Source organism: Actinoplanes cyaneus (assembly GCF_016862095.1).
GTDB classification, from domain to species: Bacteria; Actinomycetota; Actinomycetes; order Mycobacteriales; family Micromonosporaceae; genus Actinoplanes; species Actinoplanes cyaneus.
In genome coordinates this window covers 170,832-228,502 of the sequence record NZ_BOMH01000045.1, presented here as the reverse complement: position 1 = coordinate 228,502, position 57,671 = coordinate 170,832, and the positions used below count along the sequence as shown (strand labels likewise).

The 57,671-nt window shown below is 70.3% G+C and carries 37 protein-coding genes (2 of these 37 cut by a window edge); 16 read left to right on the top strand and 21 right to left on the bottom strand.

Annotated features, from left to right (window positions below; all coding sequences use genetic code 11):
• Positions 1 to 228, top strand: the 3' end of a protein-coding gene (locus Acy02nite_RS30835) for a 4-hydroxybenzoate 3-monooxygenase (RefSeq protein ID WP_203747645.1). The gene continues 939 nt to the left of window position 1, outside the view; 228 of the gene's 1,167 nt are visible here — the last part of the coding sequence; its start codon lies beyond the left edge, outside the window; the stop codon is at positions 226 to 228.
• Here the strand turns inward: Acy02nite_RS30835 and Acy02nite_RS30830 are convergent.
• From Acy02nite_RS30830 to Acy02nite_RS30805, 6 genes are all read right to left on the bottom strand, one after another.
• Positions 201 to 971, bottom strand: a complete 771-nt coding sequence (locus Acy02nite_RS30830) for a hypothetical protein (RefSeq protein ID WP_203747642.1) — start codon at positions 969 to 971, stop codon at positions 201 to 203. The genes Acy02nite_RS30835 and Acy02nite_RS30830 overlap by 28 nt on opposite strands.
• Positions 972 to 1,343: 372 nt before the next feature.
• Positions 1,344 to 2,468: an NADH:flavin oxidoreductase gene (locus tag Acy02nite_RS30825; RefSeq protein WP_239175367.1), complete on the bottom strand. Its 1,125-nt coding sequence runs from the start codon at positions 2,466 to 2,468 to the stop codon at positions 1,344 to 1,346.
• Positions 2,469 to 2,683: 215 nt separating this feature from the next.
• Positions 2,684 to 4,165, bottom strand: a complete 1,482-nt coding sequence (locus Acy02nite_RS30820) for a glycoside hydrolase family 43 protein (RefSeq protein WP_203747639.1) — start codon at positions 4,163 to 4,165, stop codon at positions 2,684 to 2,686.
• 158 nt (positions 4,166 to 4,323) lie between these two features.
• Positions 4,324 to 5,124: a DUF3152 domain-containing protein gene (locus tag Acy02nite_RS30815; RefSeq protein ID WP_239175366.1), complete on the bottom strand. Its 801-nt coding sequence runs from the start codon at positions 5,122 to 5,124 to the stop codon at positions 4,324 to 4,326.
• A 104-nt stretch (positions 5,125 to 5,228) separates the two neighbouring features.
• A complete protein-coding gene (locus Acy02nite_RS46735) occupies positions 5,229 to 5,852 on the bottom strand; it encodes an SRPBCC family protein (protein ID WP_239175365.1) in 624 nt (207 codons plus the stop codon).
• Positions 5,849 to 6,214, bottom strand: a complete 366-nt coding sequence (locus Acy02nite_RS30805; RefSeq protein WP_203747625.1) for a hypothetical protein — start codon at positions 6,212 to 6,214, stop codon at positions 5,849 to 5,851. Before Acy02nite_RS30805 ends, Acy02nite_RS46735 begins: the two co-directional genes overlap by 4 nt.
• 317 nt (positions 6,215 to 6,531) lie before the next feature.
• Between Acy02nite_RS30805 and Acy02nite_RS30800 the strand changes: the two genes are divergently transcribed.
• Both Acy02nite_RS30800 and Acy02nite_RS30795 read left to right on the top strand, forming a co-directional pair.
• A complete protein-coding gene (locus Acy02nite_RS30800; protein WP_203747623.1) occupies positions 6,532 to 6,918 on the top strand; it encodes a DUF6394 family protein in 387 nt (128 codons plus the stop codon).
• 33 nt (positions 6,919 to 6,951) lie between these two features.
• A complete protein-coding gene (locus Acy02nite_RS30795) occupies positions 6,952 to 8,712 on the top strand; it encodes a potassium channel family protein (protein ID WP_203747620.1) in 1,761 nt (586 codons plus the stop codon).
• Positions 8,713 to 8,742: 30 nt separating this feature from the next.
• On the opposite strand, the gene Acy02nite_RS30790 is transcribed toward Acy02nite_RS30795, so the two are convergent.
• On the bottom strand, positions 8,743 to 9,114 hold the full coding sequence (locus tag Acy02nite_RS30790) for a nuclear transport factor 2 family protein (protein ID WP_203747617.1): 372 nt from the start codon (positions 9,112 to 9,114) through the stop codon (positions 8,743 to 8,745).
• Between the two features lie 453 nt (positions 9,115 to 9,567).
• Here Acy02nite_RS30790 and Acy02nite_RS30785 point away from each other — a divergent pair, with 453 nt between their 5' ends.
• Positions 9,568 to 18,375 carry a pectinesterase family protein gene (locus Acy02nite_RS30785; RefSeq protein ID WP_203747614.1) on the top strand — a complete coding sequence of 2,936 codons (8,808 nt, stop codon included), beginning with the start codon at positions 9,568 to 9,570 and terminating at the stop codon, positions 18,373 to 18,375.
• Between the two features lie 120 nt (positions 18,376 to 18,495).
• Entirely contained in the window at positions 18,496 to 19,665 is a 1,170-nt protein-coding gene (locus Acy02nite_RS30780; RefSeq protein ID WP_203747585.1) for a 4-hydroxybenzoate 3-monooxygenase, read from the top strand.
• 3 nt (positions 19,666 to 19,668) lie between these two features.
• Here the strand turns inward: Acy02nite_RS30780 and Acy02nite_RS30775 are convergent, their stop codons facing one another.
• From Acy02nite_RS30775 to Acy02nite_RS30765, 3 genes are all read right to left on the bottom strand, one after another.
• Positions 19,669 to 20,763: a hypothetical protein gene (locus tag Acy02nite_RS30775; RefSeq protein WP_203747582.1), complete on the bottom strand. Its 1,095-nt coding sequence runs from the start codon at positions 20,761 to 20,763 to the stop codon at positions 19,669 to 19,671.
• Positions 20,764 to 20,858: 95 nt separating this feature from the next.
• Positions 20,859 to 23,006 carry a DUF4153 domain-containing protein gene (locus Acy02nite_RS30770; RefSeq protein WP_203747580.1) on the bottom strand — a complete coding sequence of 716 codons (2,148 nt, stop codon included), beginning with the start codon at positions 23,004 to 23,006 and terminating at the stop codon, positions 20,859 to 20,861.
• 156 nt (positions 23,007 to 23,162) lie between these two features.
• Positions 23,163 to 24,422, bottom strand: a complete 1,260-nt coding sequence (locus Acy02nite_RS30765) for a vanadium-dependent haloperoxidase (protein ID WP_203747577.1) — start codon at positions 24,420 to 24,422, stop codon at positions 23,163 to 23,165.
• A 708-nt stretch (positions 24,423 to 25,130) separates the two neighbouring features.
• On the opposite strand from Acy02nite_RS30765, the gene Acy02nite_RS30760 reads away from it, so the two are divergent.
• Positions 25,131 to 27,506 carry a tetratricopeptide repeat protein gene (locus Acy02nite_RS30760; protein WP_203747574.1) on the top strand — a complete coding sequence of 792 codons (2,376 nt, stop codon included), beginning with the start codon at positions 25,131 to 25,133 and terminating at the stop codon, positions 27,504 to 27,506.
• A gap of 82 nt (positions 27,507 to 27,588) precedes the next feature.
• Here Acy02nite_RS30760 and Acy02nite_RS30755 read toward each other — a convergent pair whose 3' ends face one another.
• The 3 genes from Acy02nite_RS30755 to Acy02nite_RS30745 all read right to left on the bottom strand — a co-directional run bounded on the left by Acy02nite_RS30755 (position 27,589) and on the right by Acy02nite_RS30745 (position 36,372).
• Entirely contained in the window at positions 27,589 to 32,940 is a 5,352-nt protein-coding gene (locus tag Acy02nite_RS30755) for a GH92 family glycosyl hydrolase (RefSeq protein ID WP_203747571.1), read from the bottom strand.
• Between the two features lie 181 nt (positions 32,941 to 33,121).
• Positions 33,122 to 36,058 carry a transglycosylase domain-containing protein gene (locus Acy02nite_RS30750; protein ID WP_239175364.1) on the bottom strand — a complete coding sequence of 979 codons (2,937 nt, stop codon included), beginning with the start codon at positions 36,056 to 36,058 and terminating at the stop codon, positions 33,122 to 33,124.
• Positions 36,059 to 36,177: 119 nt separating this feature from the next.
• Complete coding sequence (locus Acy02nite_RS30745; protein ID WP_203747553.1) at positions 36,178 to 36,372, bottom strand: tautomerase family protein; 195 nt, start codon at positions 36,370 to 36,372, stop codon at positions 36,178 to 36,180.
• A 184-nt stretch (positions 36,373 to 36,556) separates the two neighbouring features.
• Here Acy02nite_RS30745 and Acy02nite_RS30740 point away from each other — a divergent pair, with 184 nt between their 5' ends.
• The 4 genes from Acy02nite_RS30740 to Acy02nite_RS30725 are packed head-to-tail and all read left to right on the top strand — an operon-like array spanning position 36,557 to position 40,400.
• A complete protein-coding gene (locus Acy02nite_RS30740; protein ID WP_203747550.1) occupies positions 36,557 to 38,059 on the top strand; it encodes a sodium:solute symporter family protein in 1,503 nt (500 codons plus the stop codon).
• A gap of 17 nt (positions 38,060 to 38,076) precedes the next feature.
• Positions 38,077 to 38,877: a 5-dehydro-4-deoxy-D-glucuronate isomerase gene (kduI, locus tag Acy02nite_RS30735; protein ID WP_203747547.1), complete on the top strand. Its 801-nt coding sequence runs from the start codon at positions 38,077 to 38,079 to the stop codon at positions 38,875 to 38,877.
• Positions 38,874 to 39,617 (top strand): SDR family oxidoreductase, encoded by a 744-nt coding sequence (locus Acy02nite_RS30730; protein WP_203747543.1) that lies wholly within the window; start codon positions 38,874 to 38,876, stop codon positions 39,615 to 39,617. The genes kduI and Acy02nite_RS30730 overlap by 4 nt, the downstream gene beginning before the upstream one ends.
• 18 nt (positions 39,618 to 39,635) lie before the next feature.
• Entirely contained in the window at positions 39,636 to 40,400 is a 765-nt protein-coding gene (locus Acy02nite_RS30725) for an IclR family transcriptional regulator (RefSeq protein ID WP_203747540.1), read from the top strand.
• Here the strand turns inward: Acy02nite_RS30725 and Acy02nite_RS30720 are convergent.
• On the bottom strand, positions 40,397 to 40,729 hold the full coding sequence (locus tag Acy02nite_RS30720; RefSeq protein ID WP_203747537.1) for a hypothetical protein: 333 nt from the start codon (positions 40,727 to 40,729) through the stop codon (positions 40,397 to 40,399). The two genes, Acy02nite_RS30725 and Acy02nite_RS30720, sit on opposite strands and share 4 nt — an antisense overlap.
• 758 nt (positions 40,730 to 41,487) lie before the next feature.
• Here Acy02nite_RS30720 and Acy02nite_RS30715 point away from each other — a divergent pair.
• Entirely contained in the window at positions 41,488 to 43,365 is a 1,878-nt protein-coding gene (locus Acy02nite_RS30715) for a Xaa-Pro dipeptidyl-peptidase (protein WP_239175363.1), read from the top strand.
• Between the two features lie 334 nt (positions 43,366 to 43,699).
• On the opposite strand, the gene Acy02nite_RS30710 is transcribed toward Acy02nite_RS30715, so the two are convergent.
• On the bottom strand, positions 43,700 to 44,716 hold the full coding sequence (locus tag Acy02nite_RS30710; RefSeq protein WP_203747534.1) for a LacI family DNA-binding transcriptional regulator: 1,017 nt from the start codon (positions 44,714 to 44,716) through the stop codon (positions 43,700 to 43,702).
• Positions 44,717 to 44,869: 153 nt separating this feature from the next.
• Between Acy02nite_RS30710 and Acy02nite_RS30705 the strand changes: the two genes are divergently transcribed.
• From Acy02nite_RS30705 to Acy02nite_RS30685, 5 genes are all read left to right on the top strand, one after another.
• Complete coding sequence (locus Acy02nite_RS30705; protein ID WP_203747531.1) at positions 44,870 to 46,123, top strand: ABC transporter substrate-binding protein; 1,254 nt, start codon at positions 44,870 to 44,872, stop codon at positions 46,121 to 46,123.
• A 67-nt stretch (positions 46,124 to 46,190) separates the two neighbouring features.
• Entirely contained in the window at positions 46,191 to 47,069 is an 879-nt protein-coding gene (locus Acy02nite_RS30700) for a carbohydrate ABC transporter permease (RefSeq protein WP_203747527.1), read from the top strand.
• Positions 47,066 to 47,875, top strand: coding sequence for a carbohydrate ABC transporter permease (locus Acy02nite_RS30695; protein ID WP_203747524.1), 810 nt, complete (start codon positions 47,066 to 47,068; stop codon positions 47,873 to 47,875). Before Acy02nite_RS30700 ends, Acy02nite_RS30695 begins: the two co-directional genes overlap by 4 nt.
• 8 nt (positions 47,876 to 47,883) lie before the next feature.
• Entirely contained in the window at positions 47,884 to 49,107 is a 1,224-nt protein-coding gene (locus Acy02nite_RS30690; RefSeq protein WP_203747521.1) for a glycoside hydrolase 5 family protein, read from the top strand.
• Position 49,108: 1 nt separating this feature from the next.
• Positions 49,109 to 52,075, top strand: coding sequence for an alpha-mannosidase (locus Acy02nite_RS30685; protein WP_203747518.1), 2,967 nt, complete (start codon positions 49,109 to 49,111; stop codon positions 52,073 to 52,075).
• A gap of 40 nt (positions 52,076 to 52,115) precedes the next feature.
• Here the strand turns inward: Acy02nite_RS30685 and Acy02nite_RS30680 are convergent, their stop codons facing one another.
• The 6 genes from Acy02nite_RS30680 to Acy02nite_RS30655 form a co-directional block, all read right to left on the bottom strand.
• Positions 52,116 to 52,889 carry a hypothetical protein gene (locus Acy02nite_RS30680; RefSeq protein ID WP_203747515.1) on the bottom strand — a complete coding sequence of 258 codons (774 nt, stop codon included), beginning with the start codon at positions 52,887 to 52,889 and terminating at the stop codon, positions 52,116 to 52,118.
• The gene (locus Acy02nite_RS30675; protein ID WP_203747512.1) at positions 52,889 to 55,036 is read right to left on the bottom strand and encodes a hypothetical protein; all 2,148 of its coding nucleotides are present in this window, start codon (positions 55,034 to 55,036) and stop codon (positions 52,889 to 52,891) included. Before Acy02nite_RS30675 ends, Acy02nite_RS30680 begins: the two co-directional genes overlap by 1 nt.
• On the bottom strand, positions 55,033 to 55,836 hold the full coding sequence (locus Acy02nite_RS30670) for a hypothetical protein (RefSeq protein ID WP_203747509.1): 804 nt from the start codon (positions 55,834 to 55,836) through the stop codon (positions 55,033 to 55,035). The genes Acy02nite_RS30675 and Acy02nite_RS30670 overlap by 4 nt, the downstream gene beginning before the upstream one ends.
• Before the next feature lie 97 nt (positions 55,837 to 55,933).
• The gene (locus Acy02nite_RS30665) at positions 55,934 to 56,626 is read right to left on the bottom strand and encodes a Crp/Fnr family transcriptional regulator (protein ID WP_203747505.1); all 693 of its coding nucleotides are present in this window, start codon (positions 56,624 to 56,626) and stop codon (positions 55,934 to 55,936) included.
• A 29-nt stretch (positions 56,627 to 56,655) separates the two neighbouring features.
• Positions 56,656 to 57,120, bottom strand: coding sequence for a hypothetical protein (locus Acy02nite_RS30660; RefSeq protein ID WP_203747502.1), 465 nt, complete (start codon positions 57,118 to 57,120; stop codon positions 56,656 to 56,658).
• Positions 57,098 to 57,671, bottom strand: the 3' portion of a protein-coding gene (locus Acy02nite_RS30655; protein ID WP_203747499.1) for a winged helix-turn-helix domain-containing protein. The gene runs 86 nt beyond the window's last position; only the last 574 of its 660 coding nucleotides appear in the window; the start codon falls outside the window, past its right edge — the gene reads right to left on this strand; its stop codon occupies positions 57,098 to 57,100. Before Acy02nite_RS30655 ends, Acy02nite_RS30660 begins: the two co-directional genes overlap by 23 nt.

The window sequence follows — 57,671 nt, the reverse complement described above, 5'->3', positions numbered from 1 at the left end:
CGCTTCGCCGGGAAGGACGATCGGCTCGCCGACGCGTACTCGGAAACCGCGCAGCGGCGGGTCTGGCGGTGCACGCACTTCTCCTGGTGGATGACGACGATGCTGCACACCTCCGGGGACCCGTTCGACGCGCAGCTGCAGCTCTCCCAGCTGCGGTGGGTGGCGTCGAGCGAGGCCGGGGCGACCGGCCTCGCCGAGAACTACGCCGGCCTGCCGATCTTCCTCTGAAGCAGGGACTCGAGCGCTTCACGCAGGGGCGGCGGCACCGGGAACCGCACGCTGAGCCAGTCGAGGATGACCCGGGCCGCGGCGGCGTTGCCGAGGTAGCCCGGGACCATCCCCTCCAGCGGCAGGACATGCGGCGGATAGGTTCGCTCGACGCGACGGGAATCATCGAAGACGTCGCGGTACGGCGGTTCGCCCGCACTCAACCGCAACAACGCGATCACGCGGTCCACGGCGTGGCCCTGGATGAAACGGGCCGCGCTCAGGTGCTCGCCGCGCAGGTCACGGTGCAGTCCGACGTACAGGTTGGCGAGGGCCTCGTTGAGGTGGAACTCGACGGTGTCGAACGGCGGGCGCGGCACCGGGGCGTCGGACTCGGTGAGGCCGGGCGGGGCGTCCGGCCGCCGCCACACCACCCGGGCGCCACGGAACGGGACTCTGCGCAGCTCGGGGACGGTGAAGACGCCGTACTCCAGGAAGATCCCGTCGGCGAAGAGCGCCTTACGGCCGTGGCGCTCGTGGGCGAAACTCCACACCAGCGGGCAGGTCGTGGCGAGCCAGTCGGTCTCGGTGGCGTACCGGCTGGTCGCGCCCTCCTCCACGACCAGGAAGAAGTCCAGATCGGAGTGATCGTCGAGACGTCCCCGCTGGGCGCCGGCGGACCCCAGCCCGAGCAGCGCGATCGTGTCGTCACGGGCGGCCACACGGCCGGCGATCTCGTCCAGGCGCTGCAGCGTCGGATGCATACCGAGCTCCTCCGGGTAGATATCGGTGGATCCCTAAGGAGCATCACGGATCCGGGCCGTCTACCCAAGCCCTAACGTCCGAGTGGTACGGCGACGGCCGTGCGCACGAACGGGGGAACATCGGCGGGACGGCTCGGCGACTGGCTCGGCGCCCTCCCTCCGGTGTTGGTGTTCGTGGGTGGTCGCGGCCCTGGTGGTGGCCGAGGCGGCGCTGCCGGCGGGAACCTCGCGTACCGGCGCGCCGCCTCGACACCACCGGGCCGGCACCTCGCACAGGCCGAGGAACTCTTCGCACGGCACGGCGGACGAGCGATCTTCATCGGACAGTGGATCGCCGACGCACGGACGGCGGACAGGTGGTGATCGCGGCGGTCAGACGAGCCGGCCCTCGTCAGCCTTGTCGTAGGGCCGGATCTCGTCCAGCCGGCCCTCGCGCACCTTGGTCGGCCAGGCCGGCTCGGAGAGCAGCGCGCGGCCGAGCGCGACCAGGTCGAACTCGCCGCGTTCGAAGAGTTCGAGCAGCGGGGCGAGGCTCAGCGTCGGGGCCGGTTCCTCGTCCTCGCCGCGGAAGGCCTGTGCCACGCCGACCGAGCCGATCGCGACGACCGGCAGCCCGGTCACCTTCTTCGTCCAGCCGGCGAGGGTCAGTGACGAGCCCTCGAAGGCCGGCAGCCAGTACCGCCGGGTCGACACGTGCAGGGCGCTGACCCCGGCGTCGACCAGCGGGGCGAGGATCTGCTCCAGCTCGTCGGGGCTGTCGGCGATGCGGGCGTCGAAGTGGCCGCCCTTCCACTGCGAGAACCGGAACAGCACCGGGAAGGCGGGCCCGACGCTGTCGCGGACCGCGGCCACCACCTCGGCGCCGAGCCGCGCCCGGTTCGCCGGGCTACCGCCGTGCGCGTCGCCGCGGCTGTTCGTGCCGTTCCACAGGAACTGATCCAGCAGGTAGCCGTGCGCTCCGTGCAGCTCGACGCCGTCGAACCCGGCCAGCTGCGCGTCGCGGGCCGCGCGAGCGAACGAGGCGACCACCGCGTCCAGGTCGGCGGCGGTCGCCGGTTCGCCGACCACGGCGCCGTCGGCGCGCCGGCCGGACGGGCTCAGCACCGGCGCGTCCGGGTGCGGCGGCGCGCCCGCGGTCCGGGTGGCGCCCAGGTGCCACAGTTGCGGGACGATCCGGCCGCCGGCCGCGTGCACGGCGTCGGTGACGGCACGCCAGCCGGCCAGCGCGTCCTTGCCGTAGAACCGCGGCACCCGGTCACTGGACCCGGCCGACGCATGATCGACGTAGGTGCCCTCGGTGACGATCAGCCCGACGTGCGGCGCCCGCCGCGCGTAGTAGTCCGCGACATCCTGGCCGGGCACCCCGCCGGGCGAGAACTGCCTGGTCATAGGCGCCATCACGAACCGATTGGAAAGGTCGACACCGCCGAGTGCGTACGGCGTGAACAGCGGCGCCGGGTCCCCGGCCGCTCCGTCCGTCGTGGTTTCGATAGTCACACCACGATCAAATCAACCCGGTCCCCGGTTAATCCGACCGCCGCCGCCGTGTGGCGCATGTCATACCATTCACATGGTGATTGCCGGTGATCCGTCGTCCGGTGACCGCGGGCCACGCCTGCTCGCTGGAACCGCGCGCCGGCCGCGCCGGCCCGGACCCGGTCGACCGGTCCCGCCTCCCGCTCGGGCGTGAACCCGCCGGACGACCAGCGCTCTCATGTCGCCACCGCGAAGTCCGCGTGACAGCCTTCGTGGGCGAGGTCCTGCACCCACAGGCCGACCATGGCGCCGGTGAACCCGAGCGCGAACACCTGATCGCCGAGGTGCTCGACGGCGTGCTCGTCGGAGAGCACTGTCGCGTCCGCGGTGACGCCCAGGTCCGTTCCGTCCGCGGCGAACCGCAGCACCGGCCCGTCGAAGGCCAGCTCCAGCCGGCGCGGGCTGCCCGTGCCGTGGAACAACACCTCCCGCCGCCCGTGATCACAACCGGTCAGGGCGAACCCGTCCGCAGTCAGGGCGAGGTAGTACCAGTTGCGGCTGTTGTAGAAGGCCGTGATCCCCGCCGACTGATGCGGGCTGTCGGTGGTGAACGTGACGTCGGCGGCGAACGTCTCGGTGCGGCTGCTGATCGGCCGGGCGAGCAGGCTCGGCGCGCGCCGGCCGTACGCGGATTGTCCGCCCCTGATCCGGATCGGGTCACCGAACTCGACCCAGTCGGCCGCGACCGCCCGCCGCAGCCCGCTCCACGGTTGTTCCTGATCCGGCCACGGGTGGGCGGCCAGCGGGCTGGAAACCTCCACGGCGGGCCTTGCTCCGGCGATCCGCGGCCACCCGTTCACCCAGGTGACCTGCTGCAGAGCGGTCTCGCGCCCGAGCACACACGGCCCGAGCTCGCCGTACGGCCGGGCGGCCAGATGCGCAGCGAACCACTGCCCGTCCGGTGTGGCGACCAGGCTCGCGTGCCCGGCCTTCTGCAGCGCCAGCCCCGGATCGTCCCGGGAGGTGATCAGCGGCCCGGCCGGGTCCGGCTCGTAGTGCCCGAGCAGCTCCCGCGACCGCAGCACGAGGGCCCCGTGCCGCCAGCCGGTGCCGCCCTCGGCGACGAGCAGGTAGTACCAGTCGCCGATCCGGTAGAGGTGCGGCCCTTCGGTGACGCCGTGCTCGGTCAGCCCGTGGATCCAGTGCGGATCGCCGACCGGTGTCGTGCCGTCCAGCCGTTGCACTTGGACCCCGGCGAAGCCACGGCTGCCGGGCGTACGGTCGATCGCCATGTTGACCAGCCACGTCGTCCCGTCAGCGTCGTGGAACAGCGACGGGTCGAACCCGCGGCTGGGCACCACGACCGGCCGCTCCCACGGCCCATCGATCCGCGGTGCGGAGGTGAGCATGACGGTGACGTCCTTGTGCCCGAACGCGTACGCGTCGACCACCCCGAACACCAGGTGGAACCGCCCGTTCGCGTACGTCAGGTCGGGCGCCCACACCCCGCCGGAGTCCGGCACCCCGCGCAGGTCGAGCAGTTCCTGGGTGTCCAGCGCCCCGCCGAGCGGCCGCCAGTGCGCCAGGTCCCGCGAGTGGTGGATCTGCACCCCGGGATGCCACTCGAACGTCGACGTGGCGATGTAGTAGTCGTCGCCCACCCGCAGGATCGCCGGGTCCGGGTGAAAGCCGGGCAGAATCGGATTCCGGATCAGCATTGTCGAATTGTGTCCCCGATCAGGGTCGGGCACCGGACGGCGGCGAGCCACCAGGGCTGACGCTCATCTTCACCGGCGCCGCGCGTGCGCCCGGCCGCCCGGCCCGTGCTGTTCCTGGCCGGCGACTCCACCGGCTGCGACCAGGGGATCGCGCCCTATCAGGAAAAGCCCTTGTCGCGGGGTGGGACCTTGTCGTCGTAGGCGCCGATTCTGCCGCGGTGGCGGGAACCGTCGAGGAAGGGCCACGAGTTCGGCTTGCAACCGTGCAGGCCGAGCGTCTGCTGCTGCATGACCGGGGCGAGGTCGCCCTTGGCGGGGCAGAGCTCGTGAGCCTGGCCGAGGCGGTGGCCGACCTCGTGGTTGATCACGTACTGGCGGTAGACGCCGAGGCTCGCGCCGTAGTCCGGGACGCCCTTCGCCCAGCGTGCGACGTTGATGACGACGTTGTCGTGGGCGCGGCACGACGTGTAGCCGTCGGCGGCGCCCTCGCACATCGCATCGCGCGTCTTCGGGGTCACCAGCCAGATCGTGAAATCGGCCCGATCATCCGGGCCGACACGCTGCAGCCGCCACTCGCCGCCGGCGGTCCAGCTCCGCGGATCACGCAGCGTCGCGGTGGTCACCGCAGCGAACTGCGCGGCCGTGACACCGTGGATGTCCCTCTCGACGGCGACCCGATAGTGCAACAGCGTGCCCTTGCGGCCGGCCGGGGCGGCGGTCTCCCGCGCGGCGACCGCGTACTTCCGGCTGCCGCCGGCCGGGTAGGTGACGCGAGCCGGGGCAGTGGACGGCTCCGGCGGGCCCTCGATCGCCTCCGTCTCCGGGGCGGTCGCCACCGGCGCCGGGGGCGGCGACTGGGCCCGCACGGCGGCGCCACCGCCCATCAGCCCGTAGCCCACGATCCCGCATCCGGCGAGAATGAGAACGGCGGCCAGGATCGACAGTCGAGTTGATCTCACGAAATCCTGACGTACGCGGGCGGGTCAGGGTTGCACCCTCGTGGCGTACGTCATTCGGCCATCGGCAGGATCGCGCGGCTGCGCCCCGGGCGTGGTAGGCCTCGTCAGTGGACCTCGGTCGCCGCGCGGGCGAAACCCGCGGCCTCCTGCTGCAGCGAGGACCGCATCTTGCCGCCGAACAGCGCCGAAGCAACGCCGGCCGCCCAGCCGGCGGTCTCCAGAACGAGAGTCATCCGGGTGCCCGTGCCTGCCGGCTCCAGCAGGTGACGGCCGGTCAGGCAGAGACCGGCACGTTCGGTCCGCCAGGTGAAGACGCGCAGCGGTTCGAGCTGGGTCACGGTCCAGGTCGCCTTGCTCTGCCCGGGCTGTTTGAGCCGCGCGGCACTGCCCACACGCAACTCGCCGTCTCGGATCCCGGGATGGTCGAACACCTCCCTCCGGCCGGCATCATGCTGGGCGGACACGTAGGAACTGGCCTGTTCGTTGAGCCACCAGGGAGGAAGACTCATCGCCTGAGCCACGTTCCGGGCTTCCTCCAACACCACGCCGTGCGGTACGAATGTGGCGTCCACGTCCCGCGTCACCCGTTCAGCATCGTAGGCAAGCGCCATCGCCGCTCCGCCGACGATGAAGAGGTCGGCGACGACACCTCGACGGACGAGGCGATCACCGAGCGCGGCGAAGGCTCGTTCAAGCTCCGCACGACCCATGAGTCCGTCGTCACTCATGCCGCCTCCAAGTCACGGGCGGCGAGGTAGACACCGTGCTTGCGGAAGGCCGCCGGAGCCCACACCAACGCTTCCATCCGCTTGGAGCGCAACGAGGAGGGAAACCACGGAGTGTCGAGAATCCGCGATCGCGACCACTCCGGTGGAGCAAGATCGAGCTGGGCGGCGAGATGCTCGGCCAAAGCGGCCAGCAAGGCGTCCCACTGATCGTTGCCGCACCGCGATGGCTCATCGCGGAAGAGTTCCGGCTTCTTATCGGCCGGCTCCCACCGGTACTCTTCGAGGAACTCCCAGACGTGCTTCCACCTGACCTTCTCCTCCTGCTGACGACACAGGTGCTCGGCAAGGTCAGTCATCGTCATCGGCCGGTACGCCATGGTTGTCTCACGCCCCGACTCCGGTGTTTGCCCTGGATTCGCTACCTCTGATTCTACGGGGCCCGGCACCGGCGGCAGCGCGTGGCAGTCAGCGACCCCACCGAGTGCATGAACGGCTGCGACCGATCGGTTCTCGCACGTACATGTGACCGCTCATGGCGCAAATCTTGCCAGCCATTGCCGCCACACCCCGAGGACAGGCCCGGCGGAAACCCTGAGCCGCGGGTGGGCCGGTGCCCGGTGTGAGGCTTGGCGGGTGTCCGTCGGGGGTAATGCGGGCACACTGACGGCCGGGGGTGCTGATGAGTCTGGAAAAGGTGATCTTCGGGTTCTTCGTGCTGCTCGCGGCGACGTTGAACTTCGGCTTCTTCATCGGTGACCTCGCCGATCCGAAGCTGCACAACGAGTATGAGCTGTTCGCCGCGGTCGTGGTGAACCTGATAGCCACCGTGCTGAAGTTCGGCGACCGTACGCAGATCGGCGCGGTGCACCTGGCCACCAGCCTGGTGGCCGATCTGCAGCTGATCGCGGCCACCCTGGCCTGGATCTGGGCCACGCAGGTCTCGGCGGGCGGCCTGGACGCCGGTTCGATGGCCGCCGTGGTGTCGCTGTCCGGCGGCGCGCTGCTGGCCAACATCGTCTCCGTTGTCCTGCTGGTCGTCGAGACCGTGTCCTTCCAGCGGCGCTGAGCGGCAGCCGTGCCCGGATCGCAACGGTGGTGGATGCCCGGCCACGACGAGCGGCGGCCGCGTGAGGCACGCCGCTGGACGCGGATGGCCGTCTCCGTGCAGGGACCGCCGACCGTCTTCCTGGTCCTGCGCCGGATGCGGGTTCCGCTGATCGTGCTGATCACCATCTTCGCGGTGAGCGTGCTGGGCCTGACGCTGATCCCGGGTCGTGACGGCGCCGGGCAGGCGGCGCGGATGGGCTTCTTCGACGCGTTCTACTTCATGAGCTACACGGCGACGACCATCGGGTACGGCGAGATCCCGCACGCGTTCACCGGCGCCCAGCGGCTCTGGGTGACGGCGACCATCTACCTCACCGTCATCGGATGGGCCTACGCGATCGGTTCCCTGCTGACGCTGCTGCAGGATCGCGCGTTCCGGCAGGCTCTGGCGTTGCAGCGTTTCACGCGGACGGTGGCCCGGCTGCGCGAGCCGTTCCTGCTGATCGCGGGGTACGGGCAGACCGGCCAGTTGCTCGGCCGCGAGCTCGACGCGCTCGGCCGCCGGCTCGTGGTGATCGACACCGACGCGGAACGGGTGGACGCGCTGGACATCGACGCCTACCGCTCGGACGTGCCGGGGCTGTCCGGTGACGCCCGCAACCCGCAGACGATCGAGCATGCCGGGCTGGGCCACCCGTACTGCGAAGGGGTCCTGGCCCTGACCGACGACGACGAGGTGAACCTGGCCGTCACGATGACTGCCGCCCTGGTGCGCCCGGAGCTGCCGGTGATCGCCCGCACGGTGTCGCCGGCCGTCGAGCACCGGATGGCCGCGTTCGGTTCCCCCACGGTGGTGAACCCGTTCGACCGGTACGGGGATCACCTGCGGCTCGCCCTGCGCGCCCCGTCGTCGTACCAGTTGATGGTGTGGCTCGAAAGCGGGCCGGGCGCCGAGCTGCCGGAGCGGTCCCAGCCGCCGCGGGCCGGGCGCTGGGTGCTGTGCGGCTACGGGCGGTTCGGCCGGGAGCTCACCGAGGACCTGCACGCCGAGGGCCTCACCGTCACCGCGATCGACATCCAGGCGCAGGCCGGGGCCGAGCCGTGGGTCATCGTCGGCGACGGGTCCGAGCCGCACGTCATGGCCGAGGCCGACCTGGCGCACGCGGTCGGTTTCGTGGCCGGCACGGACAACGACACCACCAACCTGTCGCTGGTCGCCGCCGCCCGCCACATCAACCCCGACCTGTTCGTCGCGTCCCGGCAGAACCGGCCGGAGACAGCACCGCTGTTCGCCGCCATGGAGATCGACTCCCTGCTGGTGCCGGCCGAGGTGGTCGCGCACGAGATCTACGCGCAGCTGAGCACCCCGCTGCTGTGGCGCTTCCTGCGGGAGATGCCGGCACTCGGCGACGAATGGGCCCGGGCCATGGTGGAGCGCCTGCGGCAGCATTGCGGGAGTCGCCTGCCCGGGCTGTGGCGCACGACGCTGGACGCGAACGACGCGCCGGCGCTCACCCGCCGGCTGCGCGACGGGCAGGCGACGCTCGGCGATCTCCTGCGCGATCCCGACGACCGGGAGCAGCGCCTCGACATCGTCCCGCTGCTGATCCTGCGGGACGGGCAGGCGACGCTCGGACCGGCCGACGACGACGTGCTCCGGGCCGGCGACGAGATCCTGCTCGCCGGGCAGCCGTCGGATCAGCGGGCGCTGCTGGACACGTTGACCATCGACTCGGTGAGCCAGTACGTCCTGTACGGCCGTCGCGTGCCGTCGAGCTGGATCCTGCAGCGGCTGACCCGCACCCGCCCTTAGGGTGCGTTGTCAGCCGGAGGTGGGCCGGCGTCAGTCGAGCAGCGGCCCGGCGTGGCCCGCCAGGCACTGCCAGCCGTCCGGGCCGGCCACCCAGATCAGGGTCAGCCGCATCCGGAACGTGCGTGGCTGCCCGTCGCGAGCCACCACATCGGTCACCTCGGCGGTGAGCACCGCCACCGTTCCGGTCACCTGCACGTCCACCCCGGAGAGCCGCTGGTCGAGCCAGCGGAGCGTGCCGGGGTCGTTGCCCGCCAGGTAGGCTGCCCGGTCGCGGACGTCGCCGCGGTGTGTCGTCCACCGCAGTCGCGGGTGATGCAGGCGTTCCAACCGCTCGATGTCCCCGGCGATCAGCGCGGCGGACCGGGCCGACACGGCGGCGAGCACATCATCTTCGACCGACATCGACCCAGACTAAGAAAGCCCGCCTCGGTACGCAGGCAGGCGCGCAGGCAGGCGCGCAGGCAGGCGCGATCACGTACCCCGGTCCATAACGAGAAGTAGCTACTACATCACTCTAAGTCACACTTGCCCGAGGCTGCGCGAGCGGATCATCGCGCGTCCGAAAGGCGGCATTTCGTCCGCTGAGTCCCCGATCCGCTACGACCGACGTCGGCCGCAACGGTGGCGGCGGCCGCCGCCGCGGTCGAAGCCTGCGATCAGCCAAGCAGTTTTCTCCGGCGAACCGACTGACGGAGCCAGGACCTTCGGGCAAATCCCGCCGGCGGGCATTACGCACAGTCATGTTCAGTGTGATCATCAAGGGTGCATGCCTGACCTGTCGCCTGAGCCGCGGCCGTCGGCAGCCCCTCGCGCTCCGCCGCGGGCCCAGCACCGTCTTCCACAGAAGTGAGTCCCATGTTGCAAGGCCAGGCGAAACCGTCCCGATCCGTCGGGTTGTGGTCGGCCCACCGGAGGTACGGACCCCTGGCGCTGGCCGCCCTGGTCGTCCTCGCCGGCGTCGGCGGTCTGAGCGTGGCGGCCGCGGCCGCGCCCGACACGACCGCCCCGGGTGTCCCGGGCAGCCTGAAGACGGCCTACTACGGCCGGGTCGGCGTGTCGGTGAGCTGGGGCAAGGTGTCGGCGTCGGACACCGCGGGGTACCGCGTCTACCGATCCGCCGGCAAGACCATCGTGCCGGCCACCGATCTGCTGGGCAGCACCACGGCCCTCACGTTCACCGACACCACGGCGGCTGCGGACAAGACCTACTACTACGCGGTCGCCGCCATGGATGCCTCCGGCAACCAGTCCAAGCCGTCCAGTGCGATCACGGTGAAGACCGTCGACACCGCCGCCCCGGACAAGCCGGCCAACCTCAAGCTGTCCGCATCCGCGGCCGGTGTCGCGGTGAGCTGGACCGCGACCGGCGCCGTGCCGGACCTCGCCGGCTACGTGGTGGCCCGCTCCTCGTCGTCGGGCGGCACCTTCAGCCAGCTCACGGCGAGCCCGTACACCGCGACATCGTTCCTGGACACGACGGCCCCGGCCGGCAGCACGTCGTACTACCGGGTCACGGCCGTCGACCGCACCGGCAACGCCTCGTCGGCGGCGACCGCCTCGGCGACCCGGCCGGCCAGCATCACCACTGCGCCGCCGGCCCCCACCGGGTTCAAGGCGACGGCGGCGGCCACCGGCGGCGCCACGCTGACCTGGACCGCGAACTCCGGAACGGCCACCACGGGCTACGTCGTCACCCGCGCCGGCGCGGCGGCGGGCCCGTACACGACGGTGACCGCGACCCCGGTCACCGGCACCAGCTACACCGACGTCACCGCGCCGGCGGGCGCGACCGCGTACTACCGCCTCACCGCGGTCAACGCGGCCGGGTCCTCCGCGCCGGTCTCGGCCTCGGTGACGATCCCCAAGGACACCACACCCCCGGCGAAGCCCGGCAGCCTGAAGCTGACCGCCGCCACCAGCGGTATCACCCTGACGTGGCCGGCCGTCACCGGATCCGCCGACCTGCGCGGTTACCTGGTGTACCGGGCGAGCTCGTCCAGCGGGGCGTACAGCCAGCTGACCGCGACCGCGCTGACCGCCAGCACGTTCACCGACACCACCGCGCCGGCCGGCGCCGCCTCCTACTACCGGGTCACCGCGGTCGACACGAGCGGTAACGCTTCCTCTCCCGCGACGGGATCGGCCACCCGGCCGGTCGATCGCACGGTGCCGCCCGCCACCCCGGCGGGCTTCAAGGCGGTCGCCGGCAGCACCGGTGGCGTCGTCCTGACCTGGACCGCGAACGCGTCGGGGACCACCACCGGCTACGTCGTCTCGCGGGCTGCCGCGGTGACCGGCCCGTTCACCGCGCTCACCGCCACGCCGACCACCGGCACCACGCTTACCGACTCCGGCGCGCCGACCGGAGCGACGTCGTACTACCAGCTCACCGCGGTCAACGGCACCGGCGCCTCACCGGCAGCCTCCGCCTCGGTCGCGCTTCCCGTGGACACGAAGGCGCCGGCCACGCCGTCCTCCCCGAAGGCCACGGTCGCCACCGCCGGCATGACGGTGACGTGGGCCGCGAACAAGGAGACCGACCTCGCCGGCTACACCGTGCAGAAGCGCAACGGCGACGGCGTCTACGTCGCCTACCTGCCGGCCGCCGGTGCCACGCTCGCCGCCACGACGTTCACCGACCCGACGATCACCGAGGGCACTCACGCCTACTTCCGGATCCGCGCGGTCGACACCACCGGCAACATCTCGGCGTACGTGTCGGTCACGGCGGCGAACCCGATGGTGAAGCCGGCCGCGCCCACCGGCGTCAAGGCCGCCCCGAGCGCGGACCACGGCATCACACTGACCTGGACGGCGAACAAGGAGACCGACCTCGCCGGCTACAGCATCAGCCGCTCGTCCAGCAGCGGCGGCAGCTACGTCGTGCTCGGCACGCTGACCGCCGCCAAGGCCGGCACGGCTCCGGCCTTCACCGACACCAGCGCGCCCAAGGGTGTTGCGCAGTACTACCGGGTCACCGCGCTCGACCTGGTCGGCAACGTCTCCGCGGTGTCCGGCACCGCGTCGGCCACGTCGGCCACCGACCCGATCGCGCTGCCGGTGGACTACGCGCACCTCTACGTCGCCGCGGACGGCGCCAACGGCGCCTACCGGACGATCGCGGCCGCGCTGGCCGCCGTCCCGGCCACGAACCTGCAGCCGACGATGATCACCATTGCGCCGGGCACGTACCACGAGACGTTCGAGGTCACCTCGCCGAACGTGGTCCTGGTCGGCGCCACCGGCGACCCCGCCGACGTCGTCATCGCCGACGACAAGGCGTCGGGCACGGCGGACCCGGCGGGCGGCACCTACGGAACGGCGGACAGCGCGACCGTCTTCGTGTCGGCGAAGAACGTGACGCTGCGGAACCTGACCGTGGCCAACACCTTCGACGAGAAGGCGCACCCGGAGATCACCAGCCAGCAGGCTGTCGCGCTGCGGGTCGAGGGCGACCGGTTCACCGCCGACCACGTGCGGCTGCTCGGCAACCAGGACACGCTGCTCGCCGACACCCCCAAGCCGACCACCCGCTCCCGGCAGTACTACGTCGACAGCTACATCGAGGGCGACGTCGACTACGTCTTCGGCGCTGCCGACGCGGTCTTCGACCGGGTCACGCTGCGCTCGCTGGACCGCGGCAAGTCCGACAACGGCGCCATCACCGCGGCCAGCACCGACACCGGCAGCAAGTACGGCTTCCTCTTCGTCAACAGCAAGGTCACCAGCGCCGCGCCGGCCGGCACCGTGCACCTGGGCCGGCCGTGGCACCCCAGCGCCGACCCGGACGCGATCGGCTCGGTGGTGTTCGCCGACACCTGGCTGCCGGCCGCGATCGCGACCGACGCGCCGTGGGAGGACATGGCCACCGCCGACTCGACCGGTACGAAGGTCAACTTCCGCTGGCAGGACGCCCGCTTCGCCGAGTACCGGAGCATCGGCCCGGGAGCCACGCCGAACGCCAACCGGCCGCAGCTGACCGCCTCGCAGGCCGCGAACGCCACCCCCGCCAAGTACCTCGCCGGCAGCGACGGCTGGAGCCCGATGCTCCCGGCGAGCACCGCCGCACCGGCCTCGCCGAGCGGGCTCGTGGCCGCCACCGACACCCGGGTCGTGCACCTGACCTGGAACGACGACACCTCCGCCGACGTGATCGGCTGGAACGTCTACCGCGCCGACGCCGGCACGGCCACGCTGACCAAGGTCGCCGGCGTGGTCTCCCCGACGTTCAGCGACACGACCGTGACGAACGGCGCGAGCTACTCCTACGCCGTCACCGCGGTCTCCCGCGGCGGCGCCGAGTCGCCGGCCACGATCGGAGCCACCGTCGAGGTAGCGGCCGCCCCGCTGGTCACCGACCTCACCGTCGACCCGGCTGCGACCCCGGACGGGACCACCACGTTCACCACCCTCACCGCCGCGCTCGCCGCCGCTCCGGCCGGCACCGCGACCGACCCGACCGTCATCTCGGTGGCCAAGGGCACCTACCGCGAGTACCTCACGGTCGCCAAGCCGTACCTCGTCATCGTCGGCGCCACCGGCACCGCGACCGACGTCGTGATCGACGGCAACCGGGCCGCCGGCACCCCGATCCCCGGGGCCGCGCCGAACCCGGACGGCACCGTCGCCACCTACGGCACGTCCGGCAGCGCCACCGTGGTGGTCACCGGCAACGCGGTGCAGATGCGCGATCTGACCATCCAGAACTCCTACCAGGAGGGCACGTACGCCAGCGGGCAGGCGGTGGCTCTGCGCACCACCGGTGACAAGCTCGTCTTCGACGATGTGCGGCTGCTCGGCAACCAGGACACCCTCTACGCCAACTCACCGGCGGCCACCACACCGTCCCGCGTCTACTTCCACGACGCGTACATCGAAGGGGATGTCGACTTCCTCTTCGGCCGGGCCACCGCGGTCTTCGACCACAGCACGCTGAAGGCGCTCGACCACGCGACCTCCCCGAACGGGGCGGTGACCGCGGCGAGCACCGACATCAGCCAGAAGTACGGCTTCCTGATCACCGCCAGCCGGATCATCGGCAGCGCCCCGGACGGCTCGCAGAACCTCGGGCGCCCGTGGCAGCCCGGCAAGTCCCAGGCCGACGGCACCAGCGTCAAGGACGACAACGCCCTGGGCCAGGTGGTCGTCCGCGACAGCTGGCTCGGCTCGGTGGTCAGCGGCACGGCGACCTGGACCAACATGGTCAACAGCGGCGTCACGACCGACTGGCACACCGCCCGGTTCGCCGAGTACGCCAACACCGGCCCCGGCAGCACGACCACCGCGAGCGCCGACCGGCCGCAGCTGACCGCCGAGCAGGCCCGGGAGTACACCGCGGCGGCGTACCTGGCCGGCACCGACGGCTGGAACCCGGTCGCCGACGCGGCCACCGACGTCGCACCTGCCGCGGTCACCGGCCTGGTCGCCGGGGGCGCCGACAAGGCTGTCACCCTCACCTGGAACGACAGCGTGGAGAGCGACGTCACCGGCTACCGCGTCTACCGGGCGGCGGCGGGCAGCGTCAGCACCGACCCCGACCAGTTGGTGGCCACCGTGACCAAGGCGGCGTACACCGACAAGGCCGTGACGAACGGCGTGACGTACACCTACACCGTCGTCGCGGTGGACGCGGCCGGCAACGCCGCTCCGGCGTCGGAGGCGGCGACCGCCACCGCGAATGTCGTTCCGCTGGTCGCCGACGTGACGGTGGCCGCCGACGGCAGCGGCGACCACACCACCCTGCAGGCCGCGGTGAACGCTGCCCCGGCCGGCACCGCCGCCAGGCCGACGGTGATCCTCGTCAAGCCCGGCACCTACCGGCAGGTGGTGACGATCGCCAAGCCGTACCTGGTGATCGCCGGCACCTCCGGCAACGCCCGCGACGTCGTGCTGACCTTCGACAACGCCAACGGGACGCCGGCCGGGCCCACCACGTGCCCGAGCGTCACGACGGCGACGTGCGGCACGTCCGGCAGCTTCACCGTCGCGATCACCGCGAGCAACGTGACGGTCCGCGATCTGACCATCGCGAACACGTTCGACTCGGCCAGGCACCCGGAGATCGGCTCCTACAACACCCAGGCCGTGGCCCTGAAGGCGACCGGCGACCGGCAGGTCTACCGCAACGTCCGCCTGCTCAGCGTGCAGGACACCCTGCTCGCCGACTCGGCCGGCGCGATCTCGGCCACCGGCGGCGGCTACGCCCGGCAGTACTACTACGACAGCTTCATCGAGGGCAACGTCGACTTCGTCTTCGGCCGCGCCACCGCCGTCTTCGACCGGGTCACCATCCACGCCACCACCCACAACGGCGGGACGATCTTCGCGCCCAGCACGGCGTCGAAGAACCCATACGGCTACCTGGTCACGAACAGCCGGATCGTCAGCGCCAACGACCCCGGCACGTTCGCGCTGGGCCGGCCCTGGGCGGGGTGGGCCGACGGGACCCAGCCGGACAACTCCCGCGGTCAGCTCACCATCCGCGACACCACGGTGAACGACGGCATCGACGCCGCCAAGCCGTGGGCCGACTTCGCCCCTCTCCAGTGGGCCGACGGGCGGTTCACCGAGTACCACAACACCGGCGCCGGAGCGGCCGTCAACACCAACCGCCCGCAGTTGTCCGACGCCGACGCCACGACCCGTACGGCCGCGGCGTACCTCGCCGGCACGGACGGCTGGAACCCGGTCGCCGACGCCGCCGCCGACGTGGCCCCCGCCGCACCCGGCGGTGTTGCCGCCCGCGGTGGCGCCGGCCAGGTCACGCTGAGCTGGGACGAGAACACCGAGTCCGACGTCACGGGATACCACGTCTACCGGGTCGAAGGGACCGGTGCCGTTCCCGTCGACGCCGCGCACCAGGTCGGCGGCGGCTTGCTGACCAAGGCCGGCCTGGTCGACACCGGGCTGACGAACGGCACCACGTACGGGTACGTGGTGGTCGCGATCGACGCCCCCGAGCACGCCTCCGCCGCCTCGGCGACGGTGACCGCCAAGCCCGCCCTGCACGTGGACGCGACGGTCCGCGCCGACGGCACCGGCGGCTACCCGACGCTGCAGGCCGCGATCGACGCCGCTCCGGGCACCGCGAACTGGGTGGTCTCGGTCTCCCCGGGCACGTACCCGGGCCCGGTGACCGTGGCCAAGGCGAACGTCACGCTGGTCGGCGCGACCGGGGACCCGGCCGACGTCGTGATCACCAACGGCACCTCGGCCGCGGCGCTGTCCGTCACCGGCTCGGGGGTCACGGTGAGCGGGGTGACGGTGCAGAACACCACGGCCTCCGGTGCGGCGCCGGCGGTGTCCATGAGCGGCGACAAGGTGCTGCTGGAGCACGTCGTCCTCAAGGGCACCAACCGGACCGTCTTCGCCGACACGTCCACCTACACGGCCGCCGCCCGCCAGATGATCCAAAATTCGGCCATCGAGGGGACCGGCGACATCGTGCTCGGCCGCGCCACCCTCGTGATCGACAAGACGACCATCAAGGTCAAGGGCAGCGGCGGTACGGTGCTGACGCCGAGCACCGCCGGCACGTACAAGGGCATGCTGCTGATCAACAGCACGGTGGAGACGCCGGCCGGCGTGACCGGCGTGCAACTCGGCAGGCCGTACCGGGCCTGGGGCGACCAGTACACGCCGAACTCGGTGGGTCAGGCCGTCGTCCGCGACACCGCCCTCGGCGCCGGTCTCGACACCGCGAAGCCGTGGGGCACCGGGCCGGCGGGCGAACCGTGGACCCTGGGCCGGCTGTTCGAGTACGCCAACACCGGCGACGGCGCGGCGGTCAACGACAACCGCCCGCAGCTGAGCCCGGCCGACTCCGTGCCGGTGACCGTCGCCGACTGGCTCGGCGCCGCCACCTGGTACCCGGCCGTCGCGGCCCCGGCGGCACCCGCCGACGTCACCGCGCCGGCCACCCCCGGCTCCCTCACCGCGACCGCCGGCGACGCTGCGATCGGTCTCACCTGGGTGGCCGGCGGGGACAAGGACCTGGCCGGCTACCGGCTCTACCGCAGCACGGGCACCGCCGTCGCCATCGGCCCGGCCACCCTGGTCGCGTCCGGCCTGACCGGCACGTCGCACCGCGACTCCGGCCTGGCCAACGGCACGGCCTACACCTACGCGCTGGTCGCGGTCGACGCCGCCGGGAACACGTCAGCGCCGGCGACGGTGCGGGCCACCCCGGCCGACAGCGCGCCGCCCGCGGCACCGGCCGGGCTCAAGGCCGGCGCCGGGGACGGGAAGGTCACGCTGACCTGGAACGCCAACCGCGAGGGCGACCTGGCCGGGTACAACGTGTACTCCGGCTCGACCAAGCTCAACGGCGCCCTGATCACCGGCAGCACCTACACCGTGACCGGCCTGGACAACGGCACCACGTACCGCTACACGGTCACGGCCGTGGACGCCGCGGGCAACGAGTCGGCCGTCTCCGCGCAGGTCGAGGGCGTCCCGGCGCCCGGGGACAGCACCGCGCCGACGGTGCCGGCCGGGCTCAGGACGATCCTCGGCAAGGGCTCGGTGACCGTCACCTGGTCCGCGGTGGGCGACGGCGACCTAGCCGGCTACGACGTCTACCGGTCGACCGGCCGCGCGGCACCGAACCTGCTCGCCGCGGGCCTGACCGGCACGTCGTTCACGGACGTCACCGGGGCGGCAGGCACGGCGTACTCGTACACCGTCGTCGCCACGGACACCGCCGGCAATGCCTCCGAGGCGTCGGCCGCCGTGTCCGCGACCCCGGTCAAGGTCGACATCGTGGTGGCCGCCGACGGCTCCGGCGACGCGACCACGGTGGCAGCCGGCATCGCCCTGCTCGCCGACAACGCCGACTACACCACCCAGGGCTATCGCGTGGTGCTGGTCAAGCCGGGGACCTACCCCGGGGTGATCGCCAGCGGCAACCGGTACGGCGTGACCCTGCTCGGCGCGACCACCGACCCGGCGGACACCGTCGTGACGGCCGGCGGCACCGGGGCGGTGGCCACGGCGACCCTGTCCGGCAACCAATGGACGTTGCGCAACCTGACGGTCGCCAACACCAACGGCGCCGCCACGCCCGGCGCGCAGGCGACCGCCCTGCAGGTCAAGAGCGGGGACAAGGACGTGTTCGACAACGTCCGATTTCTCGGCGACAAGCAGACCCTGCTGCTCAGTACGGCGAACGTGACCACGTACAGCCGGATGTACTTCCACGACGCCTACCTCGAAGGGGGTGCGGACCTGGTGCTCGGCCGGGCGGTGGCGGTGTTCGACCACAGCACGTTCCACGTCCTGGCCCGCTCCGGCGCGAGCATCACGGACTCGTCGATCAGCAGCGCATCGCCGTACGGATTCCTGATCACGGACAGCACGATCGTCACCGACGGCCCGGCGAACTCGGTCTACCTCGGCCGGCCCTACAGCACCACGGGGCAGGCACAGGTCGTCGTTCGTGACTCCGTCCTCGGCGCGGCCGTCAACACCGCCCAGCCGTGGAACAACTGGGACGCCGCCACGCCGTGGACCGCCGGGCGCTTCTTCGAACATCGGAACAGCGGACCCGGTGCGGCAGTGGTCAGCGCCGCCACCCGACCGATGCTCCCGGACGCCGACGCGGCGACCTACACCGCACCGAAGTACCTCGCCGGCGCCGACGGCTGGAATCCGACCGTCAGCTGACCGGCTCGGCAACCCGCGGCACGCCGTCTCCCGTCTTCCGGAGACGGCGTGCCGCGCCGTTGTCCCGGTCCGGCGCCTAAGATCCTCAGTGGACGTTCGACGGCGGCGGCAGGGGGCGGGATGGCGGCGGCGGAGACGACGGTGGTGATCATCGGGGCGGGGCCGGCGGGGATGTCGCTGGCCAACTTCCTGCAGCGGCGCGGGGTCGACTGTGTGGTGCTCGAAGCGCGGGACCGGGCGTATGTCGAGGGCCGGCAGCGAGCCGGGATCATCGATCACCGCGCGGAGCAGATCTTCGCCGAGTTCGGGCTGGCGGAGCAGGTGGCCGGTGGGGCGCCGCTGGAGACTTCCCTGGAGATCCGGGTCGACGGGGTGCCGCGCCTGATCGACGTGCCCGAGCTGTCCGGTGGAAGGCCGAGCCGCCTGGTGCCGCAGCAACTGATGGTGCAGCGGCTGATCCGCAGCTTCCTGGACGGCGGCGGGGATCTGCGGTTCGAGGCGCGCGACGTGACGCCGCACGGACTGGATGGTGACCGCCCGCGGGTCACCTACCAGGGCGGAGAGCTGAGCTGCTCGTACGTGGCGGGGTGCGACGGTTTCCACGGGGTCAGCCGGCGCAGCATCCCCGAGGAGGAGCTGACCACGTACAGCTTCGACCACGGGATCGGGTGGTACACGGTGCTCGCCGACTGCCCGGCGCCCCGCTACCCGTTGATGGCGGTCAGCCGGCACGGGTTCGCCGCCCAGTTCGCGCGGGGCCCGCACGCCAGCCGGTTCTACCTGCAGTACAGGCCGGGTGAGGATCCGCGGCAGTGGCCCGACGAGCACACGTGGGACGAGCTGCGGCTGCGCCTCGGAGACGAGATGCTGCCGGCGGGACGGATCACCGGCCGCGAGGTGGTGGACATGCGCAGCTTCGTGGCCGAGCCGATGGCGTACGGGAGGATGTTCCTGGTCGGCGACGCGGCGCACATCATCACGCCGATGGGCGCCAAGGGGATGAACCTGGCGATCGCCGACGCCTACCTGCTGGCCCGGGCGATCGTGGCGGCCGAGCGGGACGGCGACGCGGCCGGGCTGGCCGCCTATTCGCCGGCGTGCCTGCGGCGCACCTGGGACTACCAGGAGTTCTCCCGGTGGTACGCGGAGATGGTGCACTTCGCGGGCGACGACTCCGAGCCGTTCCGCCGCAGGCTGGCGCTCGCCCGCCTGGACCGCCTGTTCGACTCCCCGGCGGCGGGCGCCGCGTTCGCCGATCTGATGGCCGGCACCGAGGTCACGCTCGGCTGAGGCTCAGAGGCCGGAAAGCTTGCTCATGGTCGAGGTCAGGGTGTACTCCTTGACCTCCATGTAGGCCTTCTTGTCGTCCGGCACGCCCAGAGAGTAGGGGCACTCGGTGCTGTCCGCCTCGAGTTTCTTCTCCAGGACCTTCTTGCCGGTGGCTGTCTCGCGCACGTGCAGGCGGTAGGTCGCGTGGTAAAGGGTGGCCGTCCCCCCGGCGAAGCCCGACCCGGGGCTCGTGTAAGTGCAGCTCTTCGCCTTCTTGCCGACCGCGATCCGTTCCAGGCAGGCGACCATCTGGACCTGCGAGGGCACCATTTCGGTCGTCGACCAGGTCTTCTCGGCCGCCTTCGACTTGAGGAACCATGCCCTGAACATGGTGTACGTCGTCCGATCGCCACTGCCGGTGTCGCCGTAGACCAGGATCGGGTGCGGAACCTTGGTGGAGCTCCGTTTCGGCATCATCGGCCAGTAGACCGTGCCCTCACAGATCTCGCCCAGGTCGCCGATGTACTCGGGCGCGATGCTCTGCGCGACCGGGCCGGTCGGCACCGGTGACGTGTCCTCGCTGCCCGCGGCCGGCGGCGGGGCGGCCACCGAGGCCCCGCTCGACGGGGAGACCGCTGCCGGGGAGACGGCCGCCGGGGACGTCAAGGCGACCGGGGTGCGCTGCTTGTCGTCGCTGGACCAGCCGCGCGCGACCACGCCGACCGCGCCCGCGGCGAGCGCCAGCACGGCGACCACCAGGACCGTCACCAGGACGCGGGTGTTCCGGGCCGAGCCGGCCGCGGGCTGCTGGAGTCGCATCAGCTCCAGGTCGGAGAACGACTGGGCGCCGGCCGGCGGGACCAGGCCCTGGATCGGCACGGGCCACGGGTCGACCGGCTGCTGGATCTCCGGCGGCAGGCCCTCCGCGAGCTGCGGCCGGCCACCGGCCCGGGAGGCGAACTGGGCCAGGGGCGCGTGCTCGGTCTTCTCGCCGTGCGCGGCGTCGGCAGGCGGCTCCGGCGCACTGAGCTCGGTGTCGGTCTCGACAGGAGCCGCCTCGGGCAGGGCAGGGGCCTCCGGATCCGGGTCGGGCCCCTTCTCGTTCGCCGAATCAACCATGTCGCTCGCAGCCTCCCCGTACGTTCCGCGCGCGACTGTATCGAAGACCGTCACGGGGCCCGGCGCCGCCATGGCAGCACCGGGCCCCGGGTTGGTCAGCGGCGCTTCTTGGGCAGGTCGTACTGGTCGGCGGACCGGCAGTCGCGGTAGTCGCCGATCGCGCCCGCGGGGAGCTTCTTGATCGCCGCGCGGGCGCGCTGGCGGCCGAGGTTCCACGCGTACCAGGGATCGGGCTTCTCGAGGTCCTCGGCGATCCAGCTGAGCGTGCACCGGCGTACCGGATCGGGCAGCTTGGTCAGGGCCGGGGTCGCGTCGGCGGACAGCGCCCGCAGATACCACGCGTCGATCTTGCCGGTGTCCGCGTAGCGCTGGGCGTTGCGGCTGGCCGCGTAGCCCTCCGGGTCCAGGGTGCCCAGGCCGAGCAGCATGAGCACGGCCAGTGCGACGGTGGCCCGCGGGATCCATCGGCCCTGCCAGCGGATGCCGGCCACCGCCACCATCACGAAGACGACCCCGAGCAGGATCTCCAGTGACATCACGAAGATGCGCTCGCCGGTGAAGCTGTAGACCCGCTGGTACTCCCACATCCGGGACAGCGCGGACGCGACGATCACGACGCTCAGGCCGCAGACCAGGCCGAGCAGCACACGCAGCAGCATCCGCTCCCGCGGGGTGTCCCGTTTCGCCCAGCGGGCCAGCGCCGCGAGCATCGCCAGCGACAGCAGGGTGACGGCGACGAGCTGCCAGAAGCCGCTGCGGGCGTACTCCGCGTAGCTGAGCCCGGCGGTCTTCAGCACGTGCCGGCTGCCGCCGAAGAGGACGGCGAACTGCACCCCCACGAAGCCGCCGAAGAGCAGCACCAGAGCGGTGGCGGCCGGCGCCCACTCGACCAGGCCGAACCGGCCGCGGCCGGGCGTGTCCAGAGTCGAGACGGCCGGCGGCGCCGACAGCGTGTAGATGCCGGCGACCGCGATCAGCGCGCCGACGACGGCCAGGAAGACCCAGCGGAAGCCCGAGCCGAGGTCGAGGTCCGGCACGGCGTCACCGAGCAGCGTCGAGAACGCGACGTCGGCCGAGGAGAGCAGCGTGCCGAAGACGAGCAGGACCAGCACCGTGAGGGCGATCGAGAAACCGATCCGCTTGCCCATCCCGGTGTTACGGCTCGTGCCCAGATGCCTGCGCACCCAGGGAAGACCACGGAAGGCCGCGTACGGCGTGGCCACCAGCCCGAACAGGATCGAGCGCACCTGGCGGCCGCCGACGATCGCCAGCGTCGCACAGCCGAGCGCCCCGAACACGCTGAACGTGACCAGCCACCACGCGTTGCGGAACGCCGGGACCGCGAGCAGGGCCAGCGCCGCGACCGCCCAGCCGGAACGGATCCACCGCTCGGCATGCGGCAGGTCGGCGGAGCGGCGAACGCCCAGGATCACCCCGGCGGTGAGCACGAGCCACCCCAGGAACCACCCGATTCCCGTACGGTCGAGCGGCACGAAACAGGCGATGCCGAGCGCGCCGGCGAGCACCCCGGCCGGGACCGCACGCCCGCGGGTGCCAGTGGGGCCGGGCCAGTGCTTCTCGCGGAACTTCTGCCACGGGGTGGGCGGCGCCTCGTACCGGGAGAACGGGACGCGCGCGGGCTGCTGCTCGAACGGAACCCGGGAACCCTGCTGGGAGAAGGTCCAGACGTCCGGAGTGGAGCCGGGCGCCGAGGCCGGCGCGGCGGCGGCCGGAGCAGCGGCAGCGGGAGCAGCGGCAGCGGGGGCGGCGACCGGAGCAGCGGCGGCGGGGGCAGGCGTGGCCGACGGGGCAACGACGGCCTCCGCACCGGCGTTGACGCGCGCCGGAGCGACAGCATCAGGGCTCGCCGGCGCCTCGGGCTCAGCCTTCGGAGCGGCTTCCGGTGACGGCGCGGCAGCCTCACGCGAAGGCTCCGGAGCGGCGGCAGGTGAAGTGGGCGCGGCAGCGCCGGGGGAAGCCTTCGGAGCAGCTTCGGCGATCACTGCCGGAGTCGCGCCCGGCGCCGCGGCGGCGGTCTGCGCCTGCACCGGCAGCATGGGGATGAACAGCGCGTATCCGCGCGTCCCGGCCGGCACCTGCACGGGGATCGCCCATGCCGGAGCGCCTTCCGGTCCCGGCCAGGCGATCGACGGCAGCGCGTCGTCCGGCGCCATGACCAGCAGTTGCGGCACGGGCGGCGACGGATCGGCGGGGTTCCGTTGCTCTGGTGGGGAATCGGCCACAGCGTCCTCCTCGGTTCACAGGTTCGGCACAGCGTAGGGCGTCCGCGCACGTACGTCTACGTTGCGACGGTTCCGTACCGCCGTGACGACTCCGGGTGAACGCCGGAAACGGCGAAGGGCGGACCCGGAGGCCCGCCCTTCCCGCTGGTGAACCGGCTAGTGGCGCGGCCGGAACTCCCCCGCCAGCACGTACCGCGCGGCCGCGGTCCCGATCTTCACGCCCCGCTCGTCGGCGGTCCGGAAATGCACCCCGCCCCAGATCCGCGCCTCGACCACTTCGGACAGCGCCGACGAGAAGCCGCTGAACGAGCGGGTCGTGCCCGAGTCCGCGCTGTACGCGCTCATCGGGATGTCGTCCCGCCCGAAGAACCGCTGCCAAGTCAGCGTGAGCGCCGAGAACGAGCAGGTGTGCCCCGAGGTGTACTCCGGGAACGCCGGCGTCACGAGCAACGGCATCCAGGCCGGGTCGGCCACGGTCGCCGGGTTGCCGTCCAGGTCGGCCTGCTGCACCGCGGTGACCGGCCGCCAGAAGTTCCAGTACTTCTTCTCGTCGTAACAGGCGATCAGCGCGTCCGCGTTGGCGATGTCGGCCATCGCGAACATCCGCGCGGTCTGCAGCGTGCTCAGGTGCCGGGTCTCGGCGAGCTGACGTTTCATCGCCCACTCGGTGAGGCGGCGGTCGTGCCACCACTTCGCGGCCGCGGTCTGGTCCGGCGTACGGACCGTGCTGTCCACCCCGCCGATCGCCTTCACCTCGTTGAGGTCACGCGCGTACGCGGCACTGGTCAGCGCGGGCGGCCCGGCGGTGCGGAACATCGCCGGGTCGGGGAGCACGAACGGCCGCAGGTCGGCGAACCACGCGCCGTCCTGCGTGTTCGTCGGCGGGGTCGGCCGCCACTGGCCCGGCTCGGTGCTGATGTTCCAGCTGTCCGGGTCGAACGCGCCGTCACCGGCCCGCGCGGCGATCATCGCGGCCGCGGTCTTCCGGCCCACCGCGATGCCGTCGTTCTTCGCCCGGCCGTCGGGGATCGCTGCGAGGGCGGTGTCGTACTGCGCCTGGACGGTCGCGGCCTGCCCGGGGAAGAGCGAGAGCAGCACCCCGGAAGCGGCTGCGGCCACCGCCGCGTCGGCCGACGCGCCGTGCCGGGTCTTCGGCGCGGTCAGGTACGGCTCGTACCGCACCCCGGTGACCGCGTTCACGGCGTCGTAGACCGCACCCTGCACCATGGCGAAACTGCGTGCCGCCGTGGCCGGTGACTGCCGCGCCACCTCGTAGATCTCGTTCTGCGCGTTGAGGTTCCAGGTCACCACGGCGTTGGGGCCGCGCGAGGCGTCCCCGGCGTGCGCCGGTGAGGGTGTGAGAGTGGTGGTCAGGGCCAGGGCCGCGGTCAGCGCGAGCAAGCGGCGGTATGCCATCAGGGTCCCCCGGGGCTGTCGGAAACTGCCGCAACCACCCTGATGGCCGCCCACCGTCCACACAAGACCCGATCGACAATTGTCAACTTTGCGTGTTGTACGCCTCCGCGACGACCGTCACGCCGCGCGGGCTCTCGAAGTTCACGCGTCGGCGGAGCGCCGAGTCGTCGGCGGTGCCGACGAAGTCGTCGAGCGTCAGTGCCCAGCCGTCCTCCAGCGCCGTGGTGCCGTCCGCCGCGACGGAGGGCGCCGGGCGGGGTCGCCGTCGATGAGAACTTTGTTCTTCGATGCCTGCGGATCGGCAGTGTCAAGATCCCGTTACCTCGGAGCGAGAGATCGGAGGTAACGGGATCGCGGACTTCCCCACGGTCGCAGAAGCGGCCAGTCAGCCGACCAGGGCGGAAAACAGACGGTCGAAGATCGCCCGGGTCGCACCGGAAACGACAGCGACAAGACACGCGACGGCAAGCGTGCGTCGTGGCCGTTTTCCCTGCTCATCCATGTTTTCTGTGCTCCTTTCGCCAGACGGCATCACCACCGCCTGCCGACCAAGGTGACGGCTTCCGGCTTGTCCGGCATCAGGTCCGGACAAGTCCGGAGCCTGTTTCTTCCGTCGATCCCGCGACCTTCGATCAAGCGCAGAGAACCCGGTCACGCCGTAATCTTGTCCGGTGGCTCCGGAGCGACCGTCGGACAGCGAGAGGTCACATGGAACTGAACCAGGTGCAGACACCCGCGGACCTGGCCGAAGCTTTGAACGCTGTTCGTAAGCGTCCGGTCGTCTCTACGGCAGGTCGGCTTTCGCTGAGCACTGAGAGCGACATGTGTACGGGCAAGGCCCTTCCCACCCCGCATTCCTTGAGCCGTTTCCTGGACAAGTACGGGGTCGACAAGAAGGAGAAGGAAGCCTGGATCGCGGCCCGGGAACGAGCAGCATCACCTCGTCCTAGCCGTTTCCCGGCTGCACGGAGAGTCCGCGAGACGGATCCGGGCACACTCGGCGTGCACCCTGCGATCGACTCGTCCGAGTGCGGCGGTGACCTGCCGCAGTACATCCCCCGCGATCTGGACGCCGACCTCCGGCGGCGTATCCGTGACGGCGCTGGCGACACCGGTTGTTTTGTGATGCTGGTGGGCAGTTCGTCGGTCGGCAAGACGCGTTGCGCCTATGAAGCGGTCTCGGCTGAACTCCCGGACTGGTGGTTGCTGCACCCTACGAACTCCAACGAGCTCGCCTCATTCGCCGAGGATCCGATCGGCCGGACCGTGATCTGGCTGGACGAGCTGCAGCGCTACTTTCTTGACGGTCTGCAACCGGCGACCGTCAGAAAGCTCATTCATGCCCGAGACCCCGTGGTCGTGATCGCCACGCTATGGCCCTCGGTCTACGAACGGTTCGCCTCACCGCCGAGCGACGAGGTGGAGACCGTCCGCGGTTATCAGCAGATCGTGGAGATGGGGAAGAAGATCTGGGTCGCTGAACATTTCTCGGCCGCGGAAAGGCAACGCGCGGTGGATGCCGGCGACGTCGACGACCGGATCGCCACGTCATTGCACTCGGAGTTCGGCGTAACGCAGGCCCTTGCTGCCGCCCCAGCTCTGGTGAGCCGATGGCAATCAGGCACCGACGTTTACGGCCGGGCAGTGATCACCGCAGCGGTGGATGCCCGTCGGCTGGGGATACGCAGCTTACTGTCCGGCGAGCTGTTGAAGGCCGCGGCCCCGGGTTACCTGACCTTGACGCAGCGCGCGACCGCCCCGGCGGATTGGTTCGAGACTGCCGTCGAATACGCAACAAGACTGTTGCACGGCGCGGCCAGAGCCCTTGTTCCGGTCGGATCGGTCATGAGCCGGATCGACGGCTATGAGGTCGCGGACTTCCTTGTACAGACCGGAGCCCGTTCTCGCCGGATGCACATGCCACCGATCGAGGCCTGGGCTGCCTATGCCGCCGCCGACATGTCAGCCGACGAACGCACCGAAGTCGGGAAGCAAGCTCATCGGCGAATGCTCCTGCCCGAGGCCGAGACTCTGTTTCGAGGCGCGATGGCCCAGGGCTCGGAATACGCTTCTCTCATGCTGGCGCAACTCTTGCACCAACAAGGCAGGATTGCTGACCTCGAGAGACTACCGGCAGATCCCGGAATAGCCGGCGACTTCGTGACAAGAGCCATCGCCAGCCTTCGGGGGGAGCCCGATCCAACCATCGGAAGCCCTTCGTGGAGATTGGCACAGTCCGCCTCGGAAGGTGACGAAGGGTCTGAGGTGCTGCTCCGGCACAACGCCAAACAGGGCGATCCCGAAGCGGCATTGGACCTGGGACTCCTGCTTCAACATCGTGGCCGGCACGAGGAAGCGCAGAAATTCCTCCGGCGTGCTCTGGCCGCGGGATCGCCGGCCGCACTCGCCTTTCTCATCAGAGGCCTGTTGCATCTTGGTCGGACGGCAGAGGCCGAGGAACAATTACGAAAGCATCTGACGGACCTGCCGAGCGAAGCCCGGCCCATGCTGGCAAACCTTCTGGAACAGCAGAATCGTCACGAGGAAGCCGAGCAGTGGCTGCGTGCGGCGGTCGACGCAGAAGACGATGGCGCGCGGCAGGCTCTTGCCTCCCGTCTCCGGGTTTGGGGGCATGATGCGGCCGCAGAGGCGACACTCAGGGACGCGATCGCGGCGGGCGAATCAGATTCCCGTCACGCGCTGGCCCTCTTCTTGATCGCGGCGGAACGCGCCGACGAGGCGGAGGCCGTGCTGAGGCAGGGCGCCGCACTCGGCGATGTCATGAGTCGTGACCTGCTCACTCAACGGCTGCGCGACAGCGGACGCAGGGAAGAGACACAGGAAGTACTCCGTGAGGCAGTACACCATGACGATCCCATGGCTCTTCGAACCCTCGTGGAGATGTTCGTTGCGGACCATCGCGCGAGAGAGTGCGAGACATTCCTGCGGGAGTCGATCACCGCAGGTGTCCTTGATGCTGATGTCGAGCTGATCAGATTTCTGGTGGAACAGGGAAGGCCGCAGGAGGCGGCCACGCTGCAACGTTACGGCTTACGACCGGACGGAAAACCGGCTCGCTTCTGACCTTTACCACCCGAGAAGCAACCCGCTGGCGAGCCGGCCCTGTTCGAGACCGGCCCACCAGCGGGCGGGGATCACCGCGGGATCAGTTGCCCGGGGTGACGGTGAAGGGCAGCTGGATCTTGGCGCCCGAGTCGGCGCCGGTCAGCGTCACGCCGGTCGTGCCCGGCGTCGCCGCCCCCGGAACGCTGACGGTCTCGCCGGAGACGACCCCGTCCGCGTTGGCGTGCAGCGTGGTCACTGCCAGGCCCGGCCCGAACGTGCCGGTCACCGTCTCGTTCGGCGCGAACCCGGAGCCGTCGACGGTGATCGCCGTGGCCCGCGGTCCCTGGGTGACCGAGAGCTTGGCCTCCGGCTGGTACGCCGGCGCGGCCTGCTTCGCGCTGAGGTCGACGGTGCTGGCCGTGGCGGTGGCCGCGCCCTTGGCCACGGTCACGGTGAACGTGACGGTGCTGCCGGCGTTCGCGTCCCACGCCGTGACGTGCACGGTGTAGGTGCCCGGCTGGGCGTACGTGTGCGTCCCGCTGATCGCCCCGGAGGAGTCGATCACCGCGTCGGAGGGCACGGTGCCGTCACCCCACTGGGCGGTGGCGTGCTGGGCGCCGGTGGCCGTGCCGAGCTTCGCGGCGAACTCCGTGCCGGCGGTCGCGGTCTGGCCCGCGGGCGCGGTCAGCGCCAGCTCCGGCCGCGGCGTGCCGTCGTCGGCGATCGCGAAGACGTGGATGCGTCCCGCCGAGCCGGGGTCGCCGGTCTGGGTGGGAAGGGTCACCGAGACGAGCGTCTTGCCCGCCGGGATCTGGTACGGGGCGGTGGCGAACAGGAACGGCACCGCGCCGTCGGTGTCCGTGCCGCGCAGCCGGTACGCCGACTTGGCGACGATGACGTTGCCGTAGGCCGGCGTCGCGTTCGGGTTCGCGCCCATGGTCCAGTCGGTGAACTGGATCGGGACGCTCGCCGTGCTGCCGTCACTGAACGTCGCGGTGCCCGTCGTGCTCTGGTTGCCCTGGGTGCCGGTGCCGATGAAGGAGATGCTCTTCGCGTCGGCGGGCAGGTTCAGCGCGATCGTCCTGCCGTTGCCGGTGGCGTTGTCCGGCTGCCCGGCCGGGGTCGCCGGCAGGGTGAAGCCGAGCGCGGTCCCGGGCACGACGGCCCGCTTGCCCTGGGTGAGGCCGGCCGCTGCCAGCGCGGTCCGGGAGTAGGCCCAGTTCTTCGCGTCGCAGTTGGCGCCGAGCACCCCGTCGTCACCGATGCAGACGGTGTCGAACGCGGCGGTCAGGCCACCCTGCGGTGCGTAGGAGACGTTCACGCCGACGGTCGCCGAGTCCTGCCCGTCGCCGTCGGTCACGGTGACCGACGCCTGGTAGAAGCCGGGCTTCGCGTACGTGTGGGAGCCGCTCACGCCGTAGACCGCGCGCGAGCTGAGCGTCGTGACGCCGGTGGTGGCCGGCGTCCCGTCACCCCAGTCGACGGTGGCCTGGTAGTCCGCCGCGGTGCCGCCGGTGACCGTGGCCAGCGGCACCGACACCGCGGCGCCCGAGCGGGCCGCCACGTTCGTCGCGCCGGAGACCGTGACCGAGCCTCCCCCGAGCTGGACGTCGCCACCGGCGAGCAGCTCGATCTCGGCCAGGCCGGCCTGCGCCGCACCGGTCGTCTTCGTCACGACCAGGCGGAACCGGGTGAACCGGCCGGGATGGTCGACCTCGAACGGCCGGGTCTGGTTGCGCCACGCGAACACCTGGTTCTTGCGCTTGTCCAGGGTGGTCCAGGTGATGCCGTCGGCGGAGCCCTCCAGCGTCCAGTCGGACGGGTCGCCGGCCTTGGCCCCCGAGGTGAGGGTGTAGTAGGTCGGCGCCTGCTCACCACCGCGGAACGTCCAGTCGATCTGCGGGGTGCCGGAGGCGAAGGTCAGCTGCGTGGACGACGAGTCGTCGAACAGCTTCGCCGCGTCCTGGCCGCCGTCGGTGGTGGCGGTGCCCAGGCCGGGGCCGGTGACGTCCTGCAGCGGCTTGGGCACGTCGTTGCCCTTGGTCAGCGAGTCCGGCACCTCGTTCTTGCCGGTGAACCACGACGACGGCTTCGGGCCCATGACGAACTCGATCGTGCCGCCCTTCTTCAGGACGGACGAGTCGATCGAGACCTTCTTCTGGTCCTTGCCGTTGAGCCGGGCGTACTGGACGTAGACGTTCTTGACGCTGTTGTCGTACGCCTTGACCACGATGTCGCCGGTGGTGCGGTGCACGGTCATCTGCTCGAACTGCGGCGAGCCGATCGCCCAGCTGGACGAGCCGTTCTGCAGCGGGTAGAGGCCGAGCGCGCTGAGGATGTACCACGACGACATCTCGCCGTTGTCCTCGTCGCCCAGGTAACCCTGGCCGATCTCGCTGCCCACGTAGAGCCGCTGCATGATCTCCCGCACGATCGCCTGCGTCTTGGACGGGACGCCGGTGTAGTCGTACATGTACGGGATGTGGTGCGAGGGCTGGTTGCTCATGCCGAGCTGGCCGAGGCGTACGGCCCGGGCCTCCAGCATCTCGTGGATCGTGCCGCCGTACCCACCGGGGTGGTCGGCCTTCTCCGGGGTGGCGAAGAACTGGTCGAGCTTGTTCTCCAGCTGCTTGCGGCCGCCGTACAGGTTGGCCAGGCCCTGCCCGTCCTGCTGCGCGGTGAACGCGTAGTTCCAGCCGTCGGTCTCGGTGTAGACGCCGCCCCAGTCGAGCGGGTCGCCGTCGAGGAACGTGCCGTTGGCCTGCCGGCCCTGGAAGAACTCGGTCTTGGGGTCGAACATGTTGACGTAGTTGCGGGCCCGCTCCAGGAAGTACTGCGACTCCTCCTTGAGCTGCCCGATCCGCGTCTTCGGCGTGGCCGGGTCCTTGGCCAGCGCGGCCGCCATGTTGCCCAGGCCGTAGTCGTTGATGAACCCTTCCAGGGCCCAGGACACCGACTCGCCGGTGGTGGTCGGCGTGTAGCCGAGGAACAGCGAGGTCTCGATGCCCTTGCGGCCGACCGCGCTGCGCCCGGAGGCGACGGTGGCATCCTTGACCGCGGCGTCGTACGCGCCGAGCGGGTCGGGCAGCTTGACCCCGTTCAGGTACGCCTCGGCGAGCGCCACGTCGGCGCTGGTGCCGGTCATCAGGTCGGCGTAACCGGGCGAGGACCAGCGGGCGATCCAGCCGCCGTCCCGGTACTGCTGGACGAACCCGTCGGCGAGCTTGGCGGCGACGTCCGGGTAGAGCAGCGAGTACGCCGGCCACACGGTCCGGTAGGTGTCCCAGAACCCGTTGTTGACGTAGATCTGGCCGTCGACCAGCTTCGCGCCGGTGGTCGTCGGCGTGGACGTGCCGGTCGGCGCCGAGACCGGGCTCGCGTACTGCCAGTGCGGCGCGGCAGCGGTGCCGGTGTTCTCCGACTGCGAGTTCGGGTAGAGGTTCAGCCGGTACAGGTTGGAGTAGAGCGTGACCAGCTGCGTCTCGGTGGCGCCCTTGACCTCGATCCGGCCGAGCCGGTCCTTCCACGCCGCGGTGGCCGCCGCGTGGATCTGGTCGAACGTCTTGCCGGTGACCTCCAGGCCGAGGTTCTTCTTCGCCTGGTCGGCCGAGATGAACGAGGTCGCGAACCGCAGCGTCACGGTCGGGGCCGCCGCCGTGTCGAAGGTGGCCGAGGCCGCCGCGGTGGCGGTGGGCGCGCGGTCGAACGTGCCGGCGTAGAACATCCGGCTGCGGCCCGCGGAGAGCCCGCTGCCGTTGTCGACCCAGCCGGTGACGGTGCCGTCGGCCGCGATCGTGAACGTGCCGTTCTGGAACACCACGCTGCCGGTGGCCGAGCCGGCCGGGAACGTGAAGTCGGCGACGCCGCCGTGGTCGGTCGGGGTCATCCGCGCGACCAGGCCGTTCTGCGTCCGCACCGAGTAGAGGTCGGGGCGGGCGGTCTCGTCGGCGTGGCTGAACGCCAGCGCGCGGGTGCCCGGCGCGCCGGTGAGGTTGCCACCGGCCGGGACCGGCATGACCGACATCTGGTTGCGGTCACCCATCCACGGGCTGGGCTCGTGCGAGATCGCGAGGCCCTGCAGGGTCGGCAGGTTCGCCGCGTTGTTGTCGCGGTGGTAGACGTACTCCCACGAGTCCGACGTGGCGTCGGTGACCGGCGTCAGGAAGTTGAAGCCGTTCGGCACCGCCGCCAGGGGCAGGTTGTTGCCGCGGGAGAAGCCACCGGACGCGTTAGTGCCGCGCCGCGTGTCGACGTAGTTGGTCAGCGCCGAGCCGTCGATCGCGGCGGGCGTGCCGGTGACGGCGACGTCGTCGATCCAGCCCTGGAAACGGGTGGCCGCCTTCGCGCCCGCGTTGTCGTAGGCGAGCAGGATCCGGTCGATCGTCTTGCCGTTCGCGACCTTGCCCAGGTCGGCCTGCACCGCGTTCCACTCGTCGGCGAAGAGCACCTTCGACGTGCCCTGCCCGGCCGGCGTCAGCGCGTTGCCGTGCTGGTCGGCCGCGGACCGCTTGCTCAGGTAGGTGCCGTCGGTGAAGTGCAGGTCGAGCGACACGAAGGTCGACGGGTACTGCAGGTCCTCGGCCGTGAGCTCGGGGAAGATCTTGTAGCTCAGCCTCGACGCCGGCCCGACCGGGATGTTCACGTCGAAGAGCCGATTGCTGGCGTACGAGCGTCCGTCGCCCACGGCCGCACCGGCGTAGCGCAGCGAGGCGAGCCCGGTGAACCCGGCGCCCGGCTTGGCGTTGGAGCCGCGCGACGGGCCGGTGCCGGTCACGGTGACCATCGGGGTCGCCGGCGGCGTGACGTCGGTGCCGTCGCTGAGGTCCCAGTCGGCCAGCTGCACCAGCGAGTCACCGGAGTTCGCGGTGATGTTCAGCCGGTAGAACGCGTACGCGCTGGTGTTCTTGAAGGTGTAGGTGTTCGTCGCGAAGCGGCCGCCGAAGCTCTGGCCGGTCCGCTTGTCCAGGTCGGTCCACGTCTGCCCGTCGGCGGAGCCCTGGATCGCGAAGTCCTTCGGGTCCCGGCTGGCCGCGTCGTTCGCCGAGGTCAGCGAGTACTTGACGACGGTCACGGGAGCGGCGAGCCGGTAGGTGACCCAGCCGGTCGGGCTGAACGCCAGCCACTTGGTCGACGAGTCGCCGTCCTTGAGCTTGAGCGCCACCTCGTTCGGCGCGTTCTCGGCGCTGGCGGTCACCTCGGTGACCTTGTCGAGGACGCTGCCGGGCAGCCCGGTCCGGATCGAGCCGGTCAGGTTGCCCTGGATCGGCTTGCCGTTCGCGTCGAGCTCGGTGGTGCTGGCCGCGGGCTGCTGGTCCGCGGACTCGAACGAGGAGGCGAAGTCGCCGGCTTTCGGCGCGGCGTTCGCGGGGGTGGGAGCGGCGGTCAGACCGACCGGGAGAAGAAGCACGCCGGCGACGGCTGACCACCGTCGGGGCGAGCGGGAGAACTGCATGCGGACTCCAAGCGGAGGAGGTGCATAGTGGACGCCCTGCTGATCAGAGATCGCCAGCTTCAACCCGCACTGACAACGTTGTCAAGACGTTGCTCGAAATGCTGCGGAAACAATCCTTACCAATACCGGAAATAGCGGCGCCGGGCAGCGAACCGCTGCCCGGCGCCGACGGGAGTAAAGCTCAGGGAGTACTGCTGATCTCCGGCGTCGCGCTGGTCGCGACGTCCGACGGAGCAGGGGACACCGAGCCGGACGGCGACGCCGAGTTCGACGGGGACGGCGACACCGACGATGACTCCGGCTGTGGCTGCGGGCTGGACGCGCTCGGCGACGGACCGGCCAGCGGCTTGCCGGCCACCGTCGTCTGCGGGAAGTCGAACGTCCAGCCGTCGGCGATCAGCTCGGGGATCAGCGTGCGCAGCGCGTCGACGGTCTGCTTGCGCTCACCGCCGCCGTCGTGGACGAGCACCACCGCCCGCGGCGTGAGCTGCTGCTTGATCCGCGACGCGATCACGCCGGCGCCCGGCAGCAGCCAGTCGTCCGGGTCGACGACCCAGCCGAGCGGGGTGTGCCCGAGCTTCCCGCCGGCCTTCGCCGAGGGCCCGAAATCGCCGTACGGCGCGCGGAAGTACGGCACCGTGGCCCCCGGCGCCGCCGCGGCGATCGCCGCGTCCGCCGCGAGGATGTCCGCCCGGCTCTTCGCCTCCGGGACGATGCCCAGGTCGTCGTGGTGCATCGAGTGGTTGCACAGCCGGTGCCCCTCGGCGACGATCCGCCGGACCAGCTCCGGGTACCAGGTCACGTTCTCGCCGACCACGCAGAACGTGGCCTTGACGTGGTACTGCGCGAGCAGGTCCAGCACGGCCGGGGTGTCCGCGGACGGGCCGTCGTCGAAGGTCAGCGCGAGCCGCTTGCCGCTGTGCTCGGTGTGCACCACCGGCTCGTATCCGGCCGCGGCGGCGTGCAGGTTCGCCACCGTGTCCGGGCTCTTGGCCTTCGGAGCGGTCTTGCCGAAGTCGCCGGCGTCGGCCCGGCCGACGTGCGCGGGCCCGGGCAGCGGCGTGACCGGGGTGCCCCGCAGAGCACCCTCGGTGAAGTCGCGCCAGAGGTAGGACGGCATGGTGTCGCCCTCGATGGGCTTGTTCCTCGCGTCGCGCAGCGGCCCCGGTTTCGCCTTGCCGATCCAGACCACGCTGGCCAGCTCGGGGGTGTACCCGGCCATCCAGGCGTCCTGGTTGTCCATCGTGTCGCGGTACTGCTGGGTGCCGGTCTTGCCGGCCGCCGGGCGCCCCGGCACGATGCCGTGCCCCTGCACCACGCCCTGCAGGACGGTGGTGACGTCGGCGGCGATCTTCGGGTCGACCGCGGTGGTGGCGACGTCCGGGGTGGTGTACCCGGAGCCGTCCGCACCGGCCACCGACTGCACGAAGTGCCGCTGGTGGCGGACCCCGTTGCCGGCCAGCGTCGCGTAGACGCTGGCCAGGTCACCGGGGACGACCGGGTACCGCCCGAGGGAGATGTCGCCGCGTGTCTTGCCCGGCGCCGGGTCGCCCTTGACGTCAACCAGCGACTTCTGCCCGGCATAGCGATCCGGGATGCCCAGGCGTACGGCCATGTCCCGCACCTTCGCCGGCCCGATCTGCGCGGTCACCGCGTAGAACGGGGTGTTCAGCGAGTCGACCATCGCGCGCTGCAGGGTGCACTCGGGGCACTGCAGGTCATTGTGGTTGCGCAGCGGCACTCCGCGGTCCGGGAAGAGCCGGGGTGAGCTGCCGTCCCAGCGGGACCGGTACGCGATGCCCTTGGCCAGCGCCGCGGCCAGCACGATCGACTTGAACGTCGACGCCGCGGGGTGCAGGGCCGCCGCGTTGTCGAAGTAGCCGCTGCCGTGCTCGCCGCCGTAGTAGGCCCGCACCCCGCCGGTCGACGGGTCGAGCGCGACCAGGGCCGCCTGCAGCCCGGCCGGTTGACCGGTCAGCGCCTTCTTCACCGAGCCCACCGCGGACTGCTGAGCCGCCTGGTCGAGCGTGGTGACCACCTTCAGGCCCTGGGTGTGCAGCTGCTGCGAGGTGATGCCGCGGGTGCCGAGCTCCCGCTCGACCTGGTCGACGACGAGCCCGAGCGGGCCGCCGATCGCCGAGCCGGCCGGGCGGACCTTCGGGTACGTCACCGTGGCCGGGTCGATCAGGCCGGCGTCCCGGGCGGTCGCGAAGATCCAGTTCCAGCGGCGCCGGGCGGCCGTGGGGTCGTGGTCCGGGTCGTACGCCCACGGGTCCTTGATGACCGCGGCGAGCACCATGCCCTGCGCGAAGTCCAGCCGGTCCGGGGTGACCCCGAAGTACGCGTTCGCGGCGGCCGCGATCCCGTAGGCGCCCCGTCCGTAATAGATCGTGTTCAGGTACTTGGCGAGGATGTCGTCCTTGCCGTACTGCCGCTCCAGGTTGAGTGCGAGCGCCATCTCCTGGATCTTGCGGTCCACGGTGACGCGCTGGCTCAGGAAGGCGTTCCGCGCGTACTGCTGGGTGATCGTCGACGCGCCCTGACGGCTGCCGCTCACGTCGGCGACCACCGCCCGCGCCACCCCGCGGATCGACAGCCCGGCGTGGCCGTAGAAGTCGCGGTCCTCGGCGAGCAGCACGGCCTGGCGCAGGTCCGGCGAGATCGCCGACAGGGGCACGTCGTTGTGGTCGGTCGCGCCGACCCGGGCCAGGATGGTCCGGCCGTCGCGGTAGTAGAGGACCGACGCCTGTGGCTGGGGCACCGCGCCGGGCACCGGGACGGACTCGACGTAGGCCTCGGCCGCGCCGAGGCCGCCGGCCACCCAGAACGCCGACACGGCCGCTGCCGTGGCGACGATCCGGCGCCAGCGGCCGGGGCGCTTCCCGGCCGGCTGCTCCGGCTCTTCCGGCTCCTTGAGCTCTTCCGGCTCCTTGAGCTCTGCCGGCTCCTTGAGCTCTGCCGGCTCCTTGAGCTCTGCCGGCTCCTTGAGCTCTGCCGGTTCCTTGGGCTCTGCCGGTTCCTTGGGCTCTGCCGGTTCCTTGGGCTCTGCCGGCTCGTCCGGCGTTACGGCTTCCGGCGGCTCGGTCGGGTCCAGTTGCTCGGGGGATTCATCCTGCACACCCGCATAGACGTCGATGAACCGGACTATGTGGTATGTAATCCTGCGTCACCACGTGATCACGCGATTTCCGGCGTGTTGACCAGCGGTTTCCGCGGGTTGCACGCAATCACGATGATTTATGTCGCACTTCGGTCGGACTCCAGGGTGCCGCCGTTGGCGACGTCCTCCCGCTCGATCTCGTCGAAGCGGATCCGCACCGCCGCCCGCCGCGCCTTGAGGATGTCGACCGCCGCCGCAGTCACCGCCTCCGCGAACTCCCGGCGCTGATCCAGCGTGCGGCCGGACAACAGCTCCACAGTGATGTTGGGCATGACCCCTCCACGATTCCGCCTCGATTCCACTGACAGGAACATTGTCCCGGTACATAGAACACGGTCAACCCCCTTGCATGGATTATCTTCACTGTGTTCCATGTATTGACAGCGCGTTCCGTGTAACGGAACATCTGGCTACGCATCGACTCCTGTAACCCGCGTCACACCGGAGGGAGGACACATGACCACACTCGACTGGTTCGTCATCGCCGGATACTTCCTGGTGATGGTCGCTATCGGCCTGTGGGCCAAGAGCCGCGTCCACAACGTCGCCGACTTCTTCACCGCGAGGGGCATGATTCCCTGGTGGCTGTCCGGGATCTCGCACCATATGTCCGGGTACAGCGCCGTCATGTTCGTGGCCTTCGCGGCCGTCGCCTACAACTACGGCCTTGCCATGTACGTCTGGTGGGCCCTCACGATCGGCATCGGCGTCGGCATCGGCGCCTTCGTCTTCGCGGCCCGCTGGAACCGGCTGCGTTCCAAGCACGGCGTCGCCTCACCCCTGGAGTACCTGGCCAAGCGGTACAACGTGCCCACCCAGCAGGCCCTCGCCTACAGCGGCGCGCTGCTCAAGGTCGTCGACATCGCGGCCAAGTGGGTGGCGATCGCGGTGCTGCTGCGCGGCTTCGCCGGTGTGCCCATCGTCTGGGGCATCCTGCTCACCGGCGCGGTCACACTCGTCTACATCACGCTCGGCGGGCTCTGGGCCGACGTGCTGACCGACTTCGGCCAGTTCGTCATCCAGGCGGTGGCCGGCATCGCGATGTTCTTCGCGTTCCTCGGTCACCTCGGTGGCTTCTCCACCCTGTGGACCATGTGGGACGAGCTGCCACGCGGGCACGGCGATCCGTTCGCCGGGCCGTACACGCTGACGTTCTTCCTGGCCCTGCTCTTCATCAAGACCTTCGAGTACAACGGAGGCATGTGGAACCTGGCGCAGCGCTACATGGCCGCGCCGTCCGGCTCGGCGGCCAAACGCTCCGCGCTGCTCTCCAGCGGGCTGTGGCTGGTCTGGCCGCTGGTCCTGTTCCTGCCGATGTTCGCCGCGCCGCTGATCGTGCCCGGCCTGGCCAACCCCGAGCAGGCCTACGTCGAACTGGCCAAGACGCTGCTGCCGTCCGGCCTGATCGGCCTGGTCCTGGCCGGCTTCTTCTCGCACACCATGGCGATGGTCTCCTCGGACGCCAACGTGATCTCGTCGGTGATCACCCGGGACATCGCGCCGGTCCTGGTCCGTGCGATGCGCACCCTGAGCGAGCGGGCCGAGCTGACCTTCGCCCGGGTCACCACGTTCGTCTTCGTGGTGATCAGCATGGTGATCGCGATCAGCACCGAGGGCCAGGGCGTGGTCCTGAAGATCGTCGTCGACCTGGTCGCCGCGACCATGGGGCCGATCTCGATCCCGCTGATGCTGGGGCTGCTTCCCTGGTTCCGGCGCAGCGGGCCCACCGCGGCGATCGTCTCGTGGGCGGCCGGCCTCGGCGTCTGGGTCGTGGTGAAGTGGATCCTGGACGAGACCAGCCAGACCATGGTGGTCGGCGTCCCGCTGGTCACCTCGCTCGTCCTCTACGTGGCGATCGGTCTGCTCCGGCCCGAGCGCACCCCCGACCGCGACGCCATGGTCGACTCGCTCGACTCCGACCCGGCCGGCGACACCACGCCGGTAACCACCAGTTCCTGAACAGAGAGAGAGTACGGATGGACACCCGACCCGCCACGGCGCCGGATCAACTGACGAGCATGGACACCGGGCGACTGCGCGACCGTTTCCTGGTGGAGGACCTGTTCGCGCCCGGCGAGGTGCGACTGACCTACTCGCACGAGGACCGCATCGTGGTGGGCGGCGTGGCCGGCCCCGCGGAGCTGCCCTGCCCGGACGCGCTGCGCTCGGAGTTCTTCCTGCAGCGGCGCGAACTGGGCGTGGTCAACGTCGGCGGCCCGGGCGCCGTGACCGTCGACGGCGAGCGCTTCGAGCTGGCCGCCAAGGAGGTGCTCTACGTCGGGCGCGGCGCCCGGCAGGTCAGCTTCGACGGCCGGTTCTACCTCGTCTCCACGCCCGCGCACACCAGCCACCCGACGGTCAAGGCCACCCTCGACGACGCCGAGCCGGTGCGCCTGGGCTCGGCCGAGGGCTCCAACGAGCGGACCATCTACAAGTTCATCCACCTCAAGGGGATCCAGAGCTGCCAGCTCGTGCTCGGGGTCACCGTGCTGGAACCGGGCAGCATGTGGAACACGATGCCGTGCCACACCCACGAGCGGCGCACCGAGGTCTACTTCTACTTCGACCTGCCCGAGACCGATCGGGTGGTGCACCTGATGGGCCGCCCGGACGCGACCCGCAACCTGATCGTCGCGCCCGAGCAGGCGGTGATCTCGCCGTACTGGTCGGTGCACTGCGGTTTCGGCACCCGCAGCTACGCGTTCGTCTGGGCGATGGGCGGGGAGAACCAGGCGTACGACGACGTGGAGCCCGTCGCGATCGGTGACCTGCGGTGACCTCGTTCGACCTGCACGGGCGGACCGCCCTGGTCACCGGCTCGCGGAGCGGGATCGGCCGGGCGGTCGCCGTGGCACTCGCGCGCGCCGGCGCGGACCTGGTGCTCCACGGCCGTACGGCCGATCTCGATGAGGTGGACAAAGAGGTCGCGGAGGCCGGAGCCCGGACCACCCGATGGGTTTTCGACCTGTCCGACGTCGACGGCATCCCCGCGGCGGTGGCCGACCTGCCCGAGGTGGACATCCTGGTCAACAACGCGGGGATCATCCGGCGCGCGCCGGCCGCCGAGCACTCGCTCGACGACTGGCGGGCCGTGCTCGGCGTCGACCTGGACGCGGTGTTCGTGCTGAGCCGCACGATCGGCGCCGGCATGCTCGCCCGCGGCCACGGCAAGATCATCTCGATCGCGTCGATGCTGTCCTTCCAGGGCGGTCTCAACGTGCCCGGCTACACCGCCGCCAAGCACGGCGTGGCCGGGCTGACGAAAGCGCTGGCCAACGAATGGGCCGCCCACGGGGTGCAGGTCAACGCCGTCGCGCCCGGGTACGTCGAGACGGCCAACACCGAACCGCTGCGCGCCGACCCGGTCCGCGAGGCGGACATCCGCTCGCGAATCCCGGCCGGCCGCTGGGGCCGCCCGGAGGACATCGCCGGCGCTGTCGTCTTCCTCGCCTCTCCCGCCGCCGACTACGTCAACGGTCACGTGCTTGCCGTCGACGGCGGCTGGCTCACCCGATAGTGCCGTTAGGCTGGCCCGGTGGCTAGGGAAGGCAGCTCCATCGACAAGACGCTGGCGGTGCTCGAGGCACTCGCCGAGCACCACCGCGTCACCGACATCGCGGCGGCCACGGGCGTCTCCAAGTCAACCGCGCACCGCATCCTCCAAGCACTCGTGACCTGGGGTTTCGCCCGCCCCGACGGCCTCGGCAGCTACGAGCCCGGCCCACGGATCCTCACCCTCGCCGGCCGGGTCATGCAGCGCTTCGACCCGGCCCGGCAGGCGTCCGGCGCGCTGCACGCGCTGTGCGAGGCCACCGGTTTCACCACGCACTTCGCGATCCGCAGCGTCGACGAGGCGGTCTACGTCGACAAGCAGGAGGGCCGCCGGCCGTACCAGATGCCCTCCCGGATCGGCATGAGCGTCGCCCTGCACACCACCGCCATCGGCAAGGCCGTCCTGGCCGAGCTCAGCGACGCCGAGGTGCTGGCGATCTGCCGGCGCACCGGCCTGGCCCCGCGCACCCCGCGCACCCTGACCAGCGAGGAGGACCTGCTGGCGCACCTGGCCGGGGTCCGCGCCCTCGGCTACGCGATCGACGACGAGGAGAACGAGCCGGGCATCCGCTGCCTCGGCGTCGCCGTCTTCGACCACACCGGCCAGGTGCTGGGCGGCATCTCCGTCTCCACCCTGGCGATGGACATGGACCTGCCCGGCCTGCGATCCCGCGCCCCCGAGGTCATCGCCGCCGCCCGCGACGTCTCCGCCGCCCTCGGCGCCGCCACCCCCACGGCCCGCCGCTAACCCTCGACGGGTGGCGGCGGGGTGTCGTCCTTGCGGCCACGCTTCTGCAGACGCCGGTACGAGCTGGCCGACAGGTACTTCCCGGCCCGCGACGCCGACCCGTGTTCAGTCTCCCGTTCCAGGTAGTTCAGCGTCGCCGTCTCCTCGTCCAGGTCGGCTGCCAGCGAATCCGGCGCGCCGGCCCGCGCCTCGGCGATGTCCTCCCGCGCCTTGCGGATCTCCCTGAGCGCGGCCTCCGAGTCACCCTCGCCGAGCAGCCCGGACGCGCGACGTTTGGCCTGCTGCGCCCGCAGGTACACCAGCTCGGTCCGGACCACCGGATCGGGCACGCGACCGGCCGCCTGGCTCGATCATCACGGACACCTGGTCATCGGTCTCGACAGCGATCATCTCCACGTCGAGATGGGCGGTGACGTGCACGGCCCTCACTCCTTCGCACAGGGCCGCCGAGCGTAGTGAACCCTCGCCACCCGAGACCACCTTCAAGATCTTCATGTCCTACGTCCGCTGTGGTCGAGGTCCGCTGCTCCCGCGGGGACCCTTGCGGGCTTCGCAGGGCCGTGGCCGGCCCAGAACGCGAAACCCTCCAGGGCGACCTCCGTGACGGGGCACGGTCAGAGCAGCAACCCGCCCGCGACTCCCGCCCGCCGCAGCCGGGGCACGGTCGGTCCAGCAAACCCGACTCCCGCCCGCCGTAGAGCCCCGCCCGCCGGAGCCCGCGACGTAGCCGGTGGTCACGGCCGCCGCGCGCTCACCCTCCCGGCTGGTTCTCATGGGCGTTATTCGTGCCTCATAACGCCCATGAGAACCAGCCGGGAACCGCGCCGCGCGGCGCTAGCCTCGCCCGGGGCCCGGCTCGCGTCCGCCCACACACAAGACCGCGCCGCGCAGTCCCGCCCGCCGACCCCGCGCCGTCCCGCGCGCAAGCTCCACGCCGTCCCGCCCGCCGGAGCCCGCACTGTCCCGCCCACCGACCCCGCGCTGTCCCGCCCGCCGGCCGCACGCTGTCCCGGCCGCCGACCCCGCGCTGTCCCGGCCGCATCGCGCCCGCGCACCTCATAGGACACTCGCGCATTACGATGCATCGATGTCATGGTCACGAATGCGAGGGATGGCCATCGCCGTCGTCGCGGGAGTCGGCGCCACGCTGGCCTTCTCCGCCGCACCGGCCACCGCCACCGGGGTTCCGCACATCCGCAACGGGGAGACCGTGCCGGTCTACTCCTACGACAACGCCGTCCGGGAGAGCGTCTGGGTGCAGACGCCGCTGGACAACGACCACGACGGCAAGCGCGACGAGATCGCCGTCGACATCGTGCGCCCGCGTGAGGCCGCCGCGAAGCACCTGCGGGTGCCGGTCGTCATGGAGGGCTCGCCGTACTACTCGTGCTGCGGGCGCGGCAACGAGAGCGAGCTCAAGGAGTACGACGCGAACGGCATCATCACCAAGGAGCCGCTCTTCTACGACAACTACTTCGTGCCGCGCGGCTACGCGTTCGTCGCCGCCGACCTGGCCGGCACGAACCGGTCCACCGGTTGCATGGACGTCGGCGGCCGGGAGGAGGTGCTCGGCGCCAAGGCCGTGATCGACTGGCTCAACGGGCGGGCCCGCGCCCGGTACGCGGACGGCGCACCGGCCGTCGCCACGGGCTGGACCAACGGCCGTACCGGAATGATCGGGAAGTCCTGGGACGGCTCGGTCGCCAACGGTGTCGCCGCGACCGGTGTCCAGGGCCTGGAGACGATCGTCCCGATCTCGGCGATCTCCAGCTGGTACGACTACCAGCGCTACAACGGTGTCCTGCGCTCCCCGGACTACCCGGAGTTCCTGCACTCCTACGTCACCGGCCGCCCCGAGGAGGCCTGCGCGGACGTGCTGTCCGAGCTTGATCAGGGCAGTGACGACGCGACCGGGAACTACAACGCGTACTGGGCCGAGCGGAACTTCCGTCCCGACGCCCGCAAGGTCCACGCCAGCGTGCTGATCGCGCACGGCCTCAACGACACGAACGTCACCACGGATCAGTTCGCGCAGTGGTGGAGCCGTCTCGACGTACCCAAGAAGATCTGGCTCTCCCAGCAGGGACACGTCGACCCGTTCGACATCCGTCGCGGTGCTTGGGTCGACACACTGCATCAGTGGTTCGACCGCTGGCTGCAGGGGCTGCACAACGGCATCGACCGGCAACCGGCCGTGTCGATCGAGACTGCCCCCGGCACGTGGGTGAACGAGCGCACCTGGCCCGCGCCCGCCGCCCGCCCGGTCGGTGTCTCGCTCGGCGACGGCGTGCGGACGTGGACCGACAACCCTGAGCTGACCGAGGCCGCCGCGGTCGCGAACCCGAACGCGGACGTCCCCGGCCGCACCACGTTCCTCTTCGGCCCGCTGACCGGGAACGCCCGGATCTCCGGTACCCCGTCGGTGACCCTGCGTGTCAAGGTGGACAAGCCGACGACCGAGTTGACGGCCCGCCTGGTCGACTACGGAACCGGGACGCGCGTCGACTACCTGGGCGGCGGCGAGGGCATCCGCACCCTGGAGACGGAGTCCTGCTGGGGCGCCTCCACCGCGGCCGACGACGCCTGTTACCGCGACACCGCGGAACGCGTCGTGACCAGCGACCACGCGATCCTGACCCGCGGCTGGCAGGACGCCGCGCACCACGTCTCGCTGCGGTTCACCACGCCGCTGCGCCCGGACCGCTGGTACTCGGTCACCGTCCCGATGCAGGCCACCGATCAGCTCATCGCCGCCGGTCATGTGCTCGGCCTGATCCTGCAGGCCAGTGACAACGAGTACTCGTCACCGCAGTCGACGGGCGCCACGATCCAGCTCGACACCCGCCGCAGCCGGCTCACGCTCCCGATGATCGGCCACCTCCCGCCGCCGGGCACCCCGGTCGTCACGACCGCTCCGGCCCCGAGCAGCTTCGCCCCGCCCCGCTTCCACCCCGTCGTTCCCTGACCCCACCCCGGCCCGGCGCCGTGAGTCGAGGCGCCGGGCCAGATCAACCTCATTCGCGCGTACGGCATGAGCCCGCGCCCGTGGCACTCCCGCCCGCGAGGCCCGCCGTGGGTCCCGGTGGCGGCGCGCCCCGCCCTTCCGGCTGGTTCTCATGGGCGTTATTCGTCCCTCATAACGCCCATGAGAACCAGCCGGGACCGTGAGCGCGCCACGGCCCGGACCACCGTCCACGTCGCGCCGGAGCGCCACTCGCGAGCCCGGCCCACTCCAGCCGCACGTGCGCCGGGCGGCTCGTGGGCGTGGGCTCACGGCGTACGCGCGGAAGGGGGTTGATCTAGGCCGGACGGGTCGTGCTGCCCCGGACCACCAGGCGCGGCGTCTCGGTGCGGATGCTCGTCCGCGAGCGGGGATCCGCGATCGCCGCCAGCAGGCTGGTCGCGACCTGGGCGCCGAGGGCGTACGTGTCGCGGGAGAGACACGTCAGCGCGGGGTGCACGATCCGGGTCAGGACGGAGTCGTCGAAGGACACTATGGAGAGCCGGCGCGGCACCTCGATGCCCAGCTCCAGCGCGACGCCGAGCCCGGCCGCGGCCATCAGGTCGCTGTCGTAGATGATCGCGGTGGGCCGTTCGGCGCGGGACAGCAGGGTCCGGGTCGCGGCGGCGCCCTGCGCGTCGCTGAAGTCGGTCGGCACGGACTCGGCGGTGAGCCCGCGGGCCACGGCCTGCTCGCGCAGCGCGGACGTGCGGCGGGCGGTGTGCTGGTAGACGGGCGGCCCGGCGACGTGCGCGATCCGCCGGTGGTCCAGGGCGGCCAGGTAGTCGACGATCGTGGTCATGGCCTCGGCGTCGTCGGCCCACACGCTGGGCAGTTGACCGTCCTCGCCGGGCAGGCCGAGGGTGACGGCGGGCAGGCCGAGCTCGCGGACCACGGCGAGGCGCGGGTCGTCGAGTTGCAGGTCGACGAGGACGAGGCCGTCGACGCGGTGCTCGGCGGCCCAGTGCCGGTAGAGGTCGATCTCGGCGGCGGTGTCCCGGACGAGTTGCATCTGCACCGCTGACGAGCCGGCCGACAGGACGTCCTGCATGCCGTACAGGATCTGGGTGTAGAACTGCTCGGAGCCGAGGGTGCGCGGGTCGCGGGCGAGGACGAGACCGACGACGCCGGCCTGCGCGCCGCCGAGCGCCCGGGCGGCCCGGTGCGGCCGCCAGTTCATCTCGCGGGCGACCTCGATGATCCGCGCGCGGGTCTGCTCGCTGACGCCGGGGCGGCCGTTGAGCGCGAACGAGACGGCGCCCGGCGACACCCCGACGCGTTTGGCGATGTCCGCGATGGTCGGCCTGTTTCCCACGGCGGCACCCTACCTCCACTATAGCGTTTTAGCCAGCGAAACAGCCGATGAACAACCTCCGCTACGACCGTTGACTATAGCGCTTTAGTTCTCCACGATGATGTTTCGCCGACGTTTCCTGTTCGACGACGACCGATGCACAGGAGCCTCACCATGCGAATCAGACTTGCCGCCGCCGTGACAGCGCTCGCCCTGAGCCTGACCGCCTGCGGCAGCGGTTCCTCCGACAGCGCCGACAGTGACAAGATCACCGGCACGATCACGCTGCAGACCTGGGCGCTGACCCCGAAGTTCACCGACTACCTCAACGAGGTCATCGCCGGATTCACCGCGAAGTACCCCGGCACCGGCGTCAAGCTGCTCGACCAGCCCGGCGACGGTTACTCCGAGAAGGTCCTCGCGCAGGCGAGCTCGAACACGCTGCCCGACGTGATCAACCTGCCGCCCGACTTCGCCCTCCCCCTCGCCAAGCAGAAACTGCTGGTGGACGTGAGCAAGGGCGACGACCTGAGCAAGACGTACGTGCAGGGCGGCGTCGACGCGTACAAGTTCACCGGGGTCGACGGCGTCTACGGCTACCCGTGGTACCTCAACACCGACCTCGACTACTGGAACGTCAAGCAGTTCTCCGACTGCGGGCTGGACGCGAACACCCCGCCGGCCACCACGCAGGAGCTGTTCACGCAGGCCGCGGCCATGAAGGCGAAGTGCCCGGACAACTTCCTGATGAGCCGCAAGCCGGACGTCTCGGACTTCGTCCGGGCGGGCATCAAGATCACCAGCGATGACGGCAAGCAGTTCGTGTTCAACACCGACCAGGCCGCCGCGCTGGTCGACCAGTACCGCGACGCGTACGCCAAGGGCTACCTGCCGCCGAGCGTGCTGAACAGCGACTACCAGGGCAACTCGAAGCTGTTCACGCAGGGCAAGGTCGCCTGGACCACCGGCGGCGCGACCGGCCTGGCGGACTTCGAGCGCGACAACCCGAGCCTCAAGGGCCAGGTCACGGTCAGCAAGGCGCTCGACACCCCGCCGCTCTACGTGCAGGGCGTCAGCGTCTCGGCGAAGAGCAAGTACCCGGCGACCGCGAAGGCGTTCGCCCAGTGGATCACCAACGCCGACAACCAGAACAAGTTCGGCCACCTCGTGAACGTGTTCCCGTCCACGATCTCGTCCGCGTCCGACAGCTACTTCGGCTCCGACGACGGCACGCCGGCGGGCAAGGCCCGGGCACTCGCCTTCGGCGAGCTCAAGGATGCCAAGAACCTCATCCCGTACGAGGTGAACGCCGACATGCAGAAGCTCCTGGACCAGCAGATCGCGCTGGCGGTGAAGGGCGACGAGCCGAGCAGGAAGGCGCTCGACGACGCGGTCGCCAAGATGAACCAGATGCTGAGCCGCCAGTAGGAAGCCGGTGGCGGCCGGAGGCCCCCCCGTGTTCACTTCCGGCCGCCACCCCTTGTCAGGAGAACCTGTGAAGACCCAACGATGGTTCACGCCGTGGGTGCTCACCATCCCGGCCCTGGCCTGGCTGCTGGTGTTCAGCGTCTGGCCCTCGATCAACACGCTGCGGCTGTCGTTCACCGACGCGCGGCCGCTCGGCGGCGACTACGACGTCGTCGGGCTGCGGAACTACACGGACATGCTGCACGACGGCGATGTCCGGACCGCCCTGCTCAACAGCGTGATCTACATGGCGATCTGCCTGCCGCTGCTGACGATCCTGCCCCTGCTGCTCGCGGTGCTCGTCGAGAAGAAGCTGCCGGGCATCGCGTTCTTCCGGACCGCCTTCTACGTCCCCGTCATCGCCAGCGCGGTGGTGGTCGGCCTGATGTGGACCTGGTTGCTCGATGACCGCGGCCTGATCAACAACCTGGCCCGGGCGTTGCACGTCGTCGCGCAGCCGGTGCCGTTTCTGACCGACCGCTGGCTGGTGCTGATCAGCGCGATCAGCCTGACCGTCTGGAAGGGGCTGGGCTACTACATGATCGTCTACCTGGCCGCGCTCGGGAACGTGCGCAAGGACCTGCACGAGGCGGCCGCGATCGACGGCGCCGGGCGGGTGCGCCGGTTCCTCACGGTCACGGTCCCCGGCGTACGGGGAACGATGTTCCTGGTCTCGATCCTGGTGAGTGTCGCGGCGCTGCGCGTCTTCTCCGAGCTCTACATCCTCACCGGCGGCAAGGGCGGCCCGGGTGGCAAGGACCAGTCGCTGGTCATGCTGATCCAGCAGTACGCGGGCGGCTTCTACGGCAACTTCGGCTACGCATCCGCGCTGAGCGTGCTGCTGTTCGTGGTCACGCTCGTCCCGATGATCGTGCTGGCCCGGCTGAACAACCGGAGCGAGCGATGAAGACGCTGCGCTACTTCCTGCTGGCGTTCGTCCTGATCATCACGGTCGGCCCGTTCGTGTGGCAGCTGTCCACCTCGCTCAAGGGCGCCGGCGAGGACATCTACACCCAGACGCCCAGTTTCATCCCGCACCAGCCGACCCTGAACAACTACGCGAAGGTCGCCGACGCGATCCCGGTCTGGCGCTACATCGGCAACTCGCTGGTCGTCGCCGCGCTGACGGTCGGCGGCAACATCGTGTTCGCGACGATGGCCGGCTACGCGATCGCCCGCCTCAAGTTCCGCGGCCGCAGCGTGGTGCTCGGGCTCTTCCTGTCCACGCTGGTGCTGCCCGGCGAGGTGACGATCGTCTCGCAGTACGTCACGGTCCGCGACTTCGGCCTCGCCGACACCCTGCTCGGGGTCGCCCTGCCGGGGATGGTCGCCGCGCTCAACGTGCTCCTGATGTACAACGCGTTCCGCGCGCTGCCGCAGGAGATCGACGAGGCCGCGATCGTAGACGGCGCCACCGTCCCGCAACGGCTGCTGCGCGTCTCGCTGCCGGCCGTCCGCGGCACCCTCGCGGTCGTCGCGATCTTCGCGTTCATCCAGGCCTGGGACGACTTCCTGTGGCCGCTGATCGTGCTGACCTCACCGGAGCAGTACACGCTGACGGTCGGCCTGCAATACCTCTCCGGCACGTTCACGCAGGATCAGCGCCTGATCGCGGCCGGCACGATGATCGCCTTCATCCCGATCGCGATCCTGTTCAGCGCACTACAACGCTACTTCTTCAAGGGTGTCGAGGAAGGCGGCGTGAAAGGGTGAACCGTTCCATGAGATTCGGCGTCAACTACACCCCGTCGGCCGGGTGGTTCCACTCCTGGCTCGACTTCGACCCGGCCGCCGTCCGGCAGGACCTGGAAGCGATCGCCGGGCTCGGCGTCGACCACATCCGGCTGATGCCGCTCTGGCCGCACGTGCAGCCGAACCGTGGCCTGATCCGCCCGCGCGCCCTCGCCGACGTGGTCACGGTCGTGGACCTCGCGGCGGACTGCGGGCTCGACGTCAACGTCGACGGGTTGCAGGGCCACCTGTCCAGCTTCGACTTCGTACCGGCGTGGCTGTCGTCGTGGCACCGGCGGAACATGTTCACCGACCCGGACGTGGTCGCCTCGACAGCGGACTACCTGGCGGCGCTCGCGGGCGCGGTCGCCGACCGGCCGAACCTGCTCGGCGTGACGCTGGGCAACGAGGTGAACCAGTTCGCCGCGGCGCCGCACCCGTTCCCGCACCCGGTCACCGAGGAGGGCGCCGGGCACTGGCTGGCCCGCCTGACCGCCGCCGTGCGCGCCGAGGTGCGGCCGTCGACGCTGGTCACGCACGCCATGTACGACGCCGCCTGGTACGACGACACCCAGCCGTTCGGTCCCGCCCACGCGGTCGCGCACGGGGACCAGACGATCGTGCACTCCTGGGTGTTCAACGGCGCCGCTCAGGCGTACGGCGGTCTCGGCGCCGGCTCGGTCCGCCACGCCGAGTACCTGTGCCGGCTCGCCGCGGCCTGGCACACCGACGCGACGCGCCCGGTCTGGTTGCAGGAGGTCGGCGCGCCCACCAACGTGGTTCGTGAGCCGGACGCCGCGGACTTCCTGGAGGCCACCCTGCGCCACGTCGCCCGCATCCCCGAGCTGTCCGGCATCACCTGGTGGTGCTCGCACGACGTCTCCCGGGACCTGCTCGACTTCCCCGAGCTGGAGTACGACCTGGGCCTGATCACCAGCACCGGCAAGGTCAAGCCGACCGGCGTCCGGTTCGCCGAGACCATCGCCGCCCTGCGCTCGCCGGTCGCCGAGGAACAACCCGTCGGGCTGGTGCTCGACGACACCGTGCCCGGTCACCGCGCGTCCTGCGGGCCGGCCCGGGAGTTCTACCGCACCTGGCTCCACCTGGCCGGTGACGGCCCCGGCCCCGGCCCGCAGATCGTCCTCAAATCGCGGGAGCACGACACCGCCCTGCTCGCCGCGCGCGGCATCCGTGTCCTGAAGGAGAGCCACTGACATGCACGACGACATCCCGCTCACCGTCGGGCGCGCGACCCGTGTCCTCACCGAGCGCATCCGCCCGGCGATCCACACCGACGCCGTACCGCTGGAAGTCGGCTGGCATTCCCTGCCGGGCGAACCGATTCCGCCGGCCGAGGGGCTGGCTCTGTCCTTCGAGCCCTACACCGTCGGCACACCGTGGGGGCCGGCGTGGAACACCACCTGGTTCCGGCTGCGCGGCCAGGTGCCGGCCGAGTGGGCGGGCAAGCGGGCCGAGATCCTGGTCGACCTCGGGTTCGACATCAACATGCCGGGCTTCCAGTGCGAGGCGCTGGTCTACCGCGCCGACGGCACTCCGGTGAAGTCGATCAACCCGCGGAATCAGTGGATCCCGGTGACGACGACCGGAATCGATCTCTACCTCGAGGCGGCCGCGAACCCGGTCCTGCTCGACTACCACCCCTTCCTGCCGACCCAGGAGGGCGACGTGCGGACGTCGTCGAAGCGGCCGCTCTACACGACCCGGCGGATGGACCTCGTGCTCTTCGACGAGCAGGTCTACGAATTGTCGCTGGACATCGACGTACTGCTGGAACTGCAGTCTGTTCTTCCGGTTTCCTCGCCGCGGCGGATGCGCATCCTGCAGGCGCTCGACGACGCCCTCGACGCCCTGGACCTGCAGGACATCTCCGGCACCGCGCGCGACGCCCGGGCCCGGCTCGAGGACGTCCTCGACGCGCCGGCCGAGCACAGCGCGCACCACGTGTCCGCGATCGGTCACGCGCACATCGACTCGGCCTGGCTCTGGCCGGTCCGCGAGACCATCCGCAAGGTGGCTCGCACGGCGGCCGGCATGACGGAGCTGATGGAGATCGACCCCGATTTCCGGTACGGCATGTCCAGCGCCCAGCAGTACGCGTGGCTCAAGGAGCACCGGCCGGAGGTGTGGGACCGCGTCCGCGAAGCGGTGAAGGACGGCCGGTTCATCCCGCTCGGCGGCATGTGGGTGGAGTCCGACACGGTCATGCCGACCGGCGAGGCGCTGGTCCGCCAGTTCACGTACGGGCAGCGGTTCTTCCGCGAGGAGTTCGGCGTGGAGAGCCAGGGGGTGTGGCTGCCGGACAGCTTCGGCTACTCCCCCGGGCTGCCGCAGCTCATCCGCCGGGCCGGGTTCGAGTGGTTCTTCACGCAGAAGATCTCGTGGAACCAGGTGAACAAGTTCCCGCACCACACCTTCCTGTGGGAGGGCATCGACGGGTCGCGGATCTTCACGCACTTCCCGCCGATGGACACGTACAACTCGCAGCTCTCCGGGGCCGAGCTCGCCAAGGCCACCAACCAGTTCCGGGAGAGCCGGGTCGCGTCGCACTCGCTGGCACCGGTCGGCTGGGGTGACGGCGGCGGCGGGACCACGCGCGAGATGACCGGCCGGGCGGCCCGCCTGCGCAACCTCGAGGGCAGCGCGACCGTCGCATGGGAACACCCGAACGACTTCTTCGCCAACGCGCGTGCCGAGATGCCGCACCCGCCCGTGTGGGTCGGCGAGCTCTACCTCGAACTGCACCGCGCCACGCTGACCAGCCAGCACCGGACCAAGCAGGGCAACCGGCGCAGCGAGCACCTACTGATCGAGGCGGAGCTGTGGGCGGCGACCGCGGCCGTGCGGGCGGGCGTCCCCTACCCGTACGAGGAGATCGACCGGCTCTGGAAGCAGGTGCTGCTGCACCAGTTCCACGACATCCTGCCCGGGACGTCGATCGCGTGGGTGCACCGGGAGGCGGTGGCGGCTTACGCCTCCATCCAGTCGGCTGCTTCCGCCCTGATCGACACCGCGCGGACGGCCCTGGTGGGCGACGGAACCGCTGTGGTGACGCTGAACCCGGCGCCGTTCGCACGTGACGGTGTTGCGGCTCTCGGCGGTGGCGTCGCGTCTTCCGCCCGCGCCGAGTCCTCCATCTCCGGAAACGTCATCTCGAACGGGATCGTGTCGGTGACGATCTCGGACGAGGGGCTGATCACCTCGGCGGTCGATCTCGCCACCGGGCGTGAGGCGCTCGCCGGCGAGGCCAACCTCCTGCAACTGCACCAGGACTTCCCGAACATGTGGGACGCGTGGGACGTCGACCGCTTCTACCGCAACCGCGTCACGGACCTGCGTGCGGTCGAGTCGATCACCTTCACGGACGATGCGGTCACGATCGTGCGGGCGTTCTCGAAGTCGCGCGTCACCCAGACGCTCACCCTGGAACCCGGCAGCCGCGTGCTCCGCATCGACCAGGAGACCGACTGGCACGAGACGGAGAAGTTCCTCAAAGTCACCTTCCCCTTCGACGTACGGGCGGAGCAGGTTGCCGCCGAGACCCAGTTCGGCTACCAGAAGCGGGTCACCCACACGAACACCAGCTGGGAGGCGGCCAAGTTCGAGGCGTCCATGCACCGGTTCGTCCTCGTCGAGGAGCCCGGCTTCGGCGCCGCCCTGGTCACCGATTCGACGTACGGCTACGACGTCACCCGCGACTCCTCCGAGGAGCACGGCGTCACGACGACGGTCCGGCTGTCCCTGCTGCGAGCCCCGCGCTTCCCCGACCCGGAGACCGACCAGGGTCACCAGACCTGCTCGTACGGCCTGGTGATCGGCGCTTCCGTCGCCGACGCCACCGAGGCCGGCATCGCCATGAACCTCCCGGCCCGGGTGGTCACCGGCGCGCACGGCTTCGACCCGCTGGTCTCCCTCACCGGCGAAGGCCTGCTGATCTCCTCGGTGAAGCTGGCCGACGACCGCTCCGGCGACGTGATCGTCCGCCTCTACGAGTCCCTGGGGCGTCGCGCCTCCGGCACGCTCCACCTGCACACCGACTTCTCGTCGGCTCGCACGGCTTCGCTTCTGGAACGCCCTGAGGGCTCCCCCTTGCTCCTCACCGATGCCACCATCCCGCTGACCCTGACCCCCTTCGAGGTCCGCACCCTCCGCCTCACCCGCTGAACTGAGTGTTCCGGCGGGTCACCACCCGCCGGACCACACCTCACCGCACTGCGTCCGGGCTGTCAGCATCACTGACAAGCTCGGAGAGATCATTTCGGGAGTAGGAGGAGAACACCTGCCCGATCTGACCGATCAGATAGCCACGCTGTTCCTCATTCAGCCCACTGATGAAATCGCCGACGAGTCCGGCGATCCGGGCCGAGACGCTCGCCTCCGGGCTGGCGGCGAATGACGCGGCAATCTTGTCGAAGGGTGCCGGGTTGAAGTCACCCGGCCTATCGAGGTGGTTCTTCAGCCAATAGCTGCGAGCCACCTCCGGCCGGGAGAAGACATGTTCCCGGAGGAACCTGAGCTCCTCAAGATCAGTTTCCCAGCGCAGGCGTTCAACGGCAGCTCGCCGCCGGATGGCCTGCATCTCGGCATAGGTGTTCAGCACGTCGGGGTCGACCTGGACCGCAGCTTCCGCACTGATGATCCTGGTGTCAGCGTCGATCCTACGGACCCATTGCTGGCAGAGCTGAAGATTCAGCACCGCGTCAAGGTACTCGGAGTCCGTGACGCGAAGACGCGAAGAACGATCAACGGCCCACTGATGCAGGTCCCTTTTGGCTGCGAGGAAGGTTTGTTCTTGACCTTGCCAGCGCAGCACGAAAGAGGCCGAGAACGGAAGACCGCGGTCTCTGCTGGACAGTTCGGTGCTGAAGCGGCCCTCCCGAACAGGCTGGGCCGTTACCACCTGCGCATCCTCCCCGCTACCAGGATCGTCCCAACCGGGAAACCACCGCTGATACCAGCGGTTCTCCGCTGCGGTCATCAGGCGGCCGCTCGCGGCTCGGGGCGATGCGGACCCGTCAGCGGATTCGCGTTGAAAAGCTCCTCAGCCAGCCAGGAGCGGAAATCGCGTGCTCGTGGGTCCTCGTCGTCATGGAGAGTCGGCCGCCACTCGTACAAGAGCTGATTCATCGTGACGTAGCGGGCGCTGATCCCGTGTCGCCCAGGTGTCCTTCCACCATGTATCAACAGGTGCGCCATCAGGTTGCGGTAGTCCTGCCGCTCTGCCGCCAGGTCAAGCCAGCGTTTGAGTGCCTGCCGGATCTCCTGGTCCGGCCCGTCCGGCGGGGCAAAGATCTCACCGAACATCTGGACGAGCTCGGCACGCAATGCGTCGTCGGCGGCCAGCTCCTCGAACACAGCCCGAATGCCAGAGACAGTGACCGTGATAGAAGCCAGAGCCCGTAGACCGACAACACGACGCGGAGTGTCCTCGTTTGCCCATTCCACGACCTGCTTCAGGACCGCTCTCCGGTGCATCGGCCGATCCCACAACGACGCGGCCGCGGCAACCACGTCGTCATCCACGATTCCCCGGATGGCCAGCCGGTTCAACCGGGTGAACGCCGCCCGCGGATAGGCGTCCGCGAACGGGCCCGCACAGACCACGGCAACCGCGCTGAGCACCCAGGAATCCCTGGACGCATCAGTCCATCTGAGGAGCCGCCTCCGTATGAGAGGGCCGGCTTCTGGGCTGAGCGCCAGATCCGTGATGAGCTCCGAGACCAATGGCCGAAGCGACACATAACGCCACCATGAGTGCACCAGGATCCGAAGCTCGGGGATGTCCGGCCGGGGTATCGAGAGATGGATCGCGTACATGGATTTGGCGACCTGGTTCGCGATCGGCTGATGCGGTGCGCCCTTGTGCAAGGGCAGAGCCGCGGCCCACTTCCACATCTGTCGCACGAACTCCGCCGACTGGTCACCGTGCACGAACCGAAGCACGGAGGCTCCGAATGCGGCCCTGGTGAACCGGATACGCCAGTGATCATCCACTCGCGCATGGACCGCTTTGGCCAATTGCCGGATTCCGGGCCCGCTGATCCCGCCCTGGAGCTCGCCCGAGATTTTCAGCTCCTCGCCGAGTCGCTCGGCGTAGTGAAGAACCTCGCCGGCCTCTTGCCCGTCGAGGAAGGCCAGGCTGATCAGGAACAGTCTGGCCCGGACATCGGTATGCAGCTCGAACCAGTCCGCCAACTCTTTGTCCCAGTTCTGGTACGCGCGCACAGCCATCTCTACGATCGCCGGCACCGGATCGGCCACATTCAGCGCCAGGATCTCCTCCGCCGCAGCCAGCGCCCGCCAAGAGAACCTCACCACCTGTCCAGGCGACGCCTCGTGCAGCACGTCGATGATCTGTTGATCGCCCAGGAGGCGCTCCACATCCCATCGCTCATGCTGGTCCCTGAACAACTCCTTCAACAACGCGATGGGGTTAGGTCTCTCAACCTCAACCGCGGCGAACCCTGGCAAGCCCTCGATCGCTCGCCAGGTGTACCACTCGACCAGCATCACCAGCCGTGCATCCCGCCGGTCGATCTCGGACCGGTACGCGGCCAGTTGCTCCGGCAGGCGGCCATGTCGTTCAGCCCCAGGCGGAACCATGACCAGAAAGGCGGCAGGCTCATCCGCCTCCGGCCAATCAAGTTCTCCGACCGGCAGGAGCCGCTTTTCGTCGTCGTCGACCGGGAGTTTGCGTATCTGCCGACCGGTGCGGCCGAGAAGCGCAACTGCGGCCGTCTCCCCGCCGGAGTCGGCGGAGGTCACCAGGAGCAGGCAGCGCTGCTGATTGAGCAACGAGGCCGCGGCGCTGCTGGTCATTGGCTCTTTGATCCCCACACGCCGAAAGTCACGCTCGACGAATGTGTCCATCACGCGCTGGACGTCCTCCGCAGGGAGCTCCAACGATTCCCGATATCGCTGGGCCCAGTAGTTGTACTGGATCATTTGCCCCACGCTGCCTGCGACCTGCCCTCGATTTCTCAGGACAGAAAGCGGGGCCGGAGGATCTGAGATCTCGTCGAGCCGCTCGTCCGCCCCGGTGTCAGCGTCGGTGTCGGTCTCGCTCTCGTCGGCCGCGTTCCCCGCCGCCGGCAGCTTCTCCTCTCGCTCGGGCATGTCGGTCATCGGGTGCTCCCGGGATTCTGAGTCATCGTCTCGACTGTGGTGGCGACCTGGCCCCAGTTCCGTCTGACCTGAGGACCTTCCACACTCGCCGTCGGGTGCCCCTCAGCCGTCGGCTCCGTGACCGGATCCGGGTCCGGGTCCGGTGCCAAGGAGGCAGTGCCGAGCAGGTTGCCGGAGATCTCCGGGACGTAGAGCCAGGCACGCTGGGCGAAGTTCTTCCCGTCGACGGTGGCCGGCACCTCGATGCAACGGTCCGGGTGAAGCTCGCTGTAGCCGGCGACCACCACGTCCTGATAGACCCGGTCACTGAAGATGAAGGCGGCATGGGTCACCTGCTCGCTGGCCGCAGCCAGAATGGCCTTGACCGGTTTCGAGTCGAGCAGCCGATGGGTGTCGTTGCGCACGGTTCCGTTACCGGTCCAGTGCGGGTCCTCGGGATCGGCGGGCAGCGGCCCGACATTGACGCTGACTCGCAGGCGAATTCGCGGCTGGCCGACCCGGATCGTGCGGTTGTGCTCGGCGAGACGCTCCTGCAAGAGTCTGGCGAAGGGATATGCCAGATGGGGCAGTACCCGCGGCGGCAGCCCGACGGCGAATCCGTCTCCGGTCGGGCCGAGAAATGCCGGGCGGCTCCACTCGGCTTGCAATCCGGTCCGGGCGAGAGCGTCTCCGACGAGGTCCAGGATGGTACTGCTCATGGGCTGGTGCGAGATGCTGGGCTGGGCGGTGAAGTCCTTGGCGTCTACGGCCAGGATCGCCCGGTACGGCGGCAGGTCGACAGTCTGCGCGAACGGATCCACGACATTCCCTCCTGTGGATGGCTGGACATCCGTCAGCGTCCGGCCCGGGCCACCGAAGGTCTGCACATTTCTGGGCGCTCGCGATGTGACAGAGACGTCAGTCCACTCTCGGCTCGTCGGCCAGGCGGGCAAGGCGTTCGAGGTCGACGACCTCGGTCTCGCGCCGACGGGTCACCACGATGCCTTGGGCCCGAAGGGCAGCGAGCTCGGCCACGACAGCGTTCCGGGAGGCGCCGATGAGCTCGGCCAATTCCCGCTGCGGAAGCCTGATCGGCAGACGGCCCGAGGCACGGCTGCCCTCTCGGTTGAGGCGCATCAGCGTCCGGGCCAGACGTTGCCGAACGGGAAGAACGGCCATCTCGGTCCGCTGCCGGTCGGACTCCCTGAGCCGTCCTACGGTGTAGGCCGCGAAGCCGGCCGCCATCGCTGGGCGGGCGAGGAAACGACGAAACTGCTCACCGCTCAGCCAGTAGGTGATGACCTCGGTCAAGGCGGTGACCGTGGCTGAGCGAGGGCGCCGATCGACAGCGGACATGTCGCCGACCACGTCTCCCGCCGCGCGCAGTGTCAGCAGCGCCTGACTACCGTCAACTTCGCAACGGGTCGCCTTCACGCAGCCCGCGACGATGACATGGACATGCTCGGTCGGATCGCCCTGCCGTAGAAGCACCGAACTCGGCTGGAACTGCACTGAGATCCCGGCGGCACAGATACTGCGCCACTCTCGCTCCGGCACGTAGGCGAAGAGACCGACGCGAGGATGGATCGACAAGTCAGAGTAGCCACGCACATGCAGAGCGTAATAATCAGCGGCGAAATCTAGAACGGGCTCATCTGGTCCAGAACCTTTGCCGCGACCGCGACGATCTCCTCGACCCCGGGAAGGTCGCGCGTGACCTCTTCCGGTGTGATCACCGGAGATGCAGCGGAGGGGTACTCCAACTGATTGCGGCGTCGGCGCATGCGGTCGAAGGGGCGAAGAACAGCACCGAGCGGCGGGTCGAGCTGGGCCGCGACAGCCTCGCGCACCGCGATGTGGCCGCCCCGGCTGGTGGCCCGCAAGCCCTGATTCCCCAGAACCGCGGCCAACGCCTTGCGGGCCGCGTCGTAGAGCAACTGATAACCGCCGGCCGGATCGCCAAAGGCGATCGCCTCAGCCGAGGCGAGGTGGCGGCGAGCTTGCGCGAGCAGCAGATCGGCATGTTCCCGACTGGCCGGGACCCGCTCCAACTCACCTCGGGCGACCATGCCGTCGACGAACTCACGGCCCTGCTGCCACCTCATCACCGTCTCCAATGGTGTAGAGCGGACGGGACCGCACCGATCCCAGGAAGGGATCTTCGCCGGAGGATCGCCAGGCGTCGACGGACACCCGGTGCGCATTGACCTCGCGGCCCAGTCGACGCTCCGCCACACGGGCGCGGTCGGCCAGATCGTCCTCGTCCACGTCTCCGACCACGAGCACGTCGACGTCCCGCGGCGGCGGGCCGGGCTCACCGGCATAGCGAGCGGCCCAGGACCCGTAGATGTACGCCTCCTCGACCCCGTCCAGCGAGCGAAGCACGTCGCCGAGCACCGCCGCGGGGCCGTAGGTCAGCGCGAGCAGTTCGGTGAGCGGGCGGGCCAGCCGATGGTCGGTGGCGGCCCGCAGGAGGCGGAGGTTGCCCCGTCGCGTCTCGATGAGCAGGCCGACTTTCGCGAGATGCCCGGCTTCCCTGCTGACGGTGGAAGTCGAGACACGCAAGATCTCAGCAAGTTCGGTCACCGAGTAGTCCGTCTCGGGATGTAGATACAGCCAGGCCAGCAGCTCGCCCAGAAACGGCGAACGCAGAAGC

Coding starts and splice junctions, on each gene's coding strand:
- Acy02nite_RS30780 (WP_203747585.1), top strand. CDS start 18,496: ATGGCGGCGGCGGAGACGACGGTGGTGATCATCGGGGCGGGGCCGGCG.
- Acy02nite_RS46735 (WP_239175365.1), bottom strand. CDS start 5,852: ATGAGTGACGACGGACTCATGGGTCGTGCGGAGCTTGAACGAGCCTTC.
- Acy02nite_RS30690 (WP_203747521.1), top strand. CDS start 47,884: ATGAGATTCGGCGTCAACTACACCCCGTCGGCCGGGTGGTTCCACTCC.
- Acy02nite_RS30705 (WP_203747531.1), top strand. CDS start 44,870: ATGCGAATCAGACTTGCCGCCGCCGTGACAGCGCTCGCCCTGAGCCTG.
- Acy02nite_RS30765 (WP_203747577.1), bottom strand. CDS start 24,422: ATGGCATACCGCCGCTTGCTCGCGCTGACCGCGGCCCTGGCCCTGACC.
- Acy02nite_RS30685 (WP_203747518.1), top strand. CDS start 49,109: ATGCACGACGACATCCCGCTCACCGTCGGGCGCGCGACCCGTGTCCTC.
- Acy02nite_RS30830 (WP_203747642.1), bottom strand. CDS start 971: ATGCATCCGACGCTGCAGCGCCTGGACGAGATCGCCGGCCGTGTGGCC.
- Acy02nite_RS30745 (WP_203747553.1), bottom strand. CDS start 36,372: ATGCCCAACATCACTGTGGAGCTGTTGTCCGGCCGCACGCTGGATCAG.
- Acy02nite_RS30740 (WP_203747550.1), top strand. CDS start 36,557: ATGACCACACTCGACTGGTTCGTCATCGCCGGATACTTCCTGGTGATG.
- Acy02nite_RS30785 (WP_203747614.1), top strand. CDS start 9,568: ATGTTGCAAGGCCAGGCGAAACCGTCCCGATCCGTCGGGTTGTGGTCG.
- Acy02nite_RS30695 (WP_203747524.1), top strand. CDS start 47,066: ATGAAGACGCTGCGCTACTTCCTGCTGGCGTTCGTCCTGATCATCACG.
- Acy02nite_RS30795 (WP_203747620.1), top strand. CDS start 6,952: ATGCCCGGCCACGACGAGCGGCGGCCGCGTGAGGCACGCCGCTGGACG.
- Acy02nite_RS30660 (WP_203747502.1), bottom strand. CDS start 57,120: ATGAGGTGGCAGCAGGGCCGTGAGTTCGTCGACGGCATGGTCGCCCGA.
- Acy02nite_RS30760 (WP_203747574.1), top strand. CDS start 25,131: ATGGAACTGAACCAGGTGCAGACACCCGCGGACCTGGCCGAAGCTTTG.
- Acy02nite_RS30800 (WP_203747623.1), top strand. CDS start 6,532: ATGAGTCTGGAAAAGGTGATCTTCGGGTTCTTCGTGCTGCTCGCGGCG.
- Acy02nite_RS30675 (WP_203747512.1), bottom strand. CDS start 55,036: ATGACCGACATGCCCGAGCGAGAGGAGAAGCTGCCGGCGGCGGGGAAC.
- Acy02nite_RS30680 (WP_203747515.1), bottom strand. CDS start 52,889: ATGACCGCAGCGGAGAACCGCTGGTATCAGCGGTGGTTTCCCGGTTGG.
- Acy02nite_RS30790 (WP_203747617.1), bottom strand. CDS start 9,114: ATGTCGGTCGAAGATGATGTGCTCGCCGCCGTGTCGGCCCGGTCCGCC.
- Acy02nite_RS30755 (WP_203747571.1), bottom strand. CDS start 32,940: ATGCAGTTCTCCCGCTCGCCCCGACGGTGGTCAGCCGTCGCCGGCGTG.
- Acy02nite_RS30820 (WP_203747639.1), bottom strand. CDS start 4,165: ATGCTGATCCGGAATCCGATTCTGCCCGGCTTTCACCCGGACCCGGCG.
- kduI (WP_203747547.1), top strand. CDS start 38,077: ATGGACACCCGACCCGCCACGGCGCCGGATCAACTGACGAGCATGGAC.
- Acy02nite_RS30805 (WP_203747625.1), bottom strand. CDS start 6,214: ATGACGATGACTGACCTTGCCGAGCACCTGTGTCGTCAGCAGGAGGAG.
- Acy02nite_RS30775 (WP_203747582.1), bottom strand. CDS start 20,763: ATGGTTGATTCGGCGAACGAGAAGGGGCCCGACCCGGATCCGGAGGCC.
- Acy02nite_RS30715 (WP_239175363.1), top strand. CDS start 41,488: ATGTCATGGTCACGAATGCGAGGGATGGCCATCGCCGTCGTCGCGGGA.